General features: G+C 49.7%; 49 protein-coding genes and 1 pseudogene (2 of these 50 cut by a window edge). 22 read left to right on the top strand and 28 right to left on the bottom strand.

Features of this window, described 5'->3' with window-relative positions:
* The 4 genes from EHW56_RS04585 to EHW56_RS04570 all read right to left on the bottom strand — a co-directional run.
* On the bottom strand, window positions 1-395 hold the beginning of the coding sequence (locus EHW56_RS04585) for a 2-hydroxyacid dehydrogenase (RefSeq protein WP_152794291.1). Its footprint begins 619 nt before the window's first position; only the first 395 of its 1,014 coding nucleotides appear in the window; the start codon lies at window positions 393-395; the stop codon falls past the left edge of the window.
* Window positions 396-544: 149 nt separating this feature from the next.
* A complete protein-coding gene (locus EHW56_RS04580) occupies window positions 545-1,636 on the bottom strand; it encodes a rhomboid family intramembrane serine protease (protein ID WP_152794289.1) in 1,092 nt (363 codons plus the stop codon).
* Window positions 1,637-1,638: 2 nt separating this feature from the next.
* Window positions 1,639-2,271, bottom strand: coding sequence for a hypothetical protein (locus EHW56_RS04575; protein WP_227486429.1), 633 nt, complete (start codon window positions 2,269-2,271; stop codon window positions 1,639-1,641).
* A gap of 377 nt (window positions 2,272-2,648) precedes the next feature.
* Window positions 2,649-4,823 carry a TonB-dependent receptor domain-containing protein gene (locus EHW56_RS04570; protein ID WP_152798760.1) on the bottom strand — a complete coding sequence of 725 codons (2,175 nt, stop codon included), beginning with the start codon at window positions 4,821-4,823 and terminating at the stop codon, window positions 2,649-2,651.
* A gap of 150 nt (window positions 4,824-4,973) precedes the next feature.
* Here EHW56_RS04570 and EHW56_RS04565 point away from each other — a divergent pair, with 150 nt between their 5' ends.
* The 4 genes from EHW56_RS04565 (at window position 4,974) to glpD (ending at window position 10,318) form a co-directional block, all read left to right on the top strand.
* Window positions 4,974-5,672: a riboflavin synthase subunit alpha gene (locus EHW56_RS04565; RefSeq protein WP_152798758.1), complete on the top strand. Its 699-nt coding sequence runs from the start codon at window positions 4,974-4,976 to the stop codon at window positions 5,670-5,672.
* 281 nt (window positions 5,673-5,953) lie between these two features.
* A complete protein-coding gene (locus tag EHW56_RS04560; protein WP_046075675.1) occupies window positions 5,954-6,817 on the top strand; it encodes an MIP/aquaporin family protein in 864 nt (287 codons plus the stop codon).
* 129 nt (window positions 6,818-6,946) lie between these two features.
* A complete protein-coding gene (glpK, locus tag EHW56_RS04555; RefSeq protein ID WP_077578463.1) occupies window positions 6,947-8,470 on the top strand; it encodes a glycerol kinase GlpK in 1,524 nt (507 codons plus the stop codon).
* Window positions 8,471-8,776: 306 nt separating this feature from the next.
* The gene (gene glpD, locus EHW56_RS04550; protein WP_152798756.1) at window positions 8,777-10,318 is read left to right on the top strand and encodes a glycerol-3-phosphate dehydrogenase; all 1,542 of its coding nucleotides are present in this window, start codon (window positions 8,777-8,779) and stop codon (window positions 10,316-10,318) included.
* Window positions 10,319-10,402: 84 nt separating this feature from the next.
* Here the strand turns inward: glpD and EHW56_RS04545 are convergent, their stop codons facing one another.
* The 3 genes from EHW56_RS04545 to EHW56_RS04535 all read right to left on the bottom strand — a co-directional run bounded on the left by EHW56_RS04545 (window position 10,403) and on the right by EHW56_RS04535 (window position 12,311).
* The gene (locus EHW56_RS04545; RefSeq protein ID WP_046075678.1) at window positions 10,403-11,254 is read right to left on the bottom strand and encodes a DMT family transporter; all 852 of its coding nucleotides are present in this window, start codon (window positions 11,252-11,254) and stop codon (window positions 10,403-10,405) included.
* A 115-nt stretch (window positions 11,255-11,369) separates the two neighbouring features.
* The gene (locus tag EHW56_RS04540) at window positions 11,370-11,651 is read right to left on the bottom strand and encodes a hypothetical protein (RefSeq protein WP_046075679.1); all 282 of its coding nucleotides are present in this window, start codon (window positions 11,649-11,651) and stop codon (window positions 11,370-11,372) included.
* Between the two features lie 81 nt (window positions 11,652-11,732).
* On the bottom strand, window positions 11,733-12,311 hold the full coding sequence (locus EHW56_RS04535; protein ID WP_046075680.1) for a BON domain-containing protein: 579 nt from the start codon (window positions 12,309-12,311) through the stop codon (window positions 11,733-11,735).
* Window positions 12,312-12,547: 236 nt separating this feature from the next.
* Here EHW56_RS04535 and EHW56_RS04530 point away from each other — a divergent pair, with 236 nt between their 5' ends.
* Complete coding sequence (locus EHW56_RS04530) at window positions 12,548-13,942, top strand: sigma-54 dependent transcriptional regulator (RefSeq protein WP_216644445.1); 1,395 nt, start codon at window positions 12,548-12,550, stop codon at window positions 13,940-13,942.
* Here the strand turns inward: EHW56_RS04530 and EHW56_RS04525 are convergent.
* Window positions 13,921-15,573 carry a diacylglycerol kinase family protein gene (locus EHW56_RS04525; protein WP_152798754.1) on the bottom strand — a complete coding sequence of 551 codons (1,653 nt, stop codon included), beginning with the start codon at window positions 15,571-15,573 and terminating at the stop codon, window positions 13,921-13,923. The two genes, EHW56_RS04530 and EHW56_RS04525, sit on opposite strands and share 22 nt — an antisense overlap.
* A 121-nt stretch (window positions 15,574-15,694) precedes the next feature.
* Window positions 15,695-16,675: a rhodanese-related sulfurtransferase gene (locus EHW56_RS04520; RefSeq protein ID WP_077666079.1), complete on the bottom strand. Its 981-nt coding sequence runs from the start codon at window positions 16,673-16,675 to the stop codon at window positions 15,695-15,697.
* A gap of 405 nt (window positions 16,676-17,080) precedes the next feature.
* Here EHW56_RS04520 and EHW56_RS04515 point away from each other — a divergent pair, with 405 nt between their 5' ends.
* A complete protein-coding gene (locus tag EHW56_RS04515) occupies window positions 17,081-18,463 on the top strand; it encodes a sodium:alanine symporter family protein (RefSeq protein WP_216644444.1) in 1,383 nt (460 codons plus the stop codon).
* Window positions 18,464-18,558: 95 nt separating this feature from the next.
* Here EHW56_RS04515 and EHW56_RS04510 read toward each other — a convergent pair whose 3' ends face one another.
* Window positions 18,559-19,554: a chemotaxis protein CheV gene (locus EHW56_RS04510; protein WP_152794277.1), complete on the bottom strand. Its 996-nt coding sequence runs from the start codon at window positions 19,552-19,554 to the stop codon at window positions 18,559-18,561.
* A gap of 322 nt (window positions 19,555-19,876) precedes the next feature.
* Here EHW56_RS04510 and EHW56_RS04505 point away from each other — a divergent pair, with 322 nt between their 5' ends.
* From EHW56_RS04505 to EHW56_RS04485, 5 genes are all read left to right on the top strand, one after another.
* Entirely contained in the window at window positions 19,877-21,313 is a 1,437-nt protein-coding gene (locus EHW56_RS04505) for a coniferyl aldehyde dehydrogenase (protein ID WP_152794273.1), read from the top strand.
* A 109-nt stretch (window positions 21,314-21,422) separates the two neighbouring features.
* A complete protein-coding gene (locus EHW56_RS04500) occupies window positions 21,423-22,742 on the top strand; it encodes an NAD(P)/FAD-dependent oxidoreductase (protein WP_152794271.1) in 1,320 nt (439 codons plus the stop codon).
* Between the two features lie 11 nt (window positions 22,743-22,753).
* Entirely contained in the window at window positions 22,754-23,092 is a 339-nt protein-coding gene (locus EHW56_RS04495) for a hypothetical protein (RefSeq protein WP_152794269.1), read from the top strand.
* Between the two features lie 129 nt (window positions 23,093-23,221).
* Window positions 23,222-23,725: a hypothetical protein gene (locus EHW56_RS04490; RefSeq protein WP_077638362.1), complete on the top strand. Its 504-nt coding sequence runs from the start codon at window positions 23,222-23,224 to the stop codon at window positions 23,723-23,725.
* Window positions 23,726-24,096: 371 nt separating this feature from the next.
* Window positions 24,097-25,680, top strand: a complete 1,584-nt coding sequence (locus EHW56_RS04485; protein ID WP_152794267.1) for a S8 family peptidase — start codon at window positions 24,097-24,099, stop codon at window positions 25,678-25,680.
* Window positions 25,681-25,766: 86 nt separating this feature from the next.
* Here EHW56_RS04485 and rihA read toward each other — a convergent pair whose 3' ends face one another.
* Entirely contained in the window at window positions 25,767-26,702 is a 936-nt protein-coding gene (gene rihA / locus EHW56_RS04480; protein ID WP_046076034.1) for a pyrimidine-specific ribonucleoside hydrolase RihA, read from the bottom strand.
* Between the two features lie 425 nt (window positions 26,703-27,127).
* Here rihA and EHW56_RS04475 point away from each other — a divergent pair, with 425 nt between their 5' ends.
* Complete coding sequence (locus EHW56_RS04475; RefSeq protein WP_172969908.1) at window positions 27,128-28,375, top strand: aromatic amino acid transport family protein; 1,248 nt, start codon at window positions 27,128-27,130, stop codon at window positions 28,373-28,375.
* Window positions 28,376-28,619: 244 nt separating this feature from the next.
* On the top strand, window positions 28,620-28,847 hold the full coding sequence (locus tag EHW56_RS04470) for a DUF2798 domain-containing protein (RefSeq protein WP_069360975.1): 228 nt from the start codon (window positions 28,620-28,622) through the stop codon (window positions 28,845-28,847).
* A 3-nt stretch (window positions 28,848-28,850) separates the two neighbouring features.
* Here EHW56_RS04470 and EHW56_RS04465 read toward each other — a convergent pair whose 3' ends face one another.
* The 4 genes and pseudogenes from EHW56_RS04465 to EHW56_RS15490 all read right to left on the bottom strand — a co-directional run.
* A complete protein-coding gene (locus tag EHW56_RS04465) occupies window positions 28,851-30,278 on the bottom strand; it encodes a diguanylate cyclase (RefSeq protein ID WP_152794265.1) in 1,428 nt (475 codons plus the stop codon).
* A 225-nt stretch (window positions 30,279-30,503) separates the two neighbouring features.
* Window positions 30,504-32,429 (bottom strand): ATP-dependent DNA helicase RecQ, encoded by a 1,926-nt coding sequence (locus EHW56_RS04460; RefSeq protein WP_152794262.1) that lies wholly within the window; start codon window positions 32,427-32,429, stop codon window positions 30,504-30,506.
* 156 nt (window positions 32,430-32,585) lie between these two features.
* Window positions 32,586-33,194 (bottom strand): bifunctional 4-hydroxy-2-oxoglutarate aldolase/2-dehydro-3-deoxy-phosphogluconate aldolase, encoded by a 609-nt coding sequence (locus tag EHW56_RS04455; RefSeq protein ID WP_152794260.1) that lies wholly within the window; start codon window positions 33,192-33,194, stop codon window positions 32,586-32,588.
* Window positions 33,195-33,244: 50 nt separating this feature from the next.
* Window positions 33,245-33,553 (bottom strand): annotated as a pseudogene (locus EHW56_RS15490) (choloylglycine hydrolase); the annotation flags it as partial.
* A gap of 322 nt (window positions 33,554-33,875) precedes the next feature.
* Between EHW56_RS15490 and EHW56_RS04445 the strand changes: the two are divergent.
* A complete protein-coding gene (locus tag EHW56_RS04445) occupies window positions 33,876-34,877 on the top strand; it encodes a GGDEF domain-containing protein (protein ID WP_152794258.1) in 1,002 nt (333 codons plus the stop codon).
* A 5-nt stretch (window positions 34,878-34,882) separates the two neighbouring features.
* Here EHW56_RS04445 and arfB read toward each other — a convergent pair whose 3' ends face one another.
* Both arfB and EHW56_RS04435 read right to left on the bottom strand, forming a co-directional pair.
* Entirely contained in the window at window positions 34,883-35,296 is a 414-nt protein-coding gene (arfB, locus tag EHW56_RS04440) for an alternative ribosome rescue aminoacyl-tRNA hydrolase ArfB (RefSeq protein WP_077520596.1), read from the bottom strand.
* Between the two features lie 94 nt (window positions 35,297-35,390).
* Window positions 35,391-36,086, bottom strand: coding sequence for a pirin family protein (locus tag EHW56_RS04435; protein WP_152794256.1), 696 nt, complete (start codon window positions 36,084-36,086; stop codon window positions 35,391-35,393).
* Window positions 36,087-36,349: 263 nt separating this feature from the next.
* Between EHW56_RS04435 and EHW56_RS04430 the strand changes: the two genes are divergently transcribed.
* Complete coding sequence (locus EHW56_RS04430) at window positions 36,350-36,541, top strand: hypothetical protein (protein WP_152794254.1); 192 nt, start codon at window positions 36,350-36,352, stop codon at window positions 36,539-36,541.
* A 29-nt stretch (window positions 36,542-36,570) separates the two neighbouring features.
* A complete protein-coding gene (locus tag EHW56_RS04425) occupies window positions 36,571-38,382 on the top strand; it encodes an ABC transporter transmembrane domain-containing protein (RefSeq protein ID WP_152794252.1) in 1,812 nt (603 codons plus the stop codon).
* Here EHW56_RS04425 and EHW56_RS04420 read toward each other — a convergent pair.
* The 6 genes from EHW56_RS04420 to EHW56_RS04395 all read right to left on the bottom strand — a co-directional run bounded on the left by EHW56_RS04420 (window position 38,379) and on the right by EHW56_RS04395 (window position 45,804).
* Window positions 38,379-38,552, bottom strand: coding sequence for a DUF6435 family protein (locus EHW56_RS04420; protein ID WP_106407173.1), 174 nt, complete (start codon window positions 38,550-38,552; stop codon window positions 38,379-38,381). The two genes, EHW56_RS04425 and EHW56_RS04420, sit on opposite strands and share 4 nt — an antisense overlap.
* A gap of 126 nt (window positions 38,553-38,678) precedes the next feature.
* Window positions 38,679-39,386, bottom strand: a complete 708-nt coding sequence (locus EHW56_RS04415) for an ABC transporter substrate-binding protein (RefSeq protein ID WP_172969907.1) — start codon at window positions 39,384-39,386, stop codon at window positions 38,679-38,681.
* Between the two features lie 268 nt (window positions 39,387-39,654).
* A complete protein-coding gene (gene gcvP, locus EHW56_RS04410; protein WP_152794248.1) occupies window positions 39,655-42,519 on the bottom strand; it encodes an aminomethyl-transferring glycine dehydrogenase in 2,865 nt (954 codons plus the stop codon).
* 15 nt (window positions 42,520-42,534) lie between these two features.
* Window positions 42,535-42,912, bottom strand: a complete 378-nt coding sequence (gene gcvH / locus EHW56_RS04405; RefSeq protein ID WP_074214574.1) for a glycine cleavage system protein GcvH — start codon at window positions 42,910-42,912, stop codon at window positions 42,535-42,537.
* A 166-nt stretch (window positions 42,913-43,078) separates the two neighbouring features.
* Window positions 43,079-44,377, bottom strand: coding sequence for a serine hydroxymethyltransferase (locus EHW56_RS04400; RefSeq protein ID WP_152794246.1), 1,299 nt, complete (start codon window positions 44,375-44,377; stop codon window positions 43,079-43,081).
* A 26-nt stretch (window positions 44,378-44,403) separates the two neighbouring features.
* Entirely contained in the window at window positions 44,404-45,804 is a 1,401-nt protein-coding gene (locus tag EHW56_RS04395) for an L-serine ammonia-lyase (protein ID WP_152794244.1), read from the bottom strand.
* Between the two features lie 578 nt (window positions 45,805-46,382).
* Here EHW56_RS04395 and EHW56_RS04390 point away from each other — a divergent pair.
* Window positions 46,383-46,985 (top strand): helix-turn-helix domain-containing protein, encoded by a 603-nt coding sequence (locus EHW56_RS04390; protein WP_046075708.1) that lies wholly within the window; start codon window positions 46,383-46,385, stop codon window positions 46,983-46,985.
* A 64-nt stretch (window positions 46,986-47,049) separates the two neighbouring features.
* The gene (gcvT, locus tag EHW56_RS04385; RefSeq protein ID WP_077666097.1) at window positions 47,050-48,165 is read left to right on the top strand and encodes a glycine cleavage system aminomethyltransferase GcvT; all 1,116 of its coding nucleotides are present in this window, start codon (window positions 47,050-47,052) and stop codon (window positions 48,163-48,165) included.
* A 96-nt stretch (window positions 48,166-48,261) separates the two neighbouring features.
* Here gcvT and EHW56_RS04380 read toward each other — a convergent pair whose 3' ends face one another.
* On the bottom strand, window positions 48,262-48,609 hold the full coding sequence (locus tag EHW56_RS04380) for a carboxymuconolactone decarboxylase family protein (protein WP_152794241.1): 348 nt from the start codon (window positions 48,607-48,609) through the stop codon (window positions 48,262-48,264).
* A 240-nt stretch (window positions 48,610-48,849) separates the two neighbouring features.
* Between EHW56_RS04380 and EHW56_RS04375 the strand changes: the two genes are divergently transcribed.
* A complete protein-coding gene (locus EHW56_RS04375; RefSeq protein WP_152794233.1) occupies window positions 48,850-50,805 on the top strand; it encodes a methyl-accepting chemotaxis protein in 1,956 nt (651 codons plus the stop codon).
* A gap of 79 nt (window positions 50,806-50,884) precedes the next feature.
* Here EHW56_RS04375 and EHW56_RS04370 read toward each other — a convergent pair whose 3' ends face one another.
* Together EHW56_RS04370 and EHW56_RS04365 are read right to left on the bottom strand one after the other, a co-directional pair.
* The gene (locus EHW56_RS04370; protein WP_152794232.1) at window positions 50,885-52,285 is read right to left on the bottom strand and encodes a multicopper oxidase family protein; all 1,401 of its coding nucleotides are present in this window, start codon (window positions 52,283-52,285) and stop codon (window positions 50,885-50,887) included.
* Window positions 52,286-52,413: 128 nt separating this feature from the next.
* A complete protein-coding gene (locus EHW56_RS04365) occupies window positions 52,414-53,187 on the bottom strand; it encodes an EAL domain-containing protein (RefSeq protein ID WP_152798752.1) in 774 nt (257 codons plus the stop codon).
* A gap of 395 nt (window positions 53,188-53,582) precedes the next feature.
* On the opposite strand from EHW56_RS04365, the gene EHW56_RS04360 reads away from it, so the two are divergent.
* Window positions 53,583-54,197 carry a DNA-J related domain-containing protein gene (locus EHW56_RS04360; RefSeq protein ID WP_046075714.1) on the top strand — a complete coding sequence of 205 codons (615 nt, stop codon included), beginning with the start codon at window positions 53,583-53,585 and terminating at the stop codon, window positions 54,195-54,197.
* A gap of 84 nt (window positions 54,198-54,281) precedes the next feature.
* Here EHW56_RS04360 and EHW56_RS04355 read toward each other — a convergent pair whose 3' ends face one another.
* Entirely contained in the window at window positions 54,282-54,578 is a 297-nt protein-coding gene (locus EHW56_RS04355; protein WP_046075715.1) for a DUF406 family protein, read from the bottom strand.
* Window positions 54,579-54,809: 231 nt separating this feature from the next.
* Window positions 54,810-56,465 carry an AMP-binding protein gene (locus tag EHW56_RS04350; RefSeq protein ID WP_152798750.1) on the bottom strand — a complete coding sequence of 552 codons (1,656 nt, stop codon included), beginning with the start codon at window positions 56,463-56,465 and terminating at the stop codon, window positions 54,810-54,812.
* A 363-nt stretch (window positions 56,466-56,828) separates the two neighbouring features.
* Between EHW56_RS04350 and EHW56_RS04345 the strand changes: the two genes are divergently transcribed.
* On the top strand, window positions 56,829-57,311 hold the full coding sequence (locus EHW56_RS04345) for a TetR/AcrR family transcriptional regulator (RefSeq protein WP_158075246.1): 483 nt from the start codon (window positions 56,829-56,831) through the stop codon (window positions 57,309-57,311).
* Window positions 57,312-57,633: 322 nt separating this feature from the next.
* Window positions 57,634-57,671, top strand: partial view of a hypothetical protein gene (locus tag EHW56_RS04340; protein WP_152794223.1) — the 5' end (the start) only. The gene runs 343 nt beyond the window's last position; only the first 38 of its 381 coding nucleotides appear in the window; the start codon lies at window positions 57,634-57,636; its stop codon lies off the right edge, out of view.

Below are 57,671 nucleotides of genomic sequence, written 5' to 3'. Positions count from 1 at the left end.
TTAGCGTCTCGGGTGCGCTGGTATGCTTTATGGAAGCGGCGGTTGAGGCACATCATCATGCCAACCGTGTGTTCGGCGACCGATTCAGGCGAGTAAGCGGGGACTCGTACCACGGTGATGCCCAGCGATTTGGCGGCATCTAAATCGACGCGATCGTATCCCGCGCAGCGCAATGCAACTAAATAAACCCCTGAATCTGCGAGGATTTCTAAAACGGGCCGAGAAAGATCGTCGTTCACGAAAGCACAAATGGCTTGTGCGCCTTGCGCCATCTTGGCGGTTTTTTCAGTGAGTAAGAAATCATGGAACTCAAACGTATAATCAAACGCAGCATTCACATGGGAGAAGGCGGCCTTGTCATAAGATTTGGCGCTAAATACGGCAATGGTCGTCATTAACTAGCCTCCGAAGCTGTCGAGGAGGAAATGTGATATGTATCAATAACGTGATTTCCATCAAAAATAAACCCCCAAATAGCATGGAAATGGGGGCTAGAGAGAGACGCATCGCTGCCTTGACCGGCGCGATGCGTAGAGCGGGTCTTTTAGGTACGTTTGATTTGAGCAAAGTCGCTATTTATCAATCGCACCAGAGGGTTTGCTTCCCATATTTTTTCTTTAGTGGCTAGGCCAATGCCCAAGCCAATTAAAAAACCACCAATATGCGCTGCGTAGTCGACACCCATTGCACCGGAAAGTGCTCCCAAGAGGTTAAAACCAAGCCAAATAGCAAAGAACCAAGCGGCGGCGAGCTTGCGCTGATAAAAAAAGAACATGAATGTTAGGCTAGCATTGCGGAACCATACAAGGTAAATACCAAAGAGCCCCGCAATAGCCCCACTCGCCCCCAGTGCTGGGATAGCACTGCCTATATGAGCCACCATGCTGATCAGTGACGCGCCTAAACCGCAGAGCAAGTAAAGAATGAGATACTTTTTATGGCCGAGCACATCTTCTATATTATCTCCGACAACAAAAAGAAAGTACATATTGCCAGCGAGATGTATAGGACCACCGTGCAAAAATGTCGCAGTCAGTAACGTATATAGCTTTTCTCCATGGCTCACTTCGTTTGCAATCATTGCAAAGTTATCGAGGACATAATGCATACTGCTGTCATTCGCTGCATAGGTCAGAAAAATGAGAATGTTAATTGCGATTAATGACCAGTTTACCCATGGCTTGCTTTGAGGTTTGATGTTGTACTCAACAGGCATGGCCGTGAGCATTTGAAACAAATATGTTTTCCAACTAATTTTTTTGTTGAGATGATCGAGGGTCTCTTTTAGAACGGGACTTTTCTCTACTGCTTCTAGCTCTTCCTTGTCTATCCAGCTACCGTTACATTGTCGACATACATCAATCTCAACATGAAAGTTTTCCAGCAAGTGGTGGCGTGTCATATGCTCATTACATTCTGGGCAATCAAGTTCCGTATCAGCGATCCAATCGCCAAAACGCTCGCTGAAACATTCACCTATTGGCCCATCATTAACTTCTTCAATTAGACGATTGACTTCCATGTTCTCAAACCAGAGACCTCCGCATCCACGACATACGTCAATCGTTTCACCCTGATACTCGGTCGCAAGTAACTCTTGGTTTTGACATTTTGGGCAACTATTACGCTTGGTCATAATTACGTTTCCTTAAGTGAACCGATTTCTACACCTTTCTCACTGAGTTCCTTTTTCAATTGCTCAGCACTGCGTTTTAAATCGGGTAATGTTTGTTCGCGAAGCTTTTTAACCAGCTTTTTGAGCTGCTTACCTGCATAGTTGGCACCCAAGGCTCGCCGTTCGGCTCTATCCATTAAATTATCGGAGTGTGAATAAAATCGGCGAGCCTGAGTGATTAACGAACTCGGTGTTTCTAACGTTGTTGGGTTGTATTTCATCGTTTCCCAAACATAACGATCAAGAGGGGGGCGAAAATCTTTGATTTCTTGTAATGGACGACTACGAATTAGAAATTCATCGGCATAGGCCTCAATCGCATCAGCATTGTCGGTAAGCTCAGCATGAAGGGATTGGCGTAAATAATAGTTGTCCTCCATTTTACTGTATGCATCAAATGTTAATGCTTGCTCCAAGCCACTTTGGGCAGCCAAGTAGACGCCCACTATTGTTGATATGATCATAAATAGTTGGCTAAGCCAGAAACCTGTGTTTTTTAACTCTTGATTATCTAGTTTTTTTACTAACGGTGTTTTTTCCATTTGGGAACTTGACGTGCTTTCTTGCGACTGATCCGATGATCGTTCGTTAGCCATATTCATTGTCCTTCGGGTGGTGAGGCAGTAAAAGGTGGAAAATTAACCGCGCTATGATATGGATGTTGATATCGAATTTATAGGTATAATTAGACAGAATTTGAGGCTGAGTCGAAAAATATGCCTAATAGAGTAATTACTCTTCCTTTATATACAGTACTCATTGGGTATGAACGGAGCGCGTGAAGTCAGAACGTGGGTTAACCCGTGAGCAGAAATCCAAGTTTTATGGGCAAGCTCACAGCAGGACAACCGTTTTGTCTGTCAATAGCCTAAATGATGAGTGATTGATCCGGTTGGAAAATGTTGGCTCGCATCGATGTAATGAGAAAGCCGAACGTGTGTCCGGCTTTGCGAGTTGGGCTTCTCCCGATTGGTTAAAAACGCATCGTGGCATTAATGCGGATATCTCGGCCAGCGGCTGGCACACCGGCAGACAGATAAGGCGTGTAATACTGATCGGTAAGATTGACGATGGCTGCGTGAAGCACGAAATCATCACTGGGTTTCCATTCTCCATACAGGTTTTGGAAGAAGTAAGCGTCGCTCTCCACATTTGCCGTATACAAAAAGGAGTTCTCTGGAAGACGGTCTTGCTCATCCCAGTATTGGCCTTGCCATCCGAGTTGGACGGTATCCGTCAATTGGTGTCCAATCCCTAACTTGGCATTGAGTGGTGGGTTTTCATACCAGTATTCATCGTCGCCAGTGCTATCGCGCAACGAACCTTTGTGTTTACCTCGCACCATAGAGACAGACGCATCGGCAGACCACTTGCCGAGACGATATTGCAGTTGTGCGTCGAAACCGTAGGTATAGCGCCCGTCCAAGTTGGTGTAATAGCCCTCTTTTTGCTTGGTTGCATTGACACCTCGGCGCTGGGCAACATCATGAATAATATCATTCCAGAATAATGTGACTTCGGAGGCGAGATGATCGCCTGCAGTTAACACATTTTGACGTTTATCAGACAAGCCCAACAGATACGCATTGATACGAGTGACGGAAAGGTCGCGACTTGAAGATGCCCGTTTTGAGGCCTTGGCATATTGCACCGTATATAACTCGTCAATGGTTGGCGCTTTCATTCCATAGGCATAAGCCGCTTTAAGCTGTGTTGATGCACTGACATCATAAGTCAATGCAACACGGGGCTCCCAGCCTTGGTGGCTGATAGCGCTGTAATCATGGCCGACTGATGGATCGTTGTAATCAGGCGCTGGGTTTGGCACACCTTGTGATCGAATATGGCTATAGCGAAGTGAGGCGGTGAGTTCGAGATCTGGGGTAATAAAGTACTTATCTTGTACAAACACGCTGGCTGTTTGTTGCGCGCCCGATGGTTCAAAGTTGGGTGTGTAGTAGCCGTTGTTTTTCGATGGCTTTTTACGATACGTGTGGTTGTAGACGTGCGAGTCTCGGTCTTGATCTTGATACTGGGCCCCGATCATGACTTCGTGATCACCGAGGTAACTGGTATTGGTGATCTCGGCAAACCAACGCTCATAGGACAACCAGACTTGGTGGCCGTATTGGCCTGATGTGATGTAAGACTGATAGGTACTATCTGGGCGCTCCCAATAGCGATGGTTTTGTGAATGCGCGATCACGACACGGGTGTCGATATTGTCGTTAAACGGTTGATAGTGATAATTCAACGTACTGGTATATTCGCGATAGTGATTATCTACTGAGGTGGCGAATAGTGCGGCTTCGTAGCTACCATATTTATTGATTTTGTAATCACTAATTGAAGGCATGGTGCCGCGACGATTCGCCCACGGCTTTCTCCCTTGGTCGTCATAGCGGGTGTGGCTGAGCATCATATTGTGCGCGTTTGACTGGTAGCGAATCTTACCCAGCAAACTGTGTTGACGGTAGCCAGAGAACGTAAAGACATCACCGTTGCCCAGTTCGATATCATCGGCATCACGTCGAGAGCCGTGCAACAGCGCTGACCAACCAGCGTCAGAAACACCATAAGTGGTCACACTGCGCTTCCATTGTTGGTTCACACTGTTGAAGCCGGCTTGAGCCATCGCGCCAATCGACGAATCAGGGTCAAGAAAGTCAGCCGCTTCTTTGGTTTCCATGATAAAGCTGCCACCAAAAGCCCCCACACTGGCACGCACATTATGATCGCCTCTTACTACGCGCACGGATCGTAGTAACTGAGGATCGATGAAAAAGCTACCATAGCGATACTGTTGAAAGCCGACGGGGGCACCATCGATCCGAACAGACAGTGCCGAGGGATGCGAAAAGCCCCACACATTGATACGTTCACTGCCTGGACGTGCGCCAGCGTCGAGTGAGACGCCAGGCATCTTCATTACCAATTCTCCGATATTATGCGCCTGTTCACGTTGGATATCGTCTAGCTCTAACGTCGACTTTCCGGGTGAGGTGAGGGTGATAGGGTGGTTTAATTGCTCACCTTGTATCTCGATAGTTTCAATGCGGCTAGAAGAGGAGTTTGTGGTCGCACTGGCGGTTTGGGCACTAACGGCAAAGGCTGCCAAAATGGAAAAACGTAGAGAGCGATATGGCATATTGATGCTACTTCACTGACGTATAAAAGCGCGCACTATACGCCAGCTCTGGGTAACTATCAATGCTAATGAGATTTATTATCAGTTATGCATTGGTCATTTTTGTTGCCAAGCAGTATGATACTGGGAAATGCTCAATAGGATATGCACATGTTTACCGGAATTATTCAAGCGGTGGCACATATTGAAGTTTGCCGCGATCATCAAGGTATTCGAACATTCGATATTCGTTTCCCGGATGGTTTTTGTGAGGGGTTAGCGGTGGGAGCCAGCGTTGCTATCGATGGTGTGTGCTTGACAGTGACTACGCAGCTTGAGCAGACGCTGGTTCGCTTCGATGTGATGGTACAAAGTCTCGCGATTACGACACTAAACAGCATCAAAGCTGGGGATGCGGTGAATGCTGAACGTGCCGCGAAAGATGGCGCTGAAATTGGCGGACATCCGTTATCGGGACACGTCGATTGCCGTGCGACCTTATCCGATGTGCTGGTACAAGACGAAAATTATCGTTTGCGCTTTTCGGTACAGCCTGAATGGATGCGCTATGTTTTTTCCAAAGGCTATATTGCCATCAATGGTGCGAGTTTGACCATCGCAGAGGTGAACAAAGACCAAGGCTGGTTTGACGTTTGGCTTATTCCTGAAACACGTCGAATGACAACGTTCGAGCGAAAGGTGGAAGGGGATCAAGTGAATCTCGAAATCGAGCGCCAGACGCAAGTCATGGTCGACTCGGTGCGCGAGACGCTCAATGAGCAATTGGGTCCTTTACTTCCCGTACTCGAATCGCTTGCGAAAGAGCAGGGGATTGATCTAGATACCATCGGTATCGCTAAGCAACCATAAATTAACAAATAGCAAACATTCTCTCCAGCCGGCTAATACCGCAACAGGCGGGGCGAGCGACGCCCCGCCTGCCTTCCAAGCTGCCCAAGCTCCACTTGCTCACTTTGTGCGCGAACTTGCTCAAATGATGATGTGGTTAACAAAAATGTCAGTATTGAGACATAAAATTATGCTCGAACGCTCATTTTTGTTGTGAGTTTGTTTTCGAGATGCTGTGATTATGCAAAATGATAGTGTGGTTTTGAACGTGTAACCCTACTAACAGTGACAAGGATAATCATATGAAAAAGGCATCGTCGACTCTATTAGGAGAGTGCGTGTCCGAGTTTATCGGCACGGGCTTACTCATTTTTTTTGGTGTGGGCTGCGTGGCCGCTTTAGTGCTCACCGGCGCTGACTTTGGTCAGTGGGAAATCAGTATTGTATGGGGCTTTGGTGTCGCCATCGCCATTTACTGTACCGCAGGGGTGTCCGGCGCGCACATTAACCCCGCGGTCACCATTGCACTCGCCGCGTTCCACGGCTTTGATAAGAGTAAAGTTGTTCCATACATCATTTCACAAATGCTTGGCGCGTTTGCCTCGGCTGCGCTCGTCTATAGCCTTTATAGTAACCTTTTTGTCGAGTTTGAGCTGGCAAACAACATGCTGCGCAGTAGCCCTGAGGCCTTGTCGACGGCGGGGATCTTCTCGACCTATGCGCATCCTGCCTTGTCGTTTACGGGCGCCATGGCGGTAGAGTTTGTGATCACTGCGGTACTGATGTTCGGTATTCTCGCACTGGGTGATGAAAACAATGGTGCGGCTCGTGGTCCAATGAATCCGCTGCTAATTGGTATTCTTATTGCCGTCATTGGTGGCTCTTTGGGTCCATTGACCGGGTTTGCGATGAATCCAGCGCGTGACTTTGGTCCGAAGCTGTTTGCTTACCTCGCTGGATGGGACTATGCCCTGACGGGCGCGCGTGATATCCCGTACTTCATTGTCCCTATTGTTGCCCCTATTTTGGGTGCCTGCTTTGGCGGTTGGCTGTATCCGAAAGCGATTGCCCCATATCTCCCCCAAGCAGGACATGGCTGTACGATCCCTAACCAATGTGACGACGATGAGCTGGCTGAAACGGAGACGCGAGAAGTCAACGCCTAACCTAGCACTGTGTCCAATGGCGCTCAGCATGAAATAAAGCAATGCGCGACATTGAGCAATGTGCAATAGCACATGGCGCGAAATGTCGCGATACAGACTAAAATAAGAGAGATAGAAGGAAACCCTATTATGTCAGCGAACAAGTATATTGTTGCTCTCGACCAAGGCACCACCAGCTCACGTGCAGTGGTTATGGATCACGATGCCAATATCGTCGGTGTATCTCAGCGCGAGTTTACGCAAATTTATCCGCAAGCAGGTTGGGTTGAGCACGATCCAATGGAAATTTATGCCACCCAAAGCTCAACGCTGGTGGAAGTGCTGGGCAAAACTGGCATTCGTAGCGATGAGATTGCTGGGATCGGGATTACTAACCAACGTGAAACCACGGTTGTGTGGAACAAAGAAACCGGTAAACCGGTTTACAATGCCATCGTGTGGCAATGCCGCCGTACTGCTGACATCTGTCATGACTTGCGCGAGCGTGGATTGGCGTCTTATGTGCGTGATAATACTGGGTTAGTCCTTGACCCTTACTTCTCTGGCACCAAGGTGAAATGGATCTTGGACAACGTAGAAGGTGCGCGCGAAGACGCAGAAGCCGGTAAACTGCTATTCGGTACTGTGGATACCTGGTTGGTATGGAAGATGACTCAAGGGCGTGTGCATGTGACTGATTATACTAACGCATCACGCACCATGCTGTTTAATATCAATGATATGTGCTGGGATCAAAAAATGCTCGATGAGCTTGGGATCCCTGCTTCAATGCTCCCTGAAGTGCGCCGCTCTTCCGAAGTCTATGGACAAACGAACATCGGTGGTAAAGGCGGTACGCGTATTCCTATCGCGGGGATTGCGGGTGACCAACAAGCAGCCCTATTCGGACAAATGTGTGTTGAAGCCGGCCAAGCGAAAAACACCTATGGAACGGGCTGCTTTTTGCTAATGAACACCGGGCAAGAGAAGGTGACATCGAGCCATGGCCTGTTGACTACCATTGGTTGTGGCCCGCAGGGCGAACCGTCCTATGCGCTTGAGGGCGCGGTCTTTATGGGTGGTGCCTCAATTCAATGGCTCCGTGACGAGCTAAAAGTGGTGGAAGACGCCCATGACTCTGAATACTTTGCCACCAAAGTTGATACATCGAATGGCGTGTATGTTGTCCCGGCGTTTACCGGTTTGGGAGCACCCTATTGGGATGCCTACGCTCGCGGTACCATTGTGGGGCTGACCCGTGGTGTGAACTCTAACCATATCATTCGCGCAACCCTAGAAAGCATTGCATATCAAACGCGTGATGTATTGGATGCCATGCAGGCAGATTCAGGTATTAAGCTTGAAGCGTTACGTGTTGATGGCGGCGCCGTTGCCAATAACTTCTTGATGCAGTTCCAAGCCGATGTGCTCGACACCGACGTGCATCGTCCGGAAGTGACAGAAGTCACCGCGTTAGGCGCGGCGTACCTTGCGGGTATGGCGGTCGGTTTCTGGGATGGCCTGGATGAGCTAAAAGATAAAGCCAAACTGGACCGAAGCTTTGAACCACATCGAGACGAAGAAAAACGCAATCGCCGCTATCGTGGTTGGAAGCGAGCAGTAAAATGCGCACAAGCGTGGGCTGAGCTGCATAATGAAGAAGAAGATGTGTAAGCCTGATATCACTCTTTTATAATGAAAGGCGCGTTTTCGCGCCTTTTTTCATATTGCCCTGTCGCCGGCCGATTGTTCGTGTTCCTCTCTTTTACTGCGTTTTTTCTCCGCCTATAAAGGCATAGGACTACTCGCCAGACGGTTTTTTAGTTCACATGAACGCCTTTTTCTTAACACTTCTTCTACACTTGTCACAGTCAATAATAATTTTTCGAACATATATAGTGACCGAAAACGAAAGTTGATATACAGTTACACCCATCAGTTAATGTTCGTTCGCTCATATTTGAACAAGGTCGGCTAAAAATGACTACGCATAATTCTCATCAAGACGCACTTCTCGACATCCTCGTGGTTGGGGGCGGGATTAATGGTGCCGGTATCGCTGCTGATGCGGCGGGTCGTGGACTCAATGTGGGTCTGTACGATGCCAAAGATTTCGCATCGGCCACTTCATCCGCGAGCTCGAAGCTTATTCATGGTGGATTGCGCTATCTCGAGCATTATGAGTTCCGTTTGGTCTCGGAAGCACTGGCCGAACGTGAGGTACTGATCAACAAGGCGCCCCATATTGCGTTTCCGATGCGTTTCCGTTTGCCGCATCGCTCGTATCTGCGCCCAGCCTGGATGATCCGTTGTGGCCTATTTTTATATGACCACCTCGGTAAGCGCTCAACATTACCGAGCAGCCACAAGGTTGATTTGCGTAAAACTGGCTACATGAACAAAGACATGAAAGTCGGGTTTGAGTACTCAGATGCTTGGGTGGATGATGCGCGCTTAACCTTACTCAATGCGCAATATACGCGTGAAAAAGGGGGAGAGGTGCGCAATTACTGCCAAGTGGTCGCGGCAGAGCGTGAAAACACCATATGGCGAGTGACGCTAGAGGACGCACATACCGGTGAGCGCTTTGAGCGCAAAGCCAAGGCATTGGTGAACGCGACTGGCCCTTGGGTGAAGCAATTCTACGATGACAGTCTCCACGAAGAATCGCCGCGTGGGATCAAAATGATCAAAGGCTCTCATATTGTTGTGCCACGTATTCATCAAGACCCACAAGCGTATATTCTGCAGAATAATGATGGCCGTATCGTCTTCGTGATCCCATATCTCGACAAGTTCTCATTGATTGGTACCACGGATGTGGAGCACAAAGCCGATCCCCGAGAAGCAAAAATTGACGAGGCTGAGATTGATTACTTAGTTGATGTCGTCAATCAGCACTTTACTCACCAAATTCAGCCACAGGATGTCGTTTGGAGCTACAGTGGCGTGCGACCATTGTGTGATGATGAATCGGACTCGCCACAGGCGATGACACGCGACTACACCATAGAGTTGGAACAAAAAGGCAATCAAGCGCCGTTGGTTTCCATCTTTGGCGGTAAGCTCACGACTTATCGTAAGCTGGCGGAGTCTGCGATGCGCAAACTCGAGCCATTCTTTGACAAGATGGGTCAGCCTTGGACGGCTAACGGTGCGCTTCCCGGTGGTGATTTCAGCTGCACACGGGATGAGCTCGCCCTGTCGATTAAACAACGTTATCCGTGGTTAAGCCATAGTACGGCGCAGCGATTTGTCGATACCTACGGTACCCGCACACATCAACTGATGAGAGGTTGTCACAGTGAAGCGGATATGGGTCATCGGTTTGCTGATGGGGTTTACCAGGTGGAAATTAACTATCTGGTGCAATATGAGTTTGTTCAGCATGCGGAAGATGCCTTATGGCGTCGCACCAAATTAGGTTTGTATCTGACTGAAGAACAGGCTGATGCGATTAGCCAATACATCGAGCAGCAGCGCGTTAAAGTACACGCACTGCCATTAAGCGAGGCAAGCTAGCACTCAAGTAAGCCCGTGTTGCTAACACGATGGGATGACAAAAAAGAGCGCCGATGGTCGGCGCTCTTTTCGATCGACTGTCTTTTAACGCCGTTTGGCCGATAACGTGCTGCCGAGTGATGCGCTGATCACCATGCCAATCGCGAGCCATTGACGCAGGGCCAGTTGTTCATCGAGCACGAGTAGCCCAGCCATGGCGGCAACAGCAGGCTCTAAACTCATCATCACACTGAAGGTTTGTTTGGGCATGTTGCGTAACGCTATCATCTCCAGAGAATAAGGAATAGCACTGGAGACAAGGGCGACAGCGATCCCCAAGGGTATCAATTGCCATTGAAAAATCGCACCATCAGTCGCAATATAGCCCGCTGGTACGAGATAAAGGGCAGCAACGCTCATCCCCAGAGCAACCGTCCCGCCGCCTGGCGCTAAATTTCCAGCCTTTTGTCCAAATAGAATATAGCCAGCCCAGCAGCCGCCCGCCGCTAATGCGTAAGCCACTCCTTTTGGATCCAAGGCATCCACGCCTGACAAATCGGGGAGGAGAGTAATAACACCGCCAACGGCGAGCACGATCCAAAGACTGTCTCTGGCGCGACGAATAGAGATTAAAGCCACCAATAAAGGACCGGTAAACTCAAGTGCGACGGCAATTCCTAACGGAATAGTCTCGATAGACAAATAAAGCAGCATCATCATGCCACCAAGACAGCCACCATATACCGTTATCGCTCGCCAATGTCGCGCGCGTGGCCACTGACGCCAAGGGCGAAAGACGAGCCACAAAATGAGGGCAGAAAAGCCGACACGCAGGGCAGTGGTCCCAATAGGGCCCACCAGAGGGAAAAGCTGCTTGGCAAAGGATGCGCCAAATTGAATGGCGCACATGGCACCAAAAACACTCAATATCGCAACAAAAAGCGCACGAGCCTGCATAACCCCTCCTTTTCAGTAAAATAGAGCTATTACCTTAACATAGAGGCAAAAAAAAGCCGCTCCGATGAGAGCGGCAAAGATTTTGGAGCGAATTGTCTCAATCCTATCGTATTCGCTAGAATTTTTGTTTAGCTGAGTCGTAGGCATCTTTGAGAGACGTCAGTGCCTGTTCGGCGCCTTGTTTAATGTCGTCCCAAGCATCGTCACTGGCATGCTGCAGCTCATTAATGCGTGTTTTCGCTTGCTCTTTTCTTGCGCGCAAATGCTCAATTGACTCTCGGTACTCTGCTTTTGCATTTGCCGAAGCAACATTCGCTTTTTCTTCGAGTTTATCAATTTCTTGATTCCAGTCTTGCAAGCGATTATGTAACTTATCTATCATCTCTTGGCGTTGCATAATACCTCCTGTTAAAAGGGCCTAAGTCTACGTACAGGCGATTAATCAGTGGCGAAACGCAGTGGCGAAACGCCTTATTATTTAGGCATTGCCTTCGACGTCGAGTTCATCAATGACTCGTTCAACGTCCTGCGCGTTCTCTGCCATTAATACGGCAAGATCGCGCGCGGCATCACTTTTCACTTCGCCTGATAGGGTTGCGACGCCATCGTTAACGGATACATCAATATTGGTTCCACTAATATCGGGATTCAGCAACAAGCTTGTTTTAAGCGCCGCGCTGACTTTGGTGTCAACGACGGCTTGGCCTAGGTCGGCTGACTGGCTCGCAGGTTGCGACACAGTGAGCTCGTTTTTTATCTCACTCACGCCATCAATCTGACGAACTAAGCCACTGGCCAAGCTTTTATCAAGCTCGGTATCGACTTTCCCGGTTAGAATGACCACGCCTTGCTCAACATCTGTGTTGATATCAAAGTTATTGAGGTTAGTGTTCACCATCAGCATGGACTCGGCTTTGCCATCAATCCAAGCGTCTTTGGCTTCATCTTGCCAGTCATTGGCGCTGCTCGCCGCAGAGACAGAAGAAGCGCCAAGCGCAAGCGCTAACCCTAATGATACAAATAAAGGATGAAATCGACCTTGCGGAGTCGTCTTCATTAAATCCTCCTTTTTCAATGAGTGTGAGCAACGTTGTGGCGCTGCTAAGCTCCCAAAAGCGAAATCTATGCCAATTCTTAAAAAATCTAAATATCAACAGCTTATCTAGTGGTTGATGATTTGATGGTTTTTCCTTTTAGGTAACTTTTTCCTAAGTGTTGGCAATTATTACTTAATAACTGGGGTTGGATATGGCAGTCTAGAACAAGAAAACGCTTGGAAGGAATGCGATGTATATGTCTTGCTTGTTCGCTTATTTACCTCAGTCGTCAGATGCCTCTTTGCGTCAGATGCTAAAGGTGGCGCTTAACGCGCGAGCGACGAACGTGGTGTGGTTTGATACGTTAGCCGCACTGTTAGAAGCGTGTCAGGTTGATGACCCTGACTGGGTCGTATTAGATGTTGACACCAAGGATGGCGATATCGATGAGCTGCTCGCCATCATGACGCGTATCACCCACACGCAATGGGTGTTATTGACTGATGGCGCGCCCTTTCCTGCTTGGAATCACCACGCCCAAGACATGGCTGCGACGGTATTTCGTCGTCCTATCGATAAGCAGGCCTTCCAGCATCTCGTTATTGATCAGATGCGCGGTGAGGATCGTGGGCAATCACAGGGTACCCCCGTTATTACTAGCCAGGCAGATCAATACGGTTATTTATTGGGCTCATCAAGCCCGATGCTGGCCCTGTACCGCCAGCTTCAACGACTAGGTCCAACGAAAGCGAATGTGTTTATCATCGGTGAGAGTGGGGTGGGCAAGGAGCATGTCGCAAAAACACTCCATGGCTTGGGTCGACCGACTGACATAGACGGGATGGAGAGGCGAAGCCAAGGGGGGGATGCCCCTTTTATGGCGGTCAACTGTGGGGCGCTGAGCCCAGAACTGATCGAAAGTGAGTTGTTTGGTCATGTCAAAGGGGCGTTCACTGGCGCGCATCAAGATCACCAAGGGATTTTTTACCAAGCCGAAGGGGGAACGGTGTTTCTCGATGAAATAACGGAAATGCCCCAGTCGCTGCAAGTGAAATTATTGAGGGTGCTGGAGTCAGGGGAATACCGCCCAGTTGGTTCGACACGCAATCAAAAAGCGAATGTGCGTCTTTTGGCCGCCACCAATCGCGACGCGCAAGAGGCGATTCAGCAAGGTAAGCTGCGTGAGGATATTTATTATCGCTTGGCACAATTTGTGGTGACGGTTCCGCCATTAAGGGCGCGAGGAGATGACATTCATGCACTGACCACGCATTTCCTCGCTGAATTGAATTTTAATCATCAGACAACCGTGAGCATTAGCGATAACGCGCTCGAGCACGTCCAGCACTACCACTGGCCAGGGAATGTACGTGAACTCAAACATGCTATTGAGCATGGCTTTCTATTGAGTAATGGGTGCATTGAAGTCACGGACCTACCCGCTAACGTGATGGCTGATGATCCGTCAACAGCGGTTGAGGCGCTTTCGCTGCCAGAGGGAATCAGACTTGATGAACTCGAAAAAGCAGCGATTTTACAAACACTCGCGCGCTGTCAAGGAAACCGTCAGCGTACGGCTAAGGCGCTTGGGATCAGCCCTAAAACCTTATACAACAAACTCCAGCAATATCATGCATTATCGTCTGATTGAGCGGCATCAGGAAGAGGCGGAGACAGGATCGCGAGTGATTGAGGCTGCGCGTCAATCGTCAGTTTTCGGTCGCGATAAAGCTCGCCGTCAATGACATAGTCAATGACTGATGTAGCACGTATCGAGACGCGTGTGACTTGTTGATAGTGAGTAAAGCGGCCTAATCGTGTTTCAAACAGGCTCGCGAATGCTAATTCCATGAGAGACAACGCGGTATCTGTTTTGGTAGAACTCGCGGTGAGCCAAGTGACATCGAGTTTGCCGTCGGCATAATTTGGTTGGCCTTGCCCTTGGGCTAATAAGGTTGTCATTGGTGCTGCATTGGCGACCACCATACTGGTTGTGCGGATCAATTGAGGCGCTTGGTGATCGAATTTAACGGTGAGATCGATGGCTTGATTTTGACTGGCAGCCCCGAGTAGACCCTGCAAATACGCCCACTGGCCTAATTGATTTTTCTGCTCCCGAGCGGCGTGGCGAATCATTTGTTGTTCAAAGCCAACGCCCACGACTAGCAACGCCACTTTGCCGTTACAGCGTGCGGTGTCGATGGTTCGTGGCGTCCCATCTAAAATTACATCGCAAGCGGCATCAATATTTAAAAATTTGGTCTTTATCCCCCACAATGCATGGCATAAGGCGTTTGCGGTGCCAAGCGGTAATACGCCTAAAGGGATTGCGGTGTTAATCAGTGCTCGCGCAACGGCGTTCACAGTGCCGTCTCCACCGGCGGCGATCACCACATCAGCCTGTTGTGAAACAGCGCGGCAAGCGAGTTGATAACTACGACGATTATGGCGTGTCTGATGGACGACTAACCGATACCCGTCACCTAAATAGGCCTGAATATAGTCGCGGTGCTTACGCCATTTCTTTCCACCTGCAGCAGGGTTAGCAATGATCCAGGCAATGGGACGCGCCAACCGCAACGCACCGCTTTGCTGAAAACGCACTAAAGCGCGGCGCTGGCGTTGGTTCAAGTGTGCTTTGGGGCGTACCATTTTGATGTCACCAAGCACATCCTCGAGCGAATGGTGGGGAGAAAGTGCCCAAAGATAGGCGGCAACAACCATCACGGACCTCCCGCGTCCTAGTGCACAATGCACCACCACCTTGTGTCCCGCTTGTCGCTGTTGATGTAGCCATTGTAACGCGCGCATCAGTTGGCTACGCGAGGGATAGGCATGATCCAATACGGGCACCGAGAGATAGGCGACAGCCTGTGATTGTGTGAAACGGTCGACGCTCTCGAATTCAGCGGTAACATCTAATATCCCATCAATACCTTGCGTTTGCAGATCGGGGATGTCTTTGTAGGTCAGGCGGGCACCGACATAGAGCCCAGGGGCGACTTGCTGGACGGGCGGTGCAACATCGCGTTTTCTTGCCCAACGATTGTACAGGTGGGTAAAGGTAAAAAATGGCGCAAACACCCACTGGCTGATGCGAGGCAACTGCCCGGATTGGCGTTTGCGAAAAAGGCGAGGCTGATTGCGCCAATAAGCGATACTAACGGCGAAAAATGCTGCCGCACACCATGAGAAAAGCAAGGTAAGAAGGACGTTAGGTATCCACCAGCTGATCGTGAATAAACACGCGGCGACCAAGCTATAAAAGGGACCTATAAACACGCTTATTCACTCCTTTTTATTCAGCACAGACGCCATCGGTAAAACAATCCAGCTTTTACTATACGTTAGCCCTGCCCAATATCATAAAAAACGGCACGTCTGGCGTGCCGTTTTTGTATTATTATTTATCTTGATTTTGACGTTGGCGCCGGAATTTTTTCATTGCGCGACGTTGTTCAATGATCTTTCTCGCCTCACCGCCAACGTGCTGTTCACCACGTTCTCGTGCGAGACGGACTTGGTACTCTCGCTCTCGAAACGCTGCTTTTTGGGCGTCGGTGTGTTTGTCGATGCATTTAGGGCAAGAGACGCCTTGCTCATAGTGTTCGCTTTCCATGTCCGCTTGCGTGATGGGAAGGCGACAGGCATTACACATTGCGTAAGACCCTCGCTCCAAATCGTGATTAACGGCAACACGGCTGTCGAAGACATAACACTCTCCGTTCCACAAGCTTTCACTCTCAGGCACTTCTTCGAGGTACTTAAGGATCCCGCCTTCTAGGTGATACACCTCATCAAAGCCTTTCTCTTTCAAAAAAGCGGTCGATTTTTCACAGCGGATCCCGCCGGTACAAAACATGGCGACTTTTTTGTGCGTGCTAGGGTCAAGCTGCTGTTCAACATAGTCTGGGAATTCACGGAAGCTATCTGTATGCGGATTAACGGCTCGTTCAAAGGTACCAATCTCGATTTCGTAATCATTACGCGTATCGATCACTAACACATCTGGATCGCTGATTAATTGATTCCACTCTGTTGGTTTGACATAAGTGCCCACGCTTTGGCGCGGATCGATGCCTTCAACCCCCATGGTCACAATTTCTTTTTTGAGTTTTACCTTGGTGCGACTAAATGGCTGGCTGTCTTCGAACGACTCTTTATAGTCAATATCCGCTAGGCGTGGGTCATTTCTAAACCACGCAAACAGCGCATCCATATTTTCTCTTGTCGCTGCTACTGTGCCATTTATGCCTTCCTGGGCGAGAAGGAGCGTGCCGCCTATTTGGTTGGCTTCCATTACTTCAAGCAATGGTGCTTGCAAAGACTGGTAGTCGTCGAGTGTGACAAATTTATATAAGGCACAAATGACATATTTAGACATCTTGTTTCCTCTTGCTGGCTGGAGCGTAAATCCAGTGCATGGGTGGTGTATGTATACGTGAGCGCGGAGTATAGCGAATGCTACTGACGCAAAACACCGGATAAAAGTAAGGTTAAATATCGAGCGCTCTGATAGCGACGAAGGCGATGCACTCTACTTTGTGTTCAAATCAAATTGTATTGTTAGTTATTCAATAACGTCTGGTTTTTATGAGATCAACATCACGTATGAACGGAGTTTCTATCGCCTGAAAGCGTGTTTGGACTTAGTTTGAATAGGTTTTTAGTCACGCCAGAATGGTTTTATTGCTTTATGGTCTAATTATTTTGTTAGTTGGCGTGCATCGGCTAGACAGTGGTCTAGTAAGCAAAGTAATTAGCCAAGCATCAAGAAAGGATGCAAAACATGATTGAAGAATGGATTAACGCATTTGTCGGGTTTATCTGGGGTAAGCCGATGCTGATCTTATTGGTTGGTGGCGGGGTTTTCTTTACCCTTTATGGCAAACTCACGCCGTTTCGGTATATGGCACACAGTATCAAGCTGTTAACCGGTAAGGTGGACGATGGCAGTGGCCATGGTGATTTATCTCATCGCAAGGCGCTCGCCGCCGCTCTCTCCGGCACTTTGGGCCTTGGTAATATTGCCGGCGTGGCACTGGCGCTCAGCGCAGGTGGACCCGGTGCGGTGTTTTGGATGTGGTTAACGGCATTATTAGGAGTCTCAACCAAGTTTTATACCTGTACATTGGGGGTCATGTATCGTCACAAAGATGCGAACGGCAATGTCCACGGTGGCCCCATGTATACGGTTCGGCACGGTTTAGGGCCAAAATTTAAATGGTTAGCGGTGATGTTTGCCATTGCAGGCTTGATGGGATTTGTGCCGTCTTTCCAAATTAACCAGCTTGGTGCCGTGGTGCAAACTCAGCTATTTCCGGGGATCGCTTGGCTAGAGAGTAGTGCGTTCTCTTGGGCACTGGGCATTGTACTGGCGGTCTTCGTCGGTATGGTGATCTGGGGTGGTTTGCAGCGTGTGGCTGATGTTGCTGGTGCGCTAGTGCCTTTGATGGCGGGCAGCTATATGGTGATGGCGATCGCCGCCTTGGCACTTAATGCCGAGCGCGTGCCTGGCGTGTTTCAGTCGATTTTCGCCAGTGCTTTTTCACCGGATGCGATGTTCGGTGGCCTGATCAGTGTGATTATTGTGGGGGTGAGTCGTGGTGCTTTCTCTAATGAAGCCGGGATTGGCACCGAGGTCATGGCACACAGCGCGGCAAAAACCAATGAGCCAGTCCGAGAAGGATTGGTCGCTAGCCTAGGTCCTATCATTGATACCTTAATTGTCTGTAGTTGCACTGCGCTAGTGATCTTGGTGACCGGTGTGCTTGATCAAGCCGAGGGCATGCAAGGTGTTAGTCTGACCATGGCGGCATTCAAAGCGGCCTTTGGCGCGCCAGGAGCGTGGTTATTGGCGGCACAGGTGTTAGTTTTGTCTTTCACCACGGTATTTACATTTTGGTATTACGGCTATAAATGCTTTGTGTATCTATTTGGCGAGCAGGCGGGTCAGTATTATAAGTACCTATACTTATCGCTTGTGGTGCTGGGGGCGGTATTATCGCTGGATGTGGTGTTCTTATTCCTCATTGGGGCGTATGGGCTGATGGCAGTGCCCACCATGGTTTCAGCGCTGTTGCTGGCGCCTAAGGTAAACCAAGCGGCGAAAACGTATTTTGCCAGTCACCGTTACCGTGAAAGCCATCGCTCACAGGTAACCAACAGTTAATGGCTTGACTGACAACTTTGTTGTCACGCTAAAACGAACAAAGGCTGCCAATGTGCAGCCTTTGTTTTGTTCACTATGTTGGCCTTTATCGTTGATTAATCATCAAGTGGTGCGCCGAATACATAGGTATCAGCTAGGCTAACCATGCGACCGATTTCGGGTTTGGTGATGGTATCATTGGCGCCCAATTGCAGAGCCTTAGCGCGGTTATCCTCGCTCATGATCGACGAGAACATGATAATAGGCATGGTTTTATAGGTATCCATCTCTCTGAGGCGTTTGACTAAGTGCATACCGTCCATACGTGGCATCTCTACGTCTGACACAATCGCATCCACAAACTCATTGATCGACACACCTTCTTCTTTGGAAATGCGTTCGAATTCGGTGAGTTTGTCAAAGGCCTCGCCACCATCTTTGGCCGATATAATGTTAAAGCCAGCTGAGCGTAGCGTGTTCTCAATCAAGCTACGGATGAAGGCGGAATCGTCCACCACTAAAATCGTTTTTGCTTCGCGTTTTTTCGCGCTGGATTCGGAAATGTTGACGTTTCTGTCCTGAGTGACATCGTATTTTTCCATACTCAACTCAGGGTTAATATCGGCAATGATTTTCTCAAAATCCAGGATCATAATCAGGTTGTTGTCTTTGCGGACAACGGCGACCACACAATCTTGCTCGCCTGCTTCTAAAAATTGGCTCGGGGACTCAACCGCTTCCCAGGAAATACGATGGATACGACTAATACTGTCAATCAAAAACCCATTAGTCATGTTGTTAAAGTCGGTGACAATCACAAACTTATTGTCTTTCTCTGGACGCGTCGGGACGCCTAACCAGCCTGCGAGATCAATCAGTGGCGTTAGCTTGTCGCGTGACGAAAACACCCCAATCATGTGCGCTTGGGCGTTTGGATAGTCAGTGGTTTCCGGAACTTGGATAACTTCGCGAACCTTGGCAACGTTGATACCGTAATAGCAGGTTTTGGTACTGCCGTCAGGAAGTTGCTTGATTAAGTGAAACTCAATGATTTCTAGCTCATTCGTACCACTTTCCGTCAGTATTTCGTTTTTTGTTGGCTCGTCGTTCATGCCTACCACATTTCCTTTCGATATCAGCGAATCAAGCTGGCGTTAAACTGAGTTTGATCCAGTATAAGCCTGAGATCAACAAAGCGACAATCTTTACTCGATAATCGAGCTGCTTTTCTGTGGGCTATCGCGCTAAAAACTGATGAATAATAAGCATGAAGATACAAGGCTTTAACATGTCAAAGTCGAGATGGGGAGCGCATGCCTTGGTCGCTATTCCCAGTACAACGATGTAAAGCATACCAAGTTGCGTTGTTAGTAAGACTATGTCATCAATGAAGAAGTGGTGTATCGCGATCTTGTATCGGCAGAGGAGGCAAGGATGACAGAGTCAGGCTCACAGTGGTTGGAAACGGTTAAAGAGATGCGAGAGACATTCGACGCGCAAAAAGAACAGGTGTCTCAGTATCCTTTTTTAGAGTACAGCCATCGTCGCGACGCGCTTCTGCGCTTGCGTCAGGCCATCAAGCAAAAATCGTCTGCGTTACAACAAGCCCTTAGCGACGATTACGGCTACCGTGCGCCCGTTGATACTGAAATTGCCGACATCTTGCCTTTGCTGCACCAAATTGATTACACCCGTCGCCGATTAAAGCGATGGATGAAGCCGCAAAAACGGCGTCCTGGTATTACTCTGCTAGGCACCAAATTGGCCGTGCACCCTCAGCCAAAAGGCGTGGTTGGGATCATTGTGCCTTGGAACTTTCCGATTATGCTGGCAGTGAGTCCCCTGATTTGCGCGTTGGCAGCAGGCAATCGGGTAATGCTTAAGCTTTCGGAGTTCACGCCCAACACCAACCAGGTATTACGCGCGTTAATCGCTGAGGTGTTTAGCCCAAACGAAGTGGCCGTGGTTGAAGGTGAAGTTGAAGTGTCGCGCCGCTTTACCGAGTTAGAGTTCGACCATCTCTTTTTCACCGGCTCAACCCAGGTCGGACGTCAAGTCATGCTGGCGGCGGCCGATAATTTGACCCCGGTGACCCTCGAACTGGGGGGTAAATCGCCGGTGATCATTGATGATCAAATTGATATGGACGTGGCTGTCTCTCGGCTCATTTACGGGAAGTGCTTAAATGCTGGGCAGATATGTGTTGCCCCCGACTATGTGCTTTGCCCTGAACATCGGCAAGAAGCCTTTATACACGCCTATCAACGTGCATTTCGTGCTATGTATCCTCACTTTGAGGCCAATCAAGATTACAGCCAGATCGTTAATCAACCCCAAGCGATGCGGCTAGAAGAAACGCTCCAAGATGCGCTCGATAAGGGTGCGCGTCGCTGGTGTGCGCTCGACCAGCAAACCGTGCCAACTGCGGAAAAACGACGCTGGCCAACTCAGCTACTGACCCAAGTCACCGATGATATGCGGGTGATGCAAGAAGAGATTTTTGGCCCGCTCCTGCCTGTGGTTACCTATCAAGATATCTCTGAGGCATTGCGTTATATTCAGGCGCGCCCGCGACCGCTCGCTTTGTATTTGATGAGCAATGACGCTGAGATACGCGCGCAGGTCACCACGCAGCTTCACGCTGGCGGTATGGGGATTAATGAAACCTTGTTCCATGTCGCTGCCGAAGATGCGCCTTTTGGCGGCATTGGTGACTCCGGCATGGGGCATTACCACGGCATTGAAGGCTTTTATACTTTTAGCCACCGTAAAACCGTCCTCACCCGTGATAAATGGGACACCAGCTTTTTAGTCAAACCCCCGTACAACCGCTGGTACAAACGCTTAATGCGCTGGTGGTTAATGTGGTAATGACTCTTGATTGAATTGTGAATAAAGCCACAAAAGCTATCTAATGATGTTGCGCTTATTTTGATTCGAAACTACTAATTAAGTGATATCTTAATTAGTGAGGGTGGTCATGTCGTATCAAAATTCGAATCTAGAACGACGCCGATTTTTAAAACTACTGGCAGGCGCAGGCGCGATAAGCTTGATGCCGGCAAGCTTACCCTCACGCGCTCAGACGCGCGCCAAGGTCGTTATTGTCGGGAATGGCGCTGCCGGTATCTCGTTGGCTAATCGCCTTGTGCAACACCTTTCCGCTGATCAGATAGTATTAGTGGGTGCACGTCAGCGTCACCTGTATCAGCCTGGACAAACTTTGGTGGCATCTGGATTATGGAAAGCGTCTCAAGTCTTATCAACTACAGAGCAATGGCTGCCTCCCGGCATAACCTGGCATGAACAAAATGCCAGTGCGTTTTTACCTGAACAACAAAAAGTTGTACTTGAGAATGGAACGACGCTCAGCTATGACGTACTCGTTGTTGCCATGGGCACCCAACTTAATTACACCCACATTGAGGGAATGGATGAACGTCTTATCGGTCAGCATGGTATTGGTAGTGTTTATCCGGGGCCAGAAGGTGCACTGGCAACGGATACGGCGTTTAAACAGTTTATGAATAAAGGCGAGGGCAAAGCTATATTTACGCTTGCTGAAACTCCCATCAAGTGCGCAGGTGCGCCACTTAAAATGACCTTTACCTCTCTCGCCCGTCTTGAGCAAACTGGCCGGCGTCATGCATTTGATGTGAGCTTCGCCACGCCGTTTAAAGATCGATTGTTTTCGATTCCCGTTTATAACGACTTTGTCATGGCGCGCTTTGGTGACCAAGGGGTAGACATTGCTGATCAGAAAACGTTGATTGGCATCGATCCGACCAACAAAAAAGCACGCTTCTCACTCACCGCAACGGGAAAGACACTAGTCGAAGCGTATGATTATATCCACGTCGTGCCTCCAATGAGTGCGCCCGATGTGATCAAGCATAGTGATCTGGTTTGGAATCAAGGTCCTCATAAGGGCGAATGGATGGCGGCAGACCAATATACGCTACAACATCCCACTTTCCCCAATGTATTTGGCATTGGTGATGTGACCGGTATTCCGCTATCGAAAACGGCTGCAAGTGTAAAAAAACAAGTTCCCATCGTTGAGGCAAACCTCTTAAGTTATCTGAACGACAAGCCTTTAGAGGCTGAGTTCAATGGATATACCTCTTGCCCATTGATCACTGGGTTCGGCAAAGCGATTCTGGCTGAGTTCGGTTACGGTGGCAAATTACTCCCTTCTTTCCCGTTTATTAGTCCAACAGAAGAAACGTGGATGGCTTGGGTAATGAAAGAACAAATGTTGTTACCAGCCTATCAAGCGATGTTGGATGGAAAAATTTAATGGAGGCGGACATGACTCTTGACGCAATTTTTACCGTACTACTGTACTCAGCCGCTCCTTACTGGGGATGGTTATTATTTTTAGTGGGTTTGCCTGTAGTGTCGTTAGTGATTTTTCGTCGCTTTTCTTTGCGCAGCGCCAAGCGCGCTTTTGTGTTCAGTATTGTAGTCGGCCTTGTCTGTGCTCTATCAGCGCCACCGTTAACGGGCTCCTCACTTGCGATGCTTAATGGTGCCGCAGACTGGGTGATGTTAATCATGGTTGCGATAGGTGCGACACTATACACTACGATCTTAGCAGCGATCGTTTTGAAGCCACAATCAGCGTCGTTGTTCGACCAACGGGCATGATGATCGTATCGAGCGGTTCATCAACATATTGTCCAATTAAATCACTAAACTTTTCCGAAAAATTGATCTATATCTTTGGTTGTTACATAACTGTTAAAAGTGGTGCGAAGCAACCAAAGGAGCGACACAATGGCGTTTTCAGTACAACCCGATTCCATGTTGCCAGACATTGGCGATCATGAGCGCGCGATGGTTGAGCAAGAGGTAAAGCTCGCGGTCACCGATGCCAATGGCAAATCACTGGGGTATTTAGCGATGGTGCCAGATGCACAGCGCTTTATTACCTTAACCCAAGATAACGCAGAGGCGTTGAGTTTTATCAAAACCCCTTGCAGCGTCAATGCGGGTTATTATCAGTGGTCGTTTTTTTATGACGACATTGAGTATGGCCTGGACTGTTTAATTGAACCTGACAGAAACAAGTGTCGGCTATATGCCAATGATCATGCGGCAGCCGCGCCATCGTGGAAGCTTGTTGATGAAGGGGAGCGTGGCTCTTTGATGATGGCAGCCCCTATCTCAGCGATTGGGCCGGGCACGCGTATTGCTGTTACCTCTGATGAAGCCGACGTTCCGAATGTATTAGTTGGGGCGCTTGAAGGCGGCGTGTTGGTGCATGAGCAGCCAAGTTAATAGGTTGAACACCGAGTATCTTACCGGCCAGTGCTCTGTCACTGGCTTTTTTATGCCAATCAATCTCACTCTCTAACTGCATGTGTTAATTCACTTTCATTTTAGCTGTGAGCAGCATCAAAGAATTGTTCATCAATCATTTTTAGTAAAAAAGTGTTAAGTGCTCACGGATGGCCTACATAAACACTTTGTAAACAAAAAGTTAAAAGTGATGCTGCTGATGTAGTAGTAAATAATGCTGGTAGGTTGGACAAATAAAGCGATTTTCTCTGCGGAAAAAAGTGCTGTTGATGCATAGCTTTATAAACGTGCTTGTTGTTATTTGTAGGCAATTAATTTTTGATACGTTTAACCATTGTAAGGAATACAATATGTTAAAGCATGTACTTAGCTGCTGTATTGCATCAGCATTAGTCGCTGCATCGTCTGCAGCGCTCGCAAAACAGGAAGAGGGTAAACAAGCGATCTCTCAGCAGCAAACGCTAGCGCCACTCGTTGTCGCGTCAGACAAGCAGGGGATTGAAGACCAATACATTGTGGTATTCAAACAACCGATGACGCTCAGCGACGATCCACAAGCGCTACAAACCTTCACTCAGCAAACCGTTTCAAGCATGGTTAACCAACACGCGGTTAAAGTTGAGAAAGTGTTTGATCGCTCGCTGAGTGGCTTTGTAGCCAAATTGACGCCAGAGCAACTGCGCGCGTTGCGTATGGACGAGCAAGTGGACTTTATCGAGCAAGATAAGACGATTTCCTTGGACCCGGTAATCACCCCAAACGCCAACCAGAGTAATCCAGTTTGGGGGTTGGATCGCATTGACCAACGTAACCTGCCTTTGGATAACAATTACAGTACCAATTTTGATGGCACAGGTGTGACGGCGTACGTCATTGATACAGGTGTGACAACGTCACACGTAGAGTTTGGTGGTCGTGCTCGCTCTGGCTATGACTTTGTTGATAACGATAATGACGCGTCAGACTGTAACGGTCACGGCACCCATGTGGCCGGCACTATCGGTGGTAGCCAATATGGCGTCGCTAAAAATGTCGACATTGTTGGGGTGAGAGTGCTGAGCTGTAGTGGTTCGGGCTCAACGTCCGGTGTGATTGGCGGGGTTGATTGGGTGGCTGCCAATGCCAGTGGACCATCGGTGGCAAACATGAGCTTAGGTGGTGGTGTGTCTACAGCACTGGATCGTGCGGTTGCCAGTGCGGTGCAATCGGGTGTGAGCTTTATGCTGGCGGCTGGCAATTCCAATGCCGATGCGTGTAACAGCTCGCCGGCCCGTGAGCCAAGTGGCGTCACCGTGGGCTCAACAACAAGCAGCGATAGCCGATCAAGTTTCTCCAACTGGGGCAGCTGTCTTGATGTATTTGCACCAGGCTCGCAAATCAAATCTGCCTGGTATGACGGTGGTTATCGCACCATCAGTGGCACGTCAATGGCGACACCTCATGTTGCCGGTGTTGCGGCCTTGTATTTACAAGAAAACAATAGCCTATCGCCAGCACAAGTCGAGAGCTTAATTAGCAACCGTGCTAGCGTAAATAAAATCAGTGATCCTCGTGGTTCGGTTAACAAACTGCTCTATAGCCAAGCGGATAGCAGTTGTGAGCCTGATTGTGACCCAACGCCAGGGCCAAAAAATGAGCTCAAAAATGGCCAGCCAGTCACGGGTATTTCTGGGGCACAAGGTACGCAGCGATTCTTTTACGTTGATGTTGACGCGGGGCAACGTCTAACGGTCAATATCAGCGGGGGCTCAGGCGATGCAGATTTGTACGTACGCTATGGGGCGAAACCAACTTTAAATAGCTGGGACTGCCGTCCATACAACTACGGCAATAGTGAAGTGTGTACGGTACAAAGCACACAAAACGGTCGCTATCACGTGATGCTTAATGGTTACACTGCTTTTAACGGTGTCAGTGTGACAGCGCGATACTAATGCACTGTCGCTAAGGCGGTCGCGTTATGACCGAAACCGTTTTATGACCCAAGATGACGATAAAGCGCGGCACAAAGCCGCGCTTTTTAGTGGTATTGGCGCAAGCAATCGTATAGCAAGTTGATAAAGCCCTTTCGATCGACGGCCATTGCCACCTCGGTATTGGCGAGATTGCCCGTGACGTGATAGCGGTCGACGACCGTCATTCCAGTGGTTAACGTCCCTTGTGTCTCGACACCCACCCATAGTGATTCACACTCGAAGAGCTCAGGCATCACCAGCCACGCGATGGTGCAGGGATCGTGCAGCGGTGAGCCGTCTAGGCGCCACTTGGGATCGCGGTGATAGCGCATAAAGAAATCAAGCCAACCCGCAACTGTCTGTGCCACGGGATTATCGATGCCACGGATGGAAGCCACATCTTCATCTTTGACTAACGCTTGGTGGGTAACATCTAATCCAAACATGGTGATTGGGATCCCAGCGCGAAACACGCGATCAGCGGCTTCTGGGTCGACATAAATATTAAACTCGGCTGCTGGTGTCCAATTGCCCAAGGTCACACCGCCTCCCATCAGCACAATCTGCTTAATCCGGTTGGTTAAATCCGGGTAGGCGGCCAGGAGTAAAGCCACGTTGGTTAAAGGGCCAGTCGCGACCAAGGTAATAGGCTGGTCAGCGTCTTGAAGTACACTGGCCATTAGGTTAACGGCATTATCAGGATGGGCGTCCATCGTGGGCTCTGGCAGCGCAGGACCATCCAAGCCCGACTCACCGTGAACATTATCAGCAATAATGAGCTCACGGGTGAGTGGTTTATGTGCGCCACCCGCGATAGGGATGTGTGTTTGTTGCAACAAAGTCAAAATGCGTCTGGCGTTGTAAAGGGTTTTATCTGGGGTTTGATTTCCGGCACTGGTGGTGACTGCTTTGATATCAAGCTGGGGGAGTGCACAAGCCATCACCAGTGCAATGGCATCGTCATGGCCGGGATCGCAGTCGATAATAATGGGTTCACGCATAAGCTGGCCTATCGCGGAGTTGGAGAACACGTCGGTCAGCACAGGATAAACGCCTTGCTACTTGCAGCGTGTGATCGTCCTCGCTAATTGCTCACGCGATCGAAATGTAACAGGTGAATAATTTATCATCAAAAACTGAGAGATGAGTTGTTACACATTGTCAACATGTTGCGAACGAAAATGTGGTTGTTGCATTATTTTGCAAACAATTCAATCAATCTGTCTTTGCTTGGTAATTTGGAGGTTTATGTTGGAAGTTTAGGGTTTTAATAGAGTTATAAACTGCTTTTTAGATTTTAACCTAGATTATATGACAAGTATTTAACAAAACAATTAGGACATATATCTATTACATTTATGTGATACTTTAAGTTGAACTCGCTACTATGCAACCGCACAAAATATTATAACTAAGAGAGTTTGACGTGAACCAGACTATAGATATCTCCTCAAAAAGTGTATCGCACCGCTGGACCCAACATGATACCCATTGGGCACTCAGCTTGTTCGGTACAGCGGTGGGGGCCGGGATCCTGTTCCTTCCCATTAATCTCGGGATGGGGGGCTTTTGGCCACTCATGATTATGGCCGTACTGGCGTTTCCGATGACGTTTATGGCTCACCGAGGCTTAGCGCGCTTTGTGTTGTCGTCTCGCCACAAAGATGCCGATTTCACCGATGTGGTTGCCGAACACTTCGGCAGCCATGCAGGCCGTTTGATCTCCGTGCTGTATTTTCTTTCTATTTTCCCCATTTTGTTGATATATGGCGTTGGGCTGACTAATACAGTTGATAGCTTTTTGGTTAATCAACTCGGGTGGGCGTCGCCAAACCGTGTCATGCTGTCTGGTGTGCTAGTCGCAGGTATGATTGCGATCATGATGGGGGGCGAGCGCCTGATGCTGCGTGCATTTGCGGCGATGGTTTATCCGCTGGTTGCTATCTTGGCGTTTTTGTCTTTTTACCTAATACCATCATGGCAAGCACCGAACCTCGCTATGCCCGGGATGGGAGAACTGGGCATGAATCTATGGCTCGCCGTGCCAGTGGTGATTTTCTCGTTCAGCCATGCGGCGGCGATTTCTAGCTTTGCCAACATTCAGCGCCGTCACTATGGTGATGATGCCCAAGGCAAGTCAGAGCAAATTCTTAAACGCGCGGGCGTGATGTTAGTTACCTTTGTACTCCTGTTTGTTTTCTCGTGCGTGTTGACGCTCACCCCGGCACAAATGGCGGAAGCGAAGGCGCAAAATGTGTCTGTGCTCTCATACCTTGCTAATGTCACCCAAAATCCATTTATTGGCACCTTAGGGCCTTTGGTCGCCTTTATTGCTATCACATCATCGTTCTTGGGGCATTTCCTCGGTGCACGCGAAAGTCTGAACGGCCTGGTCACCAAACATAGCAAACTCACTTATAAAAAGGCCGATAAGCTCGGCGTGGTGGTGATGTTTTTTGCTATTTGGTGGTGTGCGGTGATTAACCCCAGTATCCTCGATATGATGGGCGCATTGTCTGGGCCTGTGATTGCGATGATCTTATTTATTATGCCAACGGTTGCGGCCTACAAAGTCAAAGCGCTGGCGCAGTATCGCGGCAAAGCGGGTACTTACTTTATCTTTGTGACAGGTATGCTGGCGATTTCAGCGTTGCTCTATAACTTGATAGGCTAGTGAACACCCTTATAACCTGTTAAAAGCGTCCAATGGGCGCTTTTAGGCCTCTAAGCGCAAATAAAAAACGTGAGCAAGGCCTCAATATGGTGAGTCGTTACTACTGAATTTTATGGAGAGTGACTGACAACCCTCCCTTAAACTCTCCCTCAATAATGTACTAAGAGACCACTAACAGTACTTGCTATTTTTCTTTTGTATCGCTAAAGTCTAAATATTAGTTTTTTCTTATGTAAAGGTCGCTATGCTGCCTAAACGATTTTTTCCTATTGTTGCGCCTTTTTTAATGTCAGTGTTAATGGTGACATTGATGACAGCGGTAATTACGGCTGTGAATACTGGGTTAAGTGATGGGTTTGTTTGGCGTTGGGTTGAGGCTTTTATCGTCGCTTGGCCGATCGCATTCACCATTATTTTTCTCTCGTCAAAGCACGTACAGCGTTTAGCGCAGTGGTTATGCAGTCGCGATTAAAGATCAATCGAACACATTGAGAACGGCGCAGTTCTTACCTTGCTTTTTAGCTTGATACATAGCTTTATCGGCATCAACAATTTCACTGTGAGGCATACCATTTGGGTAGTAAGCCACGCCCAAACTCACTGTGACGGGCATAGATGGATGATTAAATAGCGCAAGGCTTTGTCTTGATATCTCGTTGCACAGCAGTTTGCCTTGCGCCACGGCACGCTCAGCGGTAGAAAAATACTGCAGCACGGCAAACTCCTCTCCCCCGATCCTTGCCACCACGGCGTCATTGGGTAATAGACTCCGCGCTGTTTGAGCGACAAAGCAAAGCACTTCGTCGCCATGTGCGTGGCCGAACCCATCGTTAAAGGCTTTGAAGTCATCAATATCGAACACCATCAAGGTTATCCCCTTGACTTCGCGCATTTGGCTATATAGGCACTGATAGAAGTAACGTCGGTTGTGAAGATGAGTGAGAGAGTCAGTAATCGCTTGCGCTTGCAGTAAGTCATTGGCTGCTTGCAGCGCATACGTCTTCTGTTTAACCGTTCTTTTCAGTAAAAAGATATAGCTGATGCCCACTATCACACCCAAGGCGATTAGCGTTGGTAACAAATACGCGGGATAGACGGTCTCGACATCGTAATATACCCAGCGATTTAATAGCCGCCGCTTGGTTTCATCGTCGAGCCAAGCAAATTTATTATCAACTTGATTGAGTAATGCCGTCTTCCCTTTCGCAAAACCGGCATATAACATTTCTGTATAGAGGTGCCTGACGGGTATAAACAATTTTTGGTTAGTGGTGGTATAAAGGTGATAATTGGCGACTTGCAGATCGGCGACGAATGCTTGGATGTCTGCAGATAACGCTGCATCAAGCATGGCTTGGTTATTCGGGAAGAGCTGTAGCGTTACGTCTGGAAATTCGGTTCTCATAAACTCTTCTTCGTACCCGCCTTGCACAACACCGACTGCGTGGTCGGTGTCGCCCGCTAACACATAATCTGCCGATACGCCCGTGAGAGCTTGGCTGAAGAACACTTGCGTATCGATGCTAAAAAGTGGGGTGCCGAAATCCATAAACGCTAACCGTTCTGGTGAGCGAAGTAAGCCTGCGTGAACATCGGCTTGACCGCTTCGCACAGCATCAATCGATTGTTGCCAATCAGTTAGCACAAATTCAATTTGATAGCCGTTACGTTTGCCAAATTCTTTCCAAAAATCAATTAGGATCCCTTTTGGCTCTTGATTGCGGTCAAGATAGGAAAATGGTCGCCAAGCATGCGAGTTTGCCACTTTTAAAACAGGGCTTTGTGGCTTGGACTGTTGGTTTTGCTCAGCGTCAACACTCAGCGTGATGGTCAAGAGGACGCCAATGCTCAGAACCACAACGATGATACGAGTCACCACAGATAACACCCCAGAATGCCGCATAAACAACCCTTGAATCTGGCAATGGCTAGAAATGATGGCGCGCAATGCATGCGACCATTACTACCAGTATATGAACAAAACATTGGCAGCTGGGGATAAATGTCACTTTTTCCGCAAAACTGAGAGGGTAGTGCGTTCGTGATGATACACCCGATTGTGGCAATGCCAGCGGCATGAGGTGGCGCTCCGAGCGTTGCTAAGCTGGATGCGCCACATTGTTATCCGTTATTGTTGGGCACCGTGCTCAGCGAGCACGCGAGCGTTGACCGTTTGAAACGGATACGACGCAAGGGCGCCAAAACCAGGTATTGTCTTCGCCTTGATTTTGGTATGAAGCGGTGAAGACAGCCCGAGTAAAAAACGTGTCGTTGCCGCGTGACTTGGCGTGGCATCGCAAGCGGCGGCGAAGTGCTGGCACCATGATGATAATGCCTGCACATCGATCGCGGGTAATTCAGGGCGTGGGGGTAGCTGAGCAATATGTCCTTGGCATACCGAACAATGGCCACAAGTAGTTGGCGCCGCGTGATCGCCAAAGTAGTCGGCAAGGCGCTGGCTAATACAGGTTGAAGAGGCCAATAAAGCCAGTAATTGGTTGATGCGGGCCAGTTCGCTCTCTTCCTTTTTAGCAAAAAGGTTATGTAATTGTTCAGCCTGCGCTTGAACATCAATCTCATGGGGACTGACCGAAAAGACTTGCGTGGCCTGTTGGGTGGCAAGTGATATCCAACCTTGCTCGTGAAAATAGTCCAGTGCCGCTAACGCGCGCTTTCTCTCTGCTCCAAAGCGTTGCCACAGTTGTTGGAAATCCATCTTGTACCAGGTTTTAGCTTTGACCGCGCACGTAAATAGTTGGGCGACAAATTCGCGCCGCTCACCCTGAAATTTAGCCGTAATGGTTTCTGGTGACTCAACGGATTGGAACTTCACATCGGCAAAATAACTGTATTGGCTGGTGATTACACCGGCCATTTCTAAATAAACCAGCAAGGTTTTAAGCGGCAAAAGCCGTATATTATACGTCCGTGACAGACTGTGTAGCATGACTTCCCATGGTTGACCGGCTTGTTTTATTTCTTCCAGTAGCCCTTGGATCGCCGTTTTGTCTGGCGTATCGCCGTAGATAAAATTTTCCAGCACATTCAGGCTAGATTGGTTGGCGAGCACAGTGCACGTAGCGTTTTCTCCGTCTCGTCCGGCGCGGCCAATTTCTTGGCTATAGTTCTCAATCGATTTAGGCAAATCAAAATGGATGACACGACGAATATCCGCCTTATCGACGCCCATCCCAAAGGCGATGGTCGCGACAATACACGGCGCATGGCCCGACATAAATGCCTCTTGTATTGATACACGCGTATCGTGACTCATGCCGGCATGGTAAGCCGTCGCGGGGATATGCTGGGTTTGTAGCCACTCGGCCATATTCTCCGCCGTTTGCTGCTGGGTGACATAAATGACAGTTGGTAAGTGGGGAGCAGGCTGCAACTGCTCAACCAGCGCTTGCCGTTTTTGATCCTCTTCCACGGCGACCACATTCAGGTAAAGGTTGGAGCGATAAAACCCGGTTAATGTTGTGTTACTTGCTGGGATCGCGAATTTTTTTTGCATGTCCTCGACAACCGCGGGTGTCGCAGTCGCGGTGAGAAGCAATACCTGAGGAATATTTAATTGCTGTCGATAAGCGGGGAGTTTGAGATAATCGGGGCGAAAATTGTGGCCCCACTCAGAGATGCAGTGTGCTTCATCTACGACCAATAAGGAGATCGGGATGGGCGCAATAAATTGGCGAAAGCGTTCGTTGTTTAACCGTTCGACCGAAATCATCAGGACTTTGATGTCGCCGCGACGGATCTGCTCCATCACTTGTTTAGTTTGCTCGGGAGTCTGTGTGGAATCAATGGTAGCGGCGGCAATACCTTTACGGCGCATAAAGGCGATTTGATCATGCATTAATGCTAGCAAAGGTGAAATCACTAGGGTTAAGTGGGGCAGTTGCGTGGCTGGTAGTTGATAGCACAATGACTTACCCGCACCGGTAGGAAAAATCGCACAGGCCGACTCCCCTTGCATTATCTGAGAAATCACCGACTCTTGTCCTGCACGAAATGATGAAAACCCAAAAACGTGCTCAAGTGCCTTGGTCAACATACCGCCTCTCCCCGTTTTTAACCCAGCATCTTTTATAAATCGAGAAGAGACGGTATCGGTGACACGTTGGCGTTGCAAGCACAAGCGATGACGAGTGCGAGCGACTCCAGCATCTTTTTCAAGCGGAAAAGATGTCCTTGCTTGAGGTGACAGCCATTACAACGCCTTAACCAATGCAGCGATGTGATCCCAGTTGCGCGCGTCAATCAAATTGGCAGGGACCATCCAAGTGCCACCACATGCAAGCACCGAAGGCAATGCGAGATAATCGCTTACGTTCGCCTCACTCACGCCGCCAGTTGGCATGAAACTCACGGGATACACGGCAGATAATGCTTTTAACATTGCAATGCCGCCTGAAGCTTCGGCAGGAAAAAACTTCAACGTATCCAGCCCCAGTTCCATGGCTTGTTCGACTAAGCTGGGGTTGTTGATCCCGGGGATGATAGGAATGCCGCGTTGCTGGCAATGTTTCACTGTGGTTGGGTTAAGCCCAGGGCTGACAATAAAATCGGCGCCTGCGTCAATTGCGGCGTCGACTTGGGTTGTAGTGAGTACCGTGCCGGCACCAATCAGCATATCGGGATAGGCATCGCGCATGAGACGAATAGCACGGGCGGCCGCGTCAGTGCGAAAGGTAATTTCAGCGCACGGTAGGCCGTTATCGACCAAGGTTTTTGCTAGCGGCACAGCATCATCCGCATTATTAATCGCAATCACTGGCACGATGCGAATTGCCTTAAGGCGTTGATTCAGTTCAGTCATGGGGGTTCCCTTACAGTAAAACGCTTAATAGCGAAACAGTCACAAATACACTATTGAAACGGGTTCTCGCATAGCGTGAGGTAGCGACTCACATCACCCGATTGAACCGGGCAGGCGGACTTTGTCGATTTTTCTTTTTGTAGTTGCAGTCGCTGACAGTCTTGATGGTCCGATGAAAAGTTTATCCATACGCTGTCCATGGTCAAGGTATTGGAAAGGTAATAAACGTGCTTACGGTGATCAGCCACATTGGTCCAAATGGTGTAAGACGCTTTTTCAGTGTGATAAGGATTAAAATTGACAGGTACGGCGCACGTGGCTACGAGCGAGCGTGCTTGATAGACAGCTTCACGCCGGTTTTGCGCGGGCTGGCTAAAGGTTAAGTAATAGCTGGCTCGCTCAAAGCGTTGCGTAGCACTGTTGCCATCAGCTGCTTACTAATACCGAGCTGGCTAGCAGACTTCGCACTTAGCCCTCGACTTATCGTACCTTTTGGGAAACGATAGAAGTAGGTATTAATGGGTCAAAACCAGTCCATATTGCGCGCCGTGACAGGGTATTGTCGGTTGAGATTGTTAAATATGCGTGTGCACATATCATTGATACCTTTGTTATTAACATGTTAATAAATCCGAGCTATGATAGCTGATGTTAAAACATTGGCCTACACGAGAATGAACAATGGAAGTGAGTGAACTCAGCAGCAGTTCCGAGTTGCGTATCAAAGTGCTTAAAGGAATGAGCCTTGGTGTGGGTGGTTTAGCAGCCTTGGTGGCGATGGGTAATGTTGTTGTTAGTCAAAGCTATATTTATGCCTCTTTTTTGGTTTTGTATGCTTTTTACTCTTGGTATGTGTATCGACAAACCGCCAAAAACACCGTTTTTAGTGGCCACAAATATATCATGTCGGCTAGTTTGACGGCTTTGGTGGTTGTCGGTACTTTTCTCAAGCCAACAGACTATGGGGTGTTTATTTGGACGCTGTTTTTTCCGATTATTTACTATTTGTTACTGGGCTATAAAGCCGGTCTGGCAGCGACATTAGCGCTGTTTATTATCCAAATTGCTAATGTTGCTTTTCAGTTTTATGTCGAGCAGTACTTCGACATGTTGACTATGATGCTCAACTTTGCGTTTTGTTATTTCAGCATTGCCATTGTCGCTCATGCTTATGAGATTAACCGTGTATTGGCTGAAAACAAGTTAAGTAAACTAGCCACGTGTGATCCGCTAACTGGAGCCAATAACCGCCTCGCGTTGAAACATCGCTATCAGGTATTACAGAATCAGCAGGCTGCGTTTCATCTTTTGGTGCTCGATATTGATCACTTCAAAGCGGTTAATGACGAATATGGGCACGATGGCGGCGATGTCGTATTGCAATCGGTGGTGAATATCATGGTTGACGTCGCAGGGAGCGAAAACGTATTTCGTCAAGGCGGCGAGGAGTTCTGTATTCTCTTAGAGGATGTTTCGCACCAAAATGCACTGGCGGTGGCAGAGCGAGTCCGTGAGAGTATTGAGCAAACGCCCGTTGTTTACCAGCAGCGCGCTATTCCTGTGACGGTCAGTATCGGGGTCACCCAAAGCGAGGCATCAAAATGTGCCCAAGAAATCAACCGTCAAGCGGATGCGAATTTGTATGCGGCTAAAGCGGGTGGTCGTAATAAAGTGGTGGCGTGAAATGGTTAAGGAGCCACTTTGCCACGCAGGGCTTTAGTTTGGCTCTTACGTTTTTTAGCATCCACGCGGCGTCGTTGTGAGGCCTTGGTAGGTTTGGTGGGTTTACGTTTTTTCTGCTCTACCATCGCGCCTTTGATCAACGCCTGTAAGCGCTCTAGCGCGTCTTCTCGGTTTAGCTCTTGGGTGCGGTAGTTTTGCGCTTTTATGACTACGACGCCCTCTTTGGAGATGCGCGAATCAGACAGAGCCATTAATCGGGCTTTGTACGCATCAGGCAGTGACGAGGCTTGGATGTCAAAGCGCAGATGAATGGCGCTCGATACTTTGTTGACGTTTTGCCCGCCTTTCCCTGCGGCGCGAATAGCTGTGAGTTCAATCTCATTGTCGGGAATCGCCACCTTATTCGATAGAGTGAGCATTCAACCTCTCATGCATGAAGAAAGGGCGCAGTGTACACAGACTAAGGCCTGCGGCGCAAATAGACCGGCAGGCCAGAGTGGCTGAATCTGCGCGTTAGGGGAGATCAAACACCAGTGCTTGGCTGGTTTCGTTGCCCTTATTGCTAAAGGTGACATGATGGATATCTTCAATCTTTGCGCCATCGCCGGGAGCCAGAGATGTCGTTTCAACGTCGAGCGGGCCCGCGACTTGATGTATATAGGCATGGCGTCCTGCCTCCAAAAGCAAGGTAACCGATTCACTGGGCGGTAGAATCAGCTGTAGCAAACGCGCATCTTGTTTGATGCGTAAGGTGCCATTTTCTCCGGTTGGGGTCGCGATGACGGTAAAGCCAGCCTGCTTACCAAAATCTTTTTGCTGATAACCCGGCTCCCCGCCTTGCTCATTGGGCTCAATCCAAATTTGTAGAAAGCGCAAGGCTTGGGTTGATGAGGCATTATACTCGCTATGATAAATACCGCGCCCAGCCGACATCAGTTGGAACTCGCCAGCCGGTAGGGTTTGTCGGTTGCCTTGACTGTCTTTGTGCTCTATTTCCCCTTCCAGCACCAGACTGATGATTTCCATATCACGGTGTCCGTGGGTATCAAAGCCTGCGGCGGGCGAGACGATATCATCATTGATCACACGCAGTGCAGAGAAGCCCATATGATGAGGATCGTAATAGCTACCAAATGAAAAAGTATGGCGGCTTTGTAGCCAGCCAAAGTTGGCCTGACCGCGATCGCTGGCATGACGGACGGTAATCATAATGTTTCTCCTCACTGATTCGATGTTGAACAACGGTGACGCTGAACAATAGCTGCAGTGTAGAAACAAAAACGTCGTGCGAACACAGCGTATGATTGAGCATCTTGTTCTAAAAAGCTGAATGAATCTGGCTTAACACGCATCTGCGGGTTGAGGTTGGTTGTACCAAATGTGCGTCTGAATATGCGCGGGCTGACGCGCGAGAGTGCGGACAGAATGATTGAAAGTATGCAACGAACCAGCTTTAAGACTGCGCATTTTGCATGTTAATTTTTCTGGCCTTTTTACCAGAGGGTGAGCTTACCAACATTACCGAGGTGACACGCTTGTTTGATGTGTCGTGCAATCATATGGTGAAAGCCAAGCAAGCCTTTTTAGAGGAGTTAGATGCATGCACCATCGATGCGCTTATCAACGACAATCGCGAGTTAATGATCCTGCTCACTCGCCCCTAAATGTGCAAGGACAGCACTAAGTAGAGCTTATGGCTAATTCCGCTTTAACGCGCGCCGCCTCGACGCCATCTGCTTCAAGTCGCAACAGTAAAAATCTGACGGTTCTGTGGGAGCTGATTGCGTTTATTCGCCCTTACCGCTGGCAAGTGAGCGCGGCATTGCTGGCCTTAGTGTTTACCGCGTCATTGACGCTCTCTGTCGGACACGGCGTTCGCCTTTTGATCGACCAAGGCTTTGCACAGCAATCACTGGTTGAGCTGGGGAATGCGGTAAAGTTTATTTTGCTGATCACGGTATTGATCGCGATCGGCACCTTTTTCCGGTTCTATTTGGTGTCATCGGTGGGTGAAAGGGTCAGTGCCGATATTCGACAAGCGGTGTTTGATCATGTGATTGGCCTACATCCGAGCTATTTTGAAACCCACGGCAGTGGCGAAATCATGTCGCGGATCACCACAGATACCAGCTTGCTGCAAAACATCATCGGCTCCTCCTTCTCCATGGCGATGCGTAGTGCGTTGATGTGTGTGGGCGCCATCATCATGCTGTTTGCCACCAATATTAAACTGACCTTGATTGTGCTGGCCTCCGTGCCCTTTATTCTGGTGCCGATTTTGATTTATGGCCGTCGTGTGCGAGCGTTGTCGCGGCAAAGCCAAGATTCAATGGCGGACGTGGGCAGTTATGCCGGTGAAGCCATCACCAATATTAAAACCGTGCAAAGCTTCGCGGTAGAAGATCACGCCAAAGCCGCATTTGGTCAAGAGGTGGAACGCGCCTATCAGATCGGACGCGAGCGCGTCAAACAACGAGCCATTCTTATTTCCGGCGTGATCGTGATTGTGTTCAGCGCCATTACTGGCATGTTGTGGGTCGGCGGTCGCGATGTGATTCAAGGTACTATGTCAGCAGGGGATCTGGGTGCGTTTGTGTTTTTCGCCATCATGGTTGCCTCTTCGATGGCTACCTTGTCGGAAGTGATGGGGGAGTTGCAGCGTGCGGCAGGCGCGACGGAGCGCTTGGTGGAACTGTTGCACGTGCAAAGCCATATTCGCACTCCCGCCACCTCGCCGAGTGTCGATGCTCAATCATTAAGCAACGATATTCGTTTTGAAGCGGTACATTTTCATTATCCCACGCGTCCTCATCAAGCGGCGATTGATGCGTTGAACCTTGTGATTCAGCCCGGTGAAGTCGTCGCTTTAGTCGGACCGTCGGGGGCGGGAAAAACCACCGTATTTGAATTACTGCAACGCTTTTATGATCCGCAGTCAGGCGCGATTAGGCTGGGCGGGCAAGATATTCGTCGCTTATCCCCGCAAGCGTTGCGCCAACAAATGGCACTGGTGCCACAACAACCCGCTCTGTTTAGCGATGATGTAATAGGCAATATTCGCTACGGCAGGCCAGGCGCCAGTGAGCACGCCGTCAAAGCGGCGGCGATTCAAGCGCACGCCGATGGGTTTATTCAGCAATTACCGGACGGCTACAACAGCTTTTTGGGTGAGCGAGGCGTGCGGCTTTCGGGTGGGCAACGGCAGCGAATCGCGATTGCCCGCGCGATTCTCAAGGACCCGCGAATTTTATTGCTCGATGAAGCCACCAGCGCCCTTGATAGCGAAAGTGAGCATGCGGTTCAGCAAGGCTTGGCGGCTTTAATGCGTGACCGCACTACCTTGATTATCGCTCACCGCTTATCGACCATTCAGCATGCTGACCGCATTGTCGTGATGGATCAAGGCAAGCTTGTTGATGTAGGCAGCCATACCGACCTGCTGGCACGCTGCCCTCTGTACCAACGCTTGGTAAAACGGCAGTTTAGCCATGTCTCAAATGGCTAAGCGTTGTTTTCCAATTCTTTGATTTGTTTGTCAATCTTTTCTGCTTCTTCGGTGAGCAGTGAATAACCACGGATGTCGCCGTTGCGCTGCGCCTGAAAGGCTTGTTGTTGCTTAGCTTCGTACTGCTTTTTAAGCTTTTTAACCGGATTCGGCTTTAAAAATGAGAGCATGTCGCGTCCTTTGTTGATAACTGACATGCTCCATTACGGTGTAAGGGTAGACTTGGATGATAAGCGGCCTTTGTTTAGCGGCTCAAAGTGAGTGCGCGATAAAACCTTGTGCAGGAATGTCAGCGATTAATCATTAAAAAAGTCATCAATGATCGCTTGGTACTCTCCGGTGGCTTTCATGTCTGCTAACGCTTGATCAAATTGGTCGCGTAGAGCTGATAGCCCTTGCACTTCAGAAAAGGCAATGTAACTGGGGGTGTCCTCAATCGGGTGGGGGTTGATCTCGACAATACCCTTCATATTAAGCTGACTAATCAGTGCGCGTGCACCAAAATGGTTGCTGAGCCACAAGCGGGCGCGGCCACTTTCCAACATCCGAAGGCACTGTGGCGCGCGAGTTAGGCGGAAAACCTGATCGAATTGATTTTGCGCCAAGGCAGCATCCATCCGGCTGCCGTAACTGACTTGGTTGATCACGCAGACGGAGTAAGCGCCAAAATTGAACGATTGAATCGCATCTTCAGAGATACTGACATCGGGGCGATGAACAAAGCGGATCCCTTGTTGAAATAAAACCTGCTGAGAGTAATCGAGAAACGCTTCGCGCTCAGGTGTTTTGAAAATAGTGAATATACCATCCGCTAAGCCAGTTCGGACCTGATAGAGTGCTCGCGCCCATGGCAGTACTTCAATTTCTACCTCATAACCGAGCTTGGAAAAAGTTTGGCGGACAACTCGTACCGCCACACCGTCGAGGGCACCATCGGCGGTTTGAATGTAAGGGGGATATTCGAGCGTGACTAAACGCACAGTTGGCGTAGCCGCATGGACCATTCCGGCCATTCCCAACAGCAGTATCAACAACAGCACGCGTACAACAGGGCGTCGACATGAACTCAGCAAGGCTTAATCACTCTCAGTGAAAAGGTGTATTGCCTTAAGTTTAGCCAGCAAGCAGTAAGACGGGAGAAAATTTCGCTAAGACTGGCTGTTGCGAAGAACGACATTAGCCGACAAAACGGGGCAATAAAAAAGGCGAACCGAGCGGCTCGCCTTTCGTTTATCAAGTTAGTTTTTAACTTGGTTATCTGTGACTAGTGGATTACTCATCCATATAGTTTTCAATGCTAGGGCAAGAACAAATCAAGTTACGGTCGCCGTAGACATTATCGACACGGTTGACCGATGGCCAGTATTTGCTTGCCTTGTTATGGGCGGATGGGAAGCAAGCCAGCTCACGGGAATAGGTGTGAGACCACTCGTCTGCCATCAGATCCGCTTGGGTGTGAGGCGCGTTGACCAATGGGTTGTCTTCCAGCGTCCACTCACCGTCTTGCACCTTGGCAATTTCCTCGCGGATGGCAATCATGGCATCACAGAAGCGATCCAACTCTTCTTGGCTTTCACTTTCGGTCGGTTCAACCATCAGAGTACCCGCGACCGGGAATGACATGGTCGGCGCGTGGAAGCCATAATCCATCAAGCGTTTGGCGATGTCTTCTTCGCTGATGCCGGATGCCTCTTTGAGTGGGCGAATGTCGATAATACATTCGTGCGCAATGCGTCCGTTTTTACCGCGATAAAGCACGGGGTAGTAGGGACGCAAACGCTCCATCACATAGTTGGCACTGAGAATTGCTAACTCGGTCGCGCGCGTTAGGCCTTGTTCACCCATCATGGCAATGTACGCCCATGAAATAGGGAGAATCGAGGCACTGCCCATTGGTGCGGCCGACACGGCAAATTCGTCACCTTGCTCCACATGACCGGGGAGGAAAGGCGCAAGGTGCGATTTCACGCCAATTGGCCCCATGCCCGGGCCGCCACCACCGTGGGGAATACAGAAGGTTTTGTGCAGGTTGAGGTGCGAAACGTCTGAGCCAATGTAGCCCGGTGTGGTCAGCCCCACTTGCGCATTCATGTTGGCGCCATCCAAGTAAACTTGGCCGCCAGCCTCGTGTACCAGCTCGCACACTTGCTGCACGGTTTCTTCGTACACACCATGTGTCGATGGATAGGTGATCATAATGCATGAGAGCGCATCGCGATGTTTGTCGATTTTAGCTTTCAGATCGTCAATGTCGATGTTGCCGTCATCATCGCAGCCAACTACGACCACTTTCATTGAGACCATGGCCGCGGAAGCAGGGTTGGTACCGTGGGCAGAGCTTGGGATCAAGCACACGTTGCGGTGACTGTCGCCACGGCTTTCATGGTAGCGCTGAATCGCGATTAAGCCCGCATACTCCCCTTGCGCACCTGAGTTCGGCTGCATGGAGATCTCATCGTAGCCGGTGATTTCACACAGCATGTCACGCAGTGATTTACCCAGTGTTTGATAGCCTTTGGCTTGCGCCAGCGGCACAAATGGGTGTAGGGCACCAAATTCTGGCCAGGTGACGGGGATCATCTCGGCCGCGGCATTCAGCTTCATGGTACAGCTGCCCAATGGGATCATACCGTGGGTAAGGGAGAAGTCTTTGTTTTCCAACGCCTTCATATACCGCATCAGCTTGGTTTCACTGTGATAGCGGTTAAAGACGGGGTGCGTTAGGTATGCACTGGTGCGGCGGCATGCGGCAGGGATCGCGGCAAATTCGTTGGCTTCAATATCGCTCGCCACGCTTTCTGCATTGCCTTGACCGGTGAGCGCGGTAAGCAATTGGTTGACTTCTGCCAGCGTGCTCGCTTCATCGAAACTCACGCCGAGTTGGCCATTTAATTTACGCAAGTTAAAGCCGGCATCCTGTGCTTTTTGATACAAGGGGTCGGTTTGCTCGCCCGTGTTGAGCGTGACGGTATCAAAGAAGCTGTCGTGGGCAAGGCTCAACCCAGCCGCTTGTACCGATTTGGCGAACAGTGCGGTGAGATGATGCACTCGGCGGGCAATTTTCTTCAAGCCTTCAGGGCCGTGATACACCGCGTAAAAAGCGGCCATGTTGGCCAGCAAGGCTTGGGCGGTACAAATATTGGAAGTCGCTTTTTCACGGCGAATGTGTTGCTCGCGCGTTTGCATCGCCATGCGCAGGGCTTGGTTGCCTTTGCTATCGACCGATACGCCAATCACGCGGCCGGGCATGGTGCGCTTGAGCTTGTCGCGTGTCGCCATGAAGGCGGCATGTGGGCCACCGTAACCCATGGGCACACCAAAGCGTTGTGCCGACCCAATCACTACATCCGCGCCCATTTCACCCGGCGCTTTGAGCACAGTGAGTGAAAGCAGATCGGTGGCGACCGCAACCAGCGTCTTCTTGCTTTGTGCGTCTGCAATCAGCGTGCTGAGATCGCGCACTTCACCGGTGGTGCCCGGATACTGGAGCAGGGCACCGAATACGTCGTGCTGATTCAGCTGGTCCGCATGATCAACAATGATGTCATAGCCGAGGAAATTGGCGCGCGTTTTAATCACGTCCAGCGTTTGTGGATGCACATCGCTGGCAACAAAAAACGCGTTGCCTTTGTGCTTGCCGCCACGCTTACACAGGGTCATGGCTTCCGCCGCGGCAGTAGCTTCGTCGAGCAGCGACGCGTTGGCCAAATCCATTCCCGTTAAGTCCATCACCATTTGCTGGAAGTTCAGCAACGATTCGAGTCGGCCTTGCGAGATCTCGGGCTGATAGGGCGTATAAGCGGTATACCAGCCAGGATTTTCCAGCACATTGCGTAAAATAGGCGGTGGGGTATGCGTGTGGTAGTAGCCTTGGCCGATCAGGCTGCGCTTAATGGTATTTTGCGCGGCAATGTCGCTCAGTTCCGCCAACATCTGGGTTTCGCTTTTGGGGGCGCTGAGGTTTAGCGGCTGTGGCAAGCGGATATCGGCAGGGACAGTTTCTTCAATCACATGCTCGAGGCTGGTGGCATTGATCGCCGCCAGCATCGCGCTTTGTTGCTGAGTATCTGGGCCGTTGTGGCGAGCGATAAAGTCATTATCGGCCACCAGGCTATCGAGTAAACGAGTATGCGTCATGATAGTCGTCCTGAATTAGTCGTCGATGGCGGCGGTGTATGCGTCCGCGTCCATTAGATGATCCAAATTGGTGTCGTCAGCGAGTTTAATTTTGGCAATCCAGCCTCCTTCAAAAGGCGCTTCGTTAACTAGCTCTGGGCTATCTTCAAGATCCTCATTGACGGCAATTACTTCGCCATCGACCGGGGCATAGATATCAGACGCTGCCTTCACCGACTCCACCAATGAGAAGCCTTCACCTTTTTCAGTACTGTCGCCAACCTCGGGCAGATCGACAAACACGACATCGCCCAGCAGGCCTTGGGCATGATCGGTGATCCCCATGGTCACCGTGCCATCGCCGTTGTCTTTGACCCACTCATGGCTTTCAGAAAACTTTAGTGTCGCGTCCATTTGTTACTCTCCTGCGTTTAATGCGAGCTGCTCAGTCGTTGAGCGATTTACAATGTAAAGTGAGGCGGTCTGTGGATGACGATACCGCCTCCTGTGTCTTAATAACGTACGTGTCAATGGTATTGGCTAAGTCGTTGCAAGACTGTTTATGGCTTCGCGCCGCCATTTATTGGCGATATAGCGGGAAGCGCGCGCACAGCTGTTGCACCTCTTTACGAATGCGTGCCTCGATATCGGCATTGCCCTCTGGCGCTTCGACTAAGGCATCCAGCACATCACCAATCCATTCTCCGATTTGGCGGAACTCCTCAGTGCCGAAGCCACGGCTAGTGCCGGCCGGTGTGCCAAGGCGAACGCCTGAAGTGATCATGGGTTTTTCGGTATCGAAAGGGATGCCGTTCTTGTTACAGGTGATGCCAGCGCGTTCTAACGCTTGCTCCGCTTGGTTGCCTTTTAGGCCTTTTGGACGTAGATCGACGAGCATCAGATGGGTATCGGTGCCGCCTGTAACAATGTCGCAGCCACGTGTTTGTAGAACCTCGGCCAGGACTTTGGCGTTAGCAACCACTTGATCAATATACAATTTAAACTCAGGCTCCAGCGCCTCACCAAATGCCACCGCTTTGGCGGCAATCACATGCATCAGTGGTCCCCCTTGCAAGCCGGGGAATACCGCTGAATTGATCTTTTTGTTGATGTCTTCGTGATTGGTGAGGATCATCCCGCCGCGTGGCCCACGTAAGGTTTTGTGGGTAGTGGTGGTGACCACATGTGCATGGGGCAGTGGCGAAGGGTGGGTGCCGGTGGCCACTAGGCCAGCAATGTGTGCCATGTCGACCATTAAATAGGCACCCACTTCATCGGCAATCGCGCGGAAACGGGCAAAATCAATCGGACGCGGGATCGCACTGCCACCAGCGATGATCATCTTAGGTTGATGCTCACGAGCCAGCACCGCGACTTCATCGTAATCAATTTCTAGACTGTCTTTGCTCACGCCGTACTGCACAGCATTAAACCATTTACCGGATAGAGCTGGGCGCGCGCCGTGAGTGAGGTGGCCGCCAGCATCGAGTGACATACCTAAAATGGTGTCACCGGGTTGCAGTAGGGCCAGCATGACGGCGCCGTTGGCTTGTGCGCCCGAATGCGGCTGTACGTTGACATACTCACAGCTAAACAGCTGTTTGGCGCGGGTTTGGGCGATGGCTTCGACTTCATCAACGTGCTCGCAGCCGCCATAGTAGCGGCGGCCCGGATAGCCTTCTGCGTATTTATTGGTTAAGCAGGTGCCTTGCGCTTGCATCACGGCTTGCGAGACGATGTTCTCCGAGGCGATCAGTTCAATTTGTTGTTGCTGACGTTTGTGTTCGGCCTGCACTGCCGACATCACAGCACCATCGGATTCCGATAAGTTAGTGGAGAAAAACTGCTCCAATTCTACATTCGGGTAGCTCGGTTTCATTGCGCTTTCCTTATTGGCGATGGTGGCTAACAGGCCACGACGTTAATCGGGATCACATTGGTGGCTAGGCCACCCTGTGAGGTTTCTTTATATTTACTCATCATGTCGAGCCCGGTCTCATGCATGGTTTTGATCACGCTATCAAGCGAGACGTGGTGCTCGCCGTCGCCACCCATGGCTAATCGGGTAGCGTTAATGGCTTTGACGGCGCCCATGGTATTGCGTTCTATACAGGGAACTTGCACCAAGCCATCGATGGGATCACAAGTGAGACCTAGGTTATGTTCCATACCAATCTCTGCGGCGTTCTCAATTTGTTGATTACTCGCTCCCATCGCCGCGGCTAAGCCGCCAGCTGCCATGGAGCACGCCACGCCAATTTCTCCCTGACAACCGACCTCTGCGGCGGAAATAGAGGCATTGGTCTTGTACAAAGAGCCAATAGCCGCAGAGGTGGCCATAAAGGTACGGATCCCGGCTGGGTTATTGGGCGACACAAATTTGTCGTAATACGCAAGCACGGCAGGGATCACGCCTGCCGCACCATTGGTTGGGGCGGTGACCACACGACCACCGGCGGCATTCTCTTCGTTGACCGCCATGGCAAATAGGTTGACCCAATCATTGGTATCTGTGGGTAAGCCATGGGCTTGTTTATCGTGAATGGCGTCGTACATGCCTTTGGCACGTCGCTTAATGTTTAAACCACCCGGCAACACGCCACCTTGTTTAATGCCTCTATCGATGCACTCACGCATCACTTGCCAGATATGATCCAGTCCCTGGTTAACCGTGTCACGTGTGGCGCTACTATCGTGATATCGCGCGCGTGCCACTTCGTTAGTAAACATCAGCTCACTGATGGACATGCCCGTTTTTGCACATTGGTCAAGCAACTCCGCCGCACTATTAAACGGGTGAGGAGGGACAAAATCTGTTGCCAATGCATCGGTTTCGCCTTCTTCCACCACAAAGCCGCCGCCGACAGAGAAATAGGTCTTGCTGGCCAAACAGTCACCGGCTTTATCGTATGCACTGACTGTCATCCCGTTGGGGTGCGCGGGCAGTACTTGCTCATAGTGAAAGGCAATATCTGCCTGCCAATTGAATGGGATGTAGTGGCGTCCAGCAAAGGGGAGTTCGCCGCCGTTTTTGACCAGCTTGGTCATGGTATCGATTTCATCTGACTCTATGGTCGCGGGCATTTCGCCCATCAATCCCATCACACAGGCGACATCGGTGGCATGGCCTTTCCCGGTGAGCGCGAGTGAGCCGTATAAGTCCACTTTGACACGTTCGATGTCGGTCACTGAGAGCGTTTGTGCCGCGTATTGCGTAAAGCGTGCACAGGCCACCATCGGGCCTACGGTGTGGGAACTTGAAGGCCCGACACCGACTTTGAACAGGTCAAACATGCTGTGACTCATGGCCTGTCTCCTCAATCAGTAAGGTACGTTTTTGTCATTATTCATGCTGTCTTACATCGAAGATGTCGACATTGCTTCACGTTGCACTCAACAGTCGCGATCGATGAATACGCGCACTGTTGATTTAAACATTTTGTTAACGTACCTAAGCGTTCACTTTTCCGCAAAATAAATTTCCAATAAGAAACCTATGTTGTGATCCTAGAGACAAAACCTTCTCTTTTTAAACCATTGCATAACTGCGCAAACGTTTGCCTTTTTATCTTAAGCGAGGGTAAATTGCAAATCAATGTCGGTGAATGCTCGGGGGTTACTCGTCGTTCATTGAATAACGGGTAAATAAACAAGTGTGTAATGCTTTGTTTTTACGAGAAATAAAGTGAGGGGCTCAGTTTGGGGTGAGCGTGATAGGTTGCGTGCTTTCACCAATTCGCTGGTTGCGTCACGTTTATGATACCGGTATTTTCCGATAGGAAACTTTTTTGTTAAAAGTGTTAAAGCGTCAAACATAGCGGGACAACCGATAGAGGCGAAAGCAGGTGACAACAAACCAATCAACACAGGATGTGTACCCGTCGATGCAGGTTGAACGATCGCAACGTGAGGGTGAAACGCGCGAGCCCATTGCGCCATTGCGGCTGGGCCCGCGCTTAAAAGCAGTCAGGGTAGGACTTGGGCTTACGCTTGAAGAGGCAAGCCAACGGACTGGGTTGGCTCGCTCGACATTGTCCAAAATTGAAAATGAGCAGATATCCCCAACCTTCCAAGCGATGCAGAAGCTCGCGCACGGCTTGGATATCGATATTCCGCAACTGTTTGCTCCGCCAAAAAAACGGCAAGCAACAGGCCGGCGAGACGTGACGCTAGCGGGTCAGGGAAAAGCGCATCCTACCGGTACCTACGAACATGAGCTGTTGGCGACGCAGCTTAGCAACAAAAAAATGATGCCGTTTAAATCGCGGGTCAGAGCGCGCGCGTTTGAAGACTATAGCGACTGGATCCGCCATGACGGCGAAGAATTTTTATTGGTGCTGGAAGGTAGCATCCAATTTTTTTCCGAATTTTACGAAGCGATCATCCTCAATGAGGGCGACAGTGTTTATTACGACGCTACCATGGGGCACATGTTGGCCTCCGTCAGTGATGCCGATGCACTGATCTTATGGGTGACCGCTTCCTAACCAACGACACAAATACATCGCTTAACGTGGGCAAGAGGCCCGCCGGCGCAATATGGAGTGAACAATGGCAGAGTTACTGACGACCCCGTTACACGGCTTGCATCTTGATATGGGTGCAAAAATGGTTCCATTCGCTGGTTATGATATGCCAGTGCAATATACGTTGGGCGTGCGCAAAGAGCACCTCCATTGTCGTGAGCATGCGGGCTTGTTTGATGTGTCCCACATGGGACAAATTCGTCTTCATGGCACGGATGCGGCGAAAGCATTAGAGGGATTAGTCCCGGTTGATGTACTGGATTTACCAGAAGGAAAGCAGCGCTATGCACTGTTCACTAACGAGCAAGGTGGCATTTTAGATGATCTGATGATTGCCAACTTAGGCGATCACCTTTTCTTAGTCGTGAATGCCGCCTGCAAAGCGCAGGATATTCAGCACCTGCGCGATAACTTGACAGGAGATGTGTCGGTCGAGGTCCTAGAAGATCGTGCTTTGCTGGCTCTACAAGGCCCCAAAGCGGCGCAAGTACTGGCGACATTCAACCCAACCGTAAACGATATGGTGTTTATGGACATTCAACCGGTTGAGATTAATGGCATTCACTGCGTGGTGAGCCGCTCAGGTTACACTGGCGAAGATGGGTTCGAAATTTCTGTCCCGGCTGAACATGCAGAAGCTCTTGCCAAAGCACTGTTAGCTTACGACGAGGTAGAATGGATTGGCTTGGGTGCGCGTGATTCGCTGCGTCTTGAATGCGGATTGTGTTTATATGGGCATGATCTTGATACCACCACTACGCCGGTTGAAGCAACATTGATCTGGGCAATCAGTAAAGTGCGTCGCGCCGATGGTGAGCGTGCGGGTGGCTTCCCCGGTGAGGCGAAAATCCTTGAACAAATCGCTACCAAAGCGGTGAGCCGCAAGCGCATTGGGCTGGTGGGCCAAAGTAAAGCCCCTGTCCGTGAAGGCAGCAAACTGTTTGATGCAGACGACAATGAAATCGGCGTGGTGACCAGCGGCACCTTTGGCCCCACCAAAGGGATGCCCGTGGCGATGGGTTATCTCCCGCCTGAGTTTATTGCCCCCGGCACCGAGGTCTACGCGGAAGTGCGTGGCAAAAAACTGCCCATGACGGTCGAAAAAATGCCTTTTGTGCCGCAGCGGTATTATCGCGGTTAAGCCCTCCCTGAACGCATACGACGACGAGAAAAACGCAGCCAGAGATGGCTGCGTTTTTGTTGCAGGTCACGTCCACTTTTTAGGTGGTTGCGATCCCTACGCCTCACTTAGTTGCTCAACCGCCTCTAGTGCTTGAGAGCCGTAAATCAATGACGGGCCGCCACCCATCACGATCGCGACGTTAATGGTCTCTACGCATTCTTGTTTGGTTGCGCCATGTTTGAGAGCGGCGGCCACGTGGGCACCAATACAGCCGTCGCAGCGTGCGGCAATACCAATCCCTAGTGCAATTAACTCTTTGGTTTTTACGTCAAGATCGCCCTCAGCCATTGCCGCCCGGTGCAGCTGTCCGAATGCGGACAGGGTATCACTACTGTGTGTTTTGAATTGTTTATTAAGCGCCAGTTGTTGCTGATTGATTTCCTGATAGTTCTTCTTTGTCATAATGCCTCTCTTTTAATTTAGATTTATCTAATTTAAAGGGTTTTGCGTGTTGATGCAATCTGTGTCTGCCGAGTCTCTACATTTGTCTAAAAAAGCAATCAGCTCGACGCTGTGTCGTGGGAAAAGTGAGGGGAAATAGGTTATTTATTAGATTGTCATTAATAGTTGTTCTAATTTAAAACAACACATTCAACCTTTTTACCAACATGCTCCTATGTGCTGTCACTGACGGAGGTCAGTATGAGTATTAAAAAACGATTACTCGTTGTCGTCCTGACAGGCGTTATCCTGCCCACCCTCATTATCGCTATTGTGTCACTCTATCAGTTTCGAACGAGTACATTACAAAGCTATGAGCAGAGCTCATACAAAGAAATGCAGCACATAGGCAATGCGTTTAAATTCTACTTAGAAGGGCTGGCGGCAAACGCCAAAATGCTGGGTAATAGCGACGCGCTTAAACGCTTGGATAGCTCAGTCACCAAATATATGGGCCCGACGAAAACCATGACCTCTGAGCAAAACAGCCCCGTCGAAGCACGGGCGTATGGTTTGTTGGAATCCATGGGGGACTCACGAGAGGATTTCGCCTATGTGTTTCTTGGGCTGAGCGATGGTGGGTACATTCAATGGCCACAAGGAGAGTTGGGGGATTATGACCCACGCCAGCGCCCTTGGTACCAAACGGGTCAGGGAAGTGGCAACAACCCAGTGCGTGTGCCGGCGTATCAAGATGTAAACACTGGCGCACCTCTGCTCGATTATGTGATGGAGTTTCAGGCGCAAGACGGCTTGCGTGGTGTGATTGGTGTTGATGTTACGCTAGAAGCGCTGACAAATATGTTAGGCGACGTCACCCTCGGTGAGTCGGGCTATATTGTGTTGGTGGAAGACACGGGCACAGTGCTTGCGGATCCGAACAATCCAGACAATAACTTTGAGCCTGCCCGGAGTGTCGAAAGTGTATACAGCGGTGGGAATTTTAGTGAATCACTTACCGCCGTCTCCTTTGCTGGCAAAGACTACTTTGTCAACCAGTACAAAGCACCGGAGAGTGGTTGGCGACTGATTGGTATTGTGCCGCAGCAAGAGGTACTCGGCCAAGTAACGCAATTGCAAACGGTGATCCTGTCCATCAGTCTGATCCTCGTGCTTGCATTCGGTGTGCTTGGCTACTTTATGATCCACCGTATATCGGCATCCATCATTGCGGTCAGCGACGGGCTGAGCGATGCCGCGAGTGGCGATGGCGATCTGACCAAACGTTTACCGGTGCGTGGCGAGGATGAGCTGGGCAAAACGGCGGGCGCGTTTAATCAGTTTGTGGATGTGATTCAAGAGCTGATCATCGGTATAAAGGACAGATCGACCAAGCTGTCGTCTCATGCCGATCAAACCACCCAATTTGCGGAGCAGCTGGATGGTGCCAGTCATCAGCAGCGCTCAGGGCTAGAGCAAATTGCCACCGCGTTCCACCAAATGGTGGCCACGGCCAATGAGGTATCGCACAACTGTAATCAAACGGCGGACTCCGCCCAGCAGTGCCAGTCAGAAGTGGACCGAGGCATGGCATTGATGAATAACACGCGTGCCGCGGTGCAAGAAATGGCCACCACGCTCAACGAAGCAGATAGTGCGATGGCGGAGCTCACCAAAGAGAACGACAATATCACCGCCATGTTAGATACCATTCGAGGTATTGCCGAGCAAACCAATTTGCTTGCGCTTAATGCGGCGATTGAGTCAGCACGCGCTGGGGAGCATGGACGAGGCTTTGCGGTGGTCGCAGACGAGGTGCGGGTGCTATCGCAAAAAACCACCAAATCAACCGAAGAGATCGATGAACTGTTGCAGGCCTTAACCCAACGCACCAACCAGCTCTCTGAAAAGCTGCAAGGCAGTGTTGAGCATTCACAAACCACCACTGAAGCGACGGAAGAGGCCTTGAGTGTCTTTGACACCATCCAAAGTTTGGTAGGACAAATTCACGACATGGCGGCACAAATTGCCACGGCGACAGAAGAGCAACACTCGGTATCGGAAGATATTAATCAGAATGTGACCAGTGTTTTGGAAGGTGCCAACAGTGCAGCATCAACGGCAGAGCAAACCAATGCAACAGCCGCCGAGCTGCGTATGGTGGCCTCAGAGCTATCAGAGTTAGTTAATCGCTTTAAAACGGAAAAGGACAGTTAATCGCAGCGGGTGAAAACCGAGTGACGGCATAAAGCGGCGAGCCAAGTGCTCGTCGTTTTTTATAGGCGTGATTTGGCCGCTATGCGACCTCGACAAACCCCATCAGGCCGGTTTTCATGTGCTCAATAACATGGCAATGGTACATCCATCGGCCCGGATTATCGGCCACAAACGCTGCCTTGGCGTGGCCATTTTTACCCAACAGCACGGTGTCAGTGTGGAATGGCGTGACCGGTTTGCCATCCATTTCCAGCACAGTAAAGGTGTGACCGTGCAGGTGAATAGGGTGATGGTATTGCGTGACGTTTTTTAAATCGAAGATATAGGTCTTTCCGCGTTCCAGTTTGGCGATCGGCTCAGGAATATTACCTTTACTCATTCCTTCCCAAGCGCGTTTATTCATCAGCCAAAATTCGTGTTTCCCTTTGCCTTGTTTATCAGCCGGTGTGATCGCCCCTGCCCACTCAAACACAAAGTGGCGGGTTTCGGCGTTGGCTAAATCGATCGGCGTGACGGGATTGAGCGGCAAAGCGGGCAATGGCTTTTCTTCTAGATGAGAAGGTGTCGAGGTAAAGCTGGCGAGTAAGAAAGGAAAGTCACCTTTCATATGCATCACCTCGATTTTTTCGCCAGCGTTTGGTGCAATCAGGCCAATATCTAGCCGCATCCCTGGGGCTATCTTGTGCTCCTCTAGTCGGCGTGGTGTGGCAATCGGGTTACCATCGATGGCGATTATCCAGGCTTCTGCGCCGCGCACTTGAATCGGATAGGTGAGCGTATTGTCCACATTGGCTAAGCGCAGCCGTGTGGTCGCCTTTTCTTGCAGTGTGTATTCAGGGTGATGAATACCATTCACGGTGCCCCATTCACCGGGTGTCCCCATGCGCGCGCTGTAGCGTGGAATGGCGAGATCTTTCCAATGGCCTTGTCGGTCGAGATGCCAGTGCTTAAGTGTCAGAGTGTGCTCCTCATCGAACACGACAGGCGTGGCTTCCTCGACCACAATCGCGCCGACCAGCCCTTTACCCAACTGCACGACAGAGTTCATATGCGGGTGGTACCAAAAGGTGCCGGCATCAGGTGGGGTAAAACGATAGGTAAAGGTTTCACCGGGCTGAATAGGCGCTTGGGATAAGAAAGGAACACCGTCCATTTCAATGGGGATACGTAACCCATGCCAGTGAATGGTGGTGGGTTCGTTGAGGTTATTGGTAAAGTGAATCGTCACTGGCTCGCCTTGGCGGCAGCGGAGCGTGGGCGCTGGGATGTTGCCATTAAAGGCGAGGACGTCGGTCTGATGACCGGGAACCAACGCGGCCTGACTGGGCTCGGCGCTGAGATGGTATTCCCATTGCTCGTTTTCTCGGAACGCTGAGACTAATGAGCAAGCGGGTAGGGTGGAAAGAGCTGCCACCGCTGCGGTTGTTTGTAAGAATTGACGCCGGGAGAGGCCACGTGCGTTCAGCGATTCACCATTCATTCTTTACACCTATTCAACGCGGTAATTGCGCGACAGTATACCTTGAAAGTTGATAGCTGAGAAAGATTATCAATTGTGATTGTGAGGGAGTTAAAACAGCGAGTGCTAAGACTCGCTGAGTCGTCATCTTATTGACGGTGGAAGGCTTCTAATCCAGGTGCTTGATTGATAGGTGGTAAACACTCGAACCCGGGTTTAGCGATGTAATACCCTTGAAAGAAGTCGACGCCCAAGCCAACCAGGCACTGAAGCTCGCCTTCTGTTTCAACGCCTTCGGCAATAATTTGACGATGTAGCTCATGACACATAGCCACACTGTGGCGAACAATGGCTTGCTTGGTGACGTCAGTGTCAATATTCCGTACCAATGCCATATCCAGTTTCACCATATGGGTGTCAATTTTGGCCAGCGCTGTTAGGCCGGAATAGCCAGCACCAAAGTCGTCGATTGCGGTCAAAAAACCTTGCGAGCGGTAATAGCGAATAATGCGTTGAATATGGCTGTAATCCAACACTTCTTCACCTTCCGTGAACTCAAACAGAATCCGATCAAGTGGGAAGTTATAGTCGTTCGCCGCTTTAAGGGTGGTACGAATACAACGCTCTGGCTCGTAAACCGCATTGGGCATGAAATTAATGCTGAGATAACAAGGGATACCCAGCTCAGCGGCCAGCTTCACTGCCTTGATGCGACAGGTTTGGTCAAACTTATACTGATTATCTGCATTGACATGTTGGAACACACTGCCTGCACCACTGCCATCTATCCCCCTAGCTAGTGCTTCATAGGCATAAATGGAACCGGTAGAAAGCTGAATTATCGGTTGGAATGCCATGGTAAATTCGAATGTGAGCGGCTGCGCATCCCTGCAGGCCTCACATTGTGTTGGAGATGCTGTCATAGAGGAAAAGTTGTTTAGTATGTGCTTGTAAAAAGGTTAATGGAGTTCTGGTCAGAATGCGAATGAGATGACAAAAATTATGGGGTTTGCACGGTTTAAGGTGAATGCCTTGTGATGCCGACTCGACATAAACAGACAAGACTTGGTTTTAATATGCCAAAACGGTCTCTTTTTCATCATAAGTTGGCACTGGATATGCTTAATATTTAATCGGCAACGTTGGGAGTGTCATTATGATGGCGGAGAACGCGGTCATATAGGCGTGCCGAAAATGGATTTCCCGATATTTGCTACAAAATAGCCAGAATTGGTTTATACCTTAATAAGGTGGCTTTACAACCAACCCTAAGAGACGCCGGTTCAAGGTAGCTGGCCAGTGACAGAGGATGAACGTCATGCTTGCTGAAAAACGGGATGAAATAGACAACCCCCTGATTTGGCCAATACTCAGTATTCTAGAATCAACGCGACAAAGCTGGAAAGTGCACCACCTACTCGGTGAGCTGCAAAAAGACACCATGATGGCCCAGCTCGATGCTGACCCCCACCTTGATTTATTCAAACGCAATTTCTTGATAATGAATGCCTTGTATCAACTACAAGAAATGTTGTTGCCACAGCAATGGTTGCAGGTTGAGTCAATGGATATCCAGCTGCAATGGCGGGTTGGTAACAGTGGCTTTGTGGCCAAAGAAATTGATTATCAGGATCCATTGCGTGATTACTACATGGACTGGAATAACTATGACGCCAGCCAAGATGACGTGAAAGAGCTGCTGTCGTCGTTTTGGAAGCACTATCAGCGTCATATTGGCAATGAGGCGCCGGGCGAGGCCATGTTGGAGCGCAATAAGGCGTTAAAAGTGTTGGGGTTGGATGAGAATGCCAGTGAGCATGAAATCCGTCGTCAGTGGCGTAAAATGGCACTGAAGTGGCATCCAGATCGGCCCGAGGGAGATGCAACCACCTTCCGAGAGATGTGCGAGGCTTGGCAAAGTTTGCGCTTATAAACAGTGTTCAGCAAGCAACAACAGGGTGTGAGATAACACCCTGTTGCTTGAACCACTGAAACGCATGGTGTTTTCGTGTGATATTTACGCGTTATTGAGTCCGCGGCTGCGCAATTCAAAAATCAGCTTTTCGGCACTGCATTCAAACTGTAGCTTGATGTGCGCGCGATGGCCGTCGAGCTGTTGCGGATCAAAGTCATGCTTAACGGCAGGATTAATGCTCTCTGCGAGGGCTAGGTATTGCTCGAAGCGTGCTTGCACCGCGTCGTTGCTGTCGCCGTGAATGGTCACTTCTGCCACTTCGTCGCCCTCAGAAATGATGTAACCTATTTCAGCGCTGACACCACATGCATCACAGGTGTCGGTTTGATTCTCTTTCATGGTCTTTCCCTACGTTAAAAGCAGCAGGCATAAAAAGTGTGCGAGTGGCCTGCTGTAAGTCGATACGACGATCTTTAGCAAAGTCTTGGTTGTGGCACATTGAGGCAGGTCAGGTTTTACGATGTTTGTAGCACGGCTTATCGATATCAGCCAGGTATGGAGAAAAACATCACCCACTATGCGCGTCTATGCCAATAGTGGGTGAGTGTTATCAGGCGATGAGAGAAAGGATCAGTCCCAGTCTTCTTCCCATTGCACCAAGGTGCCTTTTGGCCAGTGAGTACCGATATCATGATACTCTTGCTCTAGCTTGTGGCGGCGAATTTTCAGCGTCGGCGTGAGTTTGCCGTTTTCAATACTCCAAGGTTCTTTAATCATCAATACGCCTTTGATTTGCTGGTGTGACTCCAGCTCCCCATTGATGGTATCAATCACCTTCTTCACCCGGCGCTCATAACGCGCGCGGTCAAAATGTGGAAAATGGTGTGGCAGCGCGAGCAGAATAGGCGCTGGCATGCCTGAACCGATCACACAGAGCATCTCGGCATTAGAGAGCTCGAACAAACGCTTTTCAATCGGCACGGGCGCGACAAACTTACCTTTGGCGGTTTTAAAGGTGTCATTTTTGCGACCCGAAATACTGAGATATCCCTCGTTGTCGAGTTCACCGAGATCGCCGGTATGCAACCAGCCATCTACCAAGGTTTCTGCGGTGGCTTCTTCGTTTTTGTAATAGCCGCTAAAAAGCCCCTGACTTTTGACTAAGATCTCCTGATCGTCAGCAATTTTGATTTCAACGCCGGGACCTGCATTGCCTACAGTACCGATTTTGTCTGCTCTAAACGGATAATTGAGGGTGCTGTAGGCATAGCTTTCAGTCATTCCCCACGCCTCGGTAATGTGTAACCCGAGCTTCTCATACCATTGCAGTAATGCGGGCGCGACAGGCGCTGAGCCGCATCCCAACACGCGTGCCTGATCCAATCCAAGGTTTTTTGCGATTTTGCTTTTGATCAGGTTATTGACCAAGGGAATGCGCAAGAGAAGGTTAAGCTTTCCGTCCGGCAGTTTTTCTTGAATGCGTTGCTGGAATAGTGTCCAAAGCCGAGGGACAGAAATGAACAAGGTGGGGCGATGCATTTTGACATCTTCGATAAAGGTATCGAGCGATTCAGGGAAAGCGGTAGGGATCCCGCCCATAATCGCTGAGCCCATGATATAAACCCGCTCGGTAATATGCGCCAGTGGGAGATAAGAGAACAAACGGTCATCAGGCTCAATGCCAATATGGTCAATCAAACGCTGAGCGGACCAGCAGTAGCCGCCATAACTTAAAATCGCCCCCTTAGGTAAGCCCGACGTGCCCGAGGTATACACCAAGGACATCATATCACTGTCTTGATGCACAGGGCGCTCATCTGATGCCTCATGGTTGGCGATCAAATCATGCCACTCGTAATGGCAGCTAATCGTGGGATAAGGAAAGGCAATGGTCTTTAAGCCTGGCATGTTTTCCAGTGAGGCGCTCAGGGCTTTACTGTCATCAAGCTTGCCTACAAACATGGCTTTCGATTCGCTGTGGGTCACCACATGGTCAATGGTGTCTGTCCCGGCCGTGGGAAATATCGGCACGCTGATATAGCTGCCCATCATCATCGCTAAATCGGCAATAAACCATTCAGCGCAGTTTTTGGAGATGAGCGCGACTTTATCGCCGGGTTTCAGTCCCATATCACGCAGTGCGGTAACCATGCGCAATGCTTGGTCGGCCACATCAGCAAAGGTGTAGTCATGGAAGCGGCGGCCGTGAATTTGGCGCAGAAAAACATGGCTTGGACGTTCATCGGCCCACCGCAGGATCTGATCGTTCGGTTTGATATGTGACATTGGACTTCCTCATTGTCGCAACGTAAGACTACGTTTAAACGTTATAATAATGTTAATTTAGTGATCAGGGGCGAGGAGAAGCAAGATAATCATTTAAACACGTGTTCAAATTATGACTGACGGCACTATTTGCAGTGATTTGCTTCGGATTTTTCAGTTTTTTCATATTCTTCTCAATAAGGTTTTTGGAAGTTTGATCCGCTTCAGCGTCTTGGTAAAGCGTTAGTGTCAGGCTGAGTGAGTCAGTCTGTACTATTTTAAAAGGGGCGGGACTTTTTCGTGAGTTAGCCTGACCGCGAGCCGAGTGGCGCGCGTGTCATCACAGCGCCAATGACGGCGATTGACGGGGAGAACAGATTACGCATGCCAAAACGCAGTAAAGCCCAAACACAGCAAACCATTGAGACTATCTTGGCAGAGGCGAAGCGGCAGCTGTTGGCGCTTGGTTATGAAGGAATGTCTTATACCACGCTCAGTGAAGCGACAGGCGTATCGCGCACCGGGATCAGCCACCACTTTCCCCGCAAGCAAGATTTTATGGTCGCGTTAGAGCCTTTTTTGGTGGAGAGCCTGCGTACGCCACTCGATACGAGTGGCACCATCAATGCATTTATGAAAAGCTGGATGCAAGCGATGCATGCCGAAGGTGAATTTAAGGCGACGCTAAAGCTCTGCTTTTATGTGTTAATTAGCGGCAAAGCCGATCATGGAGCCGCATTCAGGTGTTTAAAAACGCTGCAGCAAGAGTGTGAACAGCAGATGCAAACCGATTTAACGGTCGCCTTTTCGCAACTGTTAGGGGCCAGTGTGTTGCTGTGCCGTCAGCGAGCTGACGCGAAATCCTAATGTCATGGCTATTATTGATCGAGCTATGGGGTGAGAGATGACCTTCCGTTGACAGACAGTCCCTGCGTTTTTTGGTATAGTTGTCATGCTTTCTAAGCAACACATGTATTTGGAGATAACCATGAACAATACCGACCATCCTCCGAGTCTTAACGGAGAAAAATAGCGACTGTTGGTATTGCTACATTTCATTGTTACCGACTGTCGTTGATAGTTGGCCCCGCCTGCTTTGTTTTTCTCCTCTCGCTGTTATACATCACTCTGCCCTGCTGGGCACTATGTTGTTGATGGTCGTTACCTGCTGCCAATCGGGAGATTCGCCATGACGGTAATGAACAACGCTTTTACTGAACCGACCAC

Source organism: Salinivibrio sp. VGrn1 (assembly GCF_009377995.1).
Taxonomy (GTDB): domain Bacteria; phylum Pseudomonadota; class Gammaproteobacteria; order Enterobacterales; family Vibrionaceae; genus Salinivibrio; species Salinivibrio siamensis.
Note: the sequence above shows the minus strand (reverse complement) of the source record. Positions and strands in the feature narration are given on the sequence as shown.

What these genes read in the sequence shown, in the direction of transcription:
- EHW56_RS04580 (WP_152794289.1), bottom strand. Translation starts at nt 1,636, where the DNA reads ATGACCAAGCGTAATAGTTGCCCAAAATGTCAAAACCAAGAGTTACTT.
- EHW56_RS04575 (WP_227486429.1), bottom strand. Translation starts at nt 2,271, where the DNA reads ATGGCTAACGAACGATCATCGGATCAGTCGCAAGAAAGCACGTCAAGT.
- EHW56_RS04570 (WP_152798760.1), bottom strand. Translation starts at nt 4,823, where the DNA reads ATGCCATATCGCTCTCTACGTTTTTCCATTTTGGCAGCCTTTGCCGTT.
- EHW56_RS04565 (WP_152798758.1), top strand. Translation starts at nt 4,974, where the DNA reads ATGTTTACCGGAATTATTCAAGCGGTGGCACATATTGAAGTTTGCCGC.
- EHW56_RS04560 (WP_046075675.1), top strand. Translation starts at nt 5,954, where the DNA reads ATGAAAAAGGCATCGTCGACTCTATTAGGAGAGTGCGTGTCCGAGTTT.
- glpK (WP_077578463.1), top strand. Translation starts at nt 6,947, where the DNA reads ATGTCAGCGAACAAGTATATTGTTGCTCTCGACCAAGGCACCACCAGC.
- glpD (WP_152798756.1), top strand. Translation starts at nt 8,777, where the DNA reads ATGACTACGCATAATTCTCATCAAGACGCACTTCTCGACATCCTCGTG.
- EHW56_RS04545 (WP_046075678.1), bottom strand. Translation starts at nt 11,254, where the DNA reads ATGCAGGCTCGTGCGCTTTTTGTTGCGATATTGAGTGTTTTTGGTGCC.
- EHW56_RS04540 (WP_046075679.1), bottom strand. Translation starts at nt 11,651, where the DNA reads ATGCAACGCCAAGAGATGATAGATAAGTTACATAATCGCTTGCAAGAC.
- EHW56_RS04535 (WP_046075680.1), bottom strand. Translation starts at nt 12,311, where the DNA reads ATGAAGACGACTCCGCAAGGTCGATTTCATCCTTTATTTGTATCATTA.
- EHW56_RS04530 (WP_216644445.1), top strand. Translation starts at nt 12,548, where the DNA reads ATGTCTTGCTTGTTCGCTTATTTACCTCAGTCGTCAGATGCCTCTTTG.
- EHW56_RS04520 (WP_077666079.1), bottom strand. Translation starts at nt 16,675, where the DNA reads ATGTCTAAATATGTCATTTGTGCCTTATATAAATTTGTCACACTCGAC.
- EHW56_RS04515 (WP_216644444.1), top strand. Translation starts at nt 17,081, where the DNA reads ATGATTGAAGAATGGATTAACGCATTTGTCGGGTTTATCTGGGGTAAG.
- EHW56_RS04510 (WP_152794277.1), bottom strand. Translation starts at nt 19,554, where the DNA reads ATGAACGACGAGCCAACAAAAAACGAAATACTGACGGAAAGTGGTACG.
- EHW56_RS04505 (WP_152794273.1), top strand. Translation starts at nt 19,877, where the DNA reads ATGACAGAGTCAGGCTCACAGTGGTTGGAAACGGTTAAAGAGATGCGA.
- EHW56_RS04500 (WP_152794271.1), top strand. Translation starts at nt 21,423, where the DNA reads ATGTCGTATCAAAATTCGAATCTAGAACGACGCCGATTTTTAAAACTA.
- EHW56_RS04495 (WP_152794269.1), top strand. Translation starts at nt 22,754, where the DNA reads ATGACTCTTGACGCAATTTTTACCGTACTACTGTACTCAGCCGCTCCT.
- EHW56_RS04490 (WP_077638362.1), top strand. Translation starts at nt 23,222, where the DNA reads ATGGCGTTTTCAGTACAACCCGATTCCATGTTGCCAGACATTGGCGAT.
- EHW56_RS04485 (WP_152794267.1), top strand. Translation starts at nt 24,097, where the DNA reads ATGTTAAAGCATGTACTTAGCTGCTGTATTGCATCAGCATTAGTCGCT.
- rihA (WP_046076034.1), bottom strand. Translation starts at nt 26,702, where the DNA reads ATGCGTGAACCCATTATTATCGACTGCGATCCCGGCCATGACGATGCC.
- EHW56_RS04470 (WP_069360975.1), top strand. Translation starts at nt 28,620, where the DNA reads ATGCTGCCTAAACGATTTTTTCCTATTGTTGCGCCTTTTTTAATGTCA.
- EHW56_RS04465 (WP_152794265.1), bottom strand. Translation starts at nt 30,278, where the DNA reads ATGCGGCATTCTGGGGTGTTATCTGTGGTGACTCGTATCATCGTTGTG.
- EHW56_RS04460 (WP_152794262.1), bottom strand. Translation starts at nt 32,429, where the DNA reads ATGTTGACCAAGGCACTTGAGCACGTTTTTGGGTTTTCATCATTTCGT.
- EHW56_RS04455 (WP_152794260.1), bottom strand. Translation starts at nt 33,194, where the DNA reads ATGACTGAACTGAATCAACGCCTTAAGGCAATTCGCATCGTGCCAGTG.
- EHW56_RS04445 (WP_152794258.1), top strand. Translation starts at nt 33,876, where the DNA reads ATGGAAGTGAGTGAACTCAGCAGCAGTTCCGAGTTGCGTATCAAAGTG.
- arfB (WP_077520596.1), bottom strand. Translation starts at nt 35,296, where the DNA reads ATGCTCACTCTATCGAATAAGGTGGCGATTCCCGACAATGAGATTGAA.
- EHW56_RS04435 (WP_152794256.1), bottom strand. Translation starts at nt 36,086, where the DNA reads ATGATTACCGTCCGTCATGCCAGCGATCGCGGTCAGGCCAACTTTGGC.
- EHW56_RS04430 (WP_152794254.1), top strand. Translation starts at nt 36,350, where the DNA reads ATGTTAATTTTTCTGGCCTTTTTACCAGAGGGTGAGCTTACCAACATT.
- EHW56_RS04425 (WP_152794252.1), top strand. Translation starts at nt 36,571, where the DNA reads ATGGCTAATTCCGCTTTAACGCGCGCCGCCTCGACGCCATCTGCTTCA.
- EHW56_RS04420 (WP_106407173.1), bottom strand. Translation starts at nt 38,552, where the DNA reads ATGCTCTCATTTTTAAAGCCGAATCCGGTTAAAAAGCTTAAAAAGCAG.
- EHW56_RS04415 (WP_172969907.1), bottom strand. Translation starts at nt 39,386, where the DNA reads ATGGTCCATGCGGCTACGCCAACTGTGCGTTTAGTCACGCTCGAATAT.
- gcvP (WP_152794248.1), bottom strand. Translation starts at nt 42,519, where the DNA reads ATGACGCATACTCGTTTACTCGATAGCCTGGTGGCCGATAATGACTTT.
- gcvH (WP_074214574.1), bottom strand. Translation starts at nt 42,912, where the DNA reads ATGGACGCGACACTAAAGTTTTCTGAAAGCCATGAGTGGGTCAAAGAC.
- EHW56_RS04400 (WP_152794246.1), bottom strand. Translation starts at nt 44,377, where the DNA reads ATGAAACCGAGCTACCCGAATGTAGAATTGGAGCAGTTTTTCTCCACT.
- EHW56_RS04395 (WP_152794244.1), bottom strand. Translation starts at nt 45,804, where the DNA reads ATGAGTCACAGCATGTTTGACCTGTTCAAAGTCGGTGTCGGGCCTTCA.
- EHW56_RS04390 (WP_046075708.1), top strand. Translation starts at nt 46,383, where the DNA reads ATGCAGGTTGAACGATCGCAACGTGAGGGTGAAACGCGCGAGCCCATT.
- gcvT (WP_077666097.1), top strand. Translation starts at nt 47,050, where the DNA reads ATGGCAGAGTTACTGACGACCCCGTTACACGGCTTGCATCTTGATATG.
- EHW56_RS04380 (WP_152794241.1), bottom strand. Translation starts at nt 48,609, where the DNA reads ATGACAAAGAAGAACTATCAGGAAATCAATCAGCAACAACTGGCGCTT.
- EHW56_RS04375 (WP_152794233.1), top strand. Translation starts at nt 48,850, where the DNA reads ATGAGTATTAAAAAACGATTACTCGTTGTCGTCCTGACAGGCGTTATC.
- EHW56_RS04370 (WP_152794232.1), bottom strand. Translation starts at nt 52,285, where the DNA reads ATGAATGGTGAATCGCTGAACGCACGTGGCCTCTCCCGGCGTCAATTC.
- EHW56_RS04365 (WP_152798752.1), bottom strand. Translation starts at nt 53,187, where the DNA reads ATGACAGCATCTCCAACACAATGTGAGGCCTGCAGGGATGCGCAGCCG.
- EHW56_RS04360 (WP_046075714.1), top strand. Translation starts at nt 53,583, where the DNA reads ATGCTTGCTGAAAAACGGGATGAAATAGACAACCCCCTGATTTGGCCA.
- EHW56_RS04355 (WP_046075715.1), bottom strand. Translation starts at nt 54,578, where the DNA reads ATGAAAGAGAATCAAACCGACACCTGTGATGCATGTGGTGTCAGCGCT.
- EHW56_RS04350 (WP_152798750.1), bottom strand. Translation starts at nt 56,465, where the DNA reads ATGTCACATATCAAACCGAACGATCAGATCCTGCGGTGGGCCGATGAA.
- EHW56_RS04345 (WP_158075246.1), top strand. Translation starts at nt 56,829, where the DNA reads ATGCCAAAACGCAGTAAAGCCCAAACACAGCAAACCATTGAGACTATC.